Source organism: Aminobacter aganoensis (assembly GCF_014206975.1).
GTDB classification, from domain to species: domain Bacteria; phylum Pseudomonadota; class Alphaproteobacteria; order Rhizobiales; family Rhizobiaceae; genus Aminobacter; species Aminobacter aganoensis.
The window spans coordinates 1-57,015 of the sequence record NZ_JACHOU010000014.1 but is presented as its reverse complement, the minus strand read 5'-3'; the positions used below and the strand labels follow the sequence as shown (position 1 = coordinate 57,015).

Here is a 57,015-nt window from a genome sequence, read left to right as displayed (position 1 = left end):
TCCACCCCCGGAGGACACCGAAGTTGGCGACTGGCCGATGGTCGTCCACCTCTCGGGCGAGCTCTACTTCAAGCCCGACGCCGGCATGATCCTGGTCTCGCCGATGGACGAAACCGAAGACCTGCCCAGCGACGTCCAGCCCGACGAGTATGACGTCGCTGTCGCCGTCGACCGCCTGATCAACAACACTTCCGTCGAGGTGCGCAACGTTCCGCACAAATGGGCTGGCTTCCGCTGCTTCGCACCCGATCGCAATCCGGTCGTCGGCTATGATCCGCGCAGCAGCGGTTTCTTCTGGCTGGCAGGGCAGGGCGGCTTCGGCGTCGGTACCGCTCCCGCCTTGGCCCACCTGACATGTGGCCTCGTGACCGGCGAAAAGATCCCGCCGGTCTATGACCGCGTGCTCCATCTGGCCGGTGCGCTGGCGCCGGCACGATTGCTGAGTTAGGCACCAAGCGATGGTGCAAGCTCGAAGCCAGCGCCGTCCCCTAGGCTCCGCGAGCCACCGGTTCGCGAGCGCGGCCCCACCTCGGCGAGGGGGCTGCCATTGCGATATTCCAGTCTGCAGACGCGCGTCCCTTGTGGCGCGCGTCTTTTCGCATGCAAACGCTGCCGGACGCCCTCAAGTGACGGTCGGAGCGGCGTTGAATGCGATATTTTGTGCGGCTGTGGGAACGTTTCCTGCGCAGCCGGCATTGACATGTGCGCGCATAAATAGTTACTGTGAAATATCACAAGATTTGAAATATTGCATATCCAAGGAAAGGGCTCGGCCCGTCACCCTGAGATCAAGAACAAGAGACATGCCGCAGGCGCTTGGCTGAGCGGGCAGTCCTCGACACGAACAATTCTGGAGGAGAGAGATCGTGAAGAAAGCAGCAGTTTTTTCGACCGGCACCGCGATGATGCTGGTCAGTGCGTTGATGGCAGCCCAGGGCGCAATGGCCCAGGAAAAGGAGCCTGTCGTTGTCGGGGTCATCTCGAATCTGAGCGGACCCGAAAGCAAGCTCGGTACGGAAGCCGTCGGCCTTGCCGAACTCTATGTCGAGCACATCAACGCGAAGGGCGGCGTCGACGGCCGGAAGTTCGAGCTGGTGGTCGGCGACAATGAAAACAATCCCGACAAGTTCATCTCGCTCGGCAAGCGCTTCATGCAGCAGCGCAACGTCATGGGCTTCACCGGCACGGCCGGCTCGGGCGAAATGCTGGCCTTCGAGAAGGCGGTGAAGAACACCTCGGTGCCGATCTGCCTGAGCTACACGATGGGCAACAAGAATGTCGGGCCCGACCTGCCTTCGGTGTTCCGCATCGGGCCGTATAATGGCCAGGTCGCCAAGCTGATGGCGAACTACCTGCAGAAGAAGGAGTGGAAGAACGTCGTGGTGCTGGCCGAGCGGTCGGCCTTCGGTACCGACTTCGCCGATGCCCTGCAGGCTCTCGGCAATGATGACTTCAAGGTCGACGTCGTGTCCTACGATCCGCAGGCGGTCGACCTGAGCCCGATGCTGGTTCCGGTGGCGCGGCAGGAAGTCCAGCCCGACGCCGTCGTCGTCGTCGGCTACGGTCCGGCAATCTACACCTCGGCCGCGCGCATTCGCGAAGCCGGCATCAAGAGCCAGATCATCGGTACCTGGGAGTTCCCCGAGATGCCGGAATTCTGGTCGGCTGCTGGCGATGCCGGTGTCGGCATCATGTACTCGACCTTCGGCATCTCCGAGGCGACGCTGACGGCTGGTGGCAAGGAGTTCCGCAAGCTGTTCACCGACAAGTTCGGCCGCGAGCCGGTGTTCTACGACTACAACGAATGGGATTGCCTGACCGCCTTCACCAAGGCCGTCGAGAAGACCGGCAGCATCGATCGCGAGACGGTGTCTAAGGCCTTCGGTGACCTGACATTCGAAGGCACCAGCGGCGAGATCTCCTTCAAGCAGGACCCGGCGCCCGGTGCCTGGAACAGCTCGAAGGCCGGCACGATGTTCATGCTCCAGATGGGCAAGTCGGGTCTGCCAAAGGGCGAAATCGTCGAGGAAATTCGATAACCTAAACATTACTGCATTTGCTTTTTCAGAACTTGCAATTTGATATCGGCGCCCGCCTGCAAAGGCGGGCGCCAGTCATGCGACCGGTGTTGCGCCGGCTGCCTGGGACGATGGGAGGAATTCGTTGGAAACTTTACTTCAGGCGCTCTCGCTAGGGATCGCCATCGGCGGCACATATGCCTTGATGGGCGTTGGTCTTAACCTGATCTTCGGCGTCATGCGCATCGCCAACTTCGCCCATGGCGCGCTATACATGATCGGCGGCTACGCGGCGTTCTACGCCTTCACCGGAACCGGCCTGCCAATCGCAGTCGCAATGCTTCTGGCGATAGCTGTCGGTGGTGCCTCGGGCTACCTGGTCAACGCCGTCTTCCTCCGCCAGCTCTACAAGACCCGCGTCGAACGTCCCATCGACTTCGCCTTCATCGTCACCTTCGCGCTGTCGATGTTCCTGGGATCGGCCGCCATAGCTACCGTCGGTTCCGGCTACAAGCGCGTTCCCGGCCTGTGGAACGAGAACGTCCACCTGTTCTCGTCGGTGCAGATGTCGGGCAATCGCATCGTTGCCTTCGTCGGCGCGCTGGCGCTGATCGGGCTCCTGCTGTGGGTCGTCAAGCGTACTGACATCGGCCGCGGTTGGCGGGCGCTGACCCAGAGCCTGACCGGGGCCGAGGTCGTGGGCCTCGATGTCTTCCGGCTCGCCAATCTGGCCTTTGCCACCTCCGGCATGCTGGCGGCCGCCGCCGGCTCGCTGCTCGTGCCGATCTATCTTGCCTATCCCGGCATGGGTAGCTGGGTGCTGTCCAAGAGCCTGATCATCGTCGTCATCGGCGGCCTCGGCTCGATCGGCGGCGGGCTCGTTGGCGGGTTCGCGCTTGCTTTGGCCGAAGTCTTCGGAGCGGTTTACATCGACCCGAACTTTACCGAGGTCTACGGCTTTGCCGCGATGCTGCTGATCCTGCTGCGGCGGCCCCAGGGCCTGTTCGGATCCCGCATGGACAGGGCGGTGTGACGGCATGCTTGCGAGAACCGATGTGACCCAGATTCAAGAAACCCCCACTGTTATCCTGCCGCCAGTGCTATCGGTAACGGGTGTCGGCAAGAGCTTCGGCGGCCTGCATGCGGTCAACGATGTCGGCTTCGAGGTCGGACCCGGCGAAGTGGTTGGGCTGATCGGCCCGAACGGCGCCGGCAAGACGACGATGTTCAACCTCGTCTGCGGCCAGTTGAAGCCCGACCGCGGCAGCGTGTTGTTCGACAGTGTCGATGTCACCGCTCTCGCGCCGTCGGCGGCCAAGCGGCGCGGCATCATGCGATCCTACCAGGACGGCGGCATCTTCGGCAAACTGACCGCAGCCGAAAACGTCATGGTGCCGATGCTGGCCCGCGGGTTGAAGCCGCGCCAGGCCGACGAATTGGCGCGCAAGGCGCTTGGGCGGCTTGGCCTCGCACCCGTCGTGAACGATCTGGCCGAGCGTCTGTCCGGGGGGCAGCGCAAGCTGATCGATTTCGCTCGCTGCGCGGTTTCGGAAGCGAGCCTGGTGCTGCTGGACGAGCCGACCAATGGCGTTCACCCGAGCATCGCAACGACGATGGCCGAGGTCATCAGGGAACGGCAGCGCAACGGCGTGGCCTGCGTGATCATCAGCCACGACCTGCCCTGGATCTTCTCCTTGTGCTCACGCGTGGTGGTGATGGTGGCAGGCGAAAAGATGACCGAGGGCTTGCCCGAGGTCGTCGGCGCCGACCCGCGTGTCCACGCGGCCTACCTCTAAGTGGAGAGTTCAGTTGTCATTTGTTGAGGAGCGCCCAAGCGCCACGAAAGCTGCCGGTGATCCGCCGGGGCTTTTTGTCAGCGAACTTCGTGTCGCCTACCAGCGCGATATCGAAATCCTGCGCGGCGTCGAGCTGAATGCGGCCGGCGGCCAGATCACTGTCGTCATCGGCCCCAACGGCGCCGGCAAGTCGACCTGCTTGAAGGCGATCGGTGGATTGGCGCCGATCACCGGCGGCACGATCCGGCTGGCAAACCAGCCGGTCACCGGTTGGGCGCCCCGGCGCCTGCTCGGGCTGGGCATGGCCTTCGTGCCGCAGGAGGGCACGCTGTTTCGCGACATGACGGTGCGCGAGAACCTGGTCATGGGCGGCTGGCTGCGGCGCAGGGAAAAGGACTGGCTTGCCGCGCGCGTCGGTGAGATCGCCTCGACCTTCCAGATGTCGTCGGAATTCCTGGCGCGCCGCGCCGGCGACCTGTCGGGCGGCCAGCAGAAGCTGCTCGAGATCGCCCGCGGTATCATGCTGTCGCCGTCGGTGCTGCTGCTCGACGAGCCGACCGCTGGACTGTCGCCCAAGATGATGGACCAGGTCTATGAACGCATCCGCAAGCTGTCCACGGAGGACCGGTTGACGGTGGTGCTGGTCGACCAGAACGTGCGGCAGGCGCTTGCCATTGCCGACATGGTCTATGTGCTGGCCATGGGACGCAACAATGCCAGCGGCCCGGCCAAGGAAATCGAAAGCCGCCTCGAAGAAATCATCGCAGGCTGGATGAAGGATGGAGCTTCAGGTGTCGCTCGGGTCTAAACGTACAAACGCCTATGTGCTGCTCGCCTTGCTGGCTCTCGGGCTGGTCTTCGTCCTGACAGTCGAGGACCCGGTCTTCATCGACTACGGGGTGTCGTTCTTCTACTTCCTGCTGCTCAGCGCGTCGTGGAACCTGCTCGCCGGTTATGCCGGGCAATTGTCCTTTGCCCAGATGGCGCTGGCGCTTGCCGGCGGCTATGCGACCGCCGGCATCTCCAACAGCACCGGCATGAGCCCGCTGGTCAGCATGGTGCTGGCCGGTCTGGTGACGGCCGCCTTCGGTCTCGTGATGGGCATCGTCACGTTGCGCTTCCGCGAGATCTATCTCGGCCTTGCGACCTATGCCTTCGGCGGCATGTTTGCGAGCTGGGCGCTGGCGGCAGGCGACATCACCGGTGGCAGCCGCGGCATGGAGGTGATGCCGCTGTTTGCCGACGGCGATAACCTTGCCCGCTACGCACTGTGGCTGGCGCTCGGGCTCAACGTCGCGTTCTTCGCGGCGCAATGGGCGATCCTGTCGAGCCGCTGGGGGTTCATGGCGATGGCGGTGCGCGACCGCGAGGCCGTCGCACAGGGGCTCGGCGTGCGTACCACGCTGGTCAAGGTGACCTTCTTTGCCTTCACCGCCTTCTGGGCCGGGATCGCCGGCGGCTTCTATGCCTCCTATGTCAGCCTGGTGACGCCGGCGATGGGCTCGTTCACCAATATGGGCCTTGTCATGGCGATGACCGTCGTCGGCGGCATGGGCTCGATGCTGGGGCCGATCTTCGGCACCTTCATCTTCCGCGTCATCGACTATTGGACCAGTGGCTATGGTGGCGAATACACCAGCCTGATCTTTGCCGCACTGATGCTGGCCGCGATGCTGTTCGCCCGTGATGGCGTGATTGGACTCGTCGCCCGCTATGGCGGCAAGCTGATGCCGAAACGCGACCGCTGGGCGCTCGATCGCCCGGCCGAGGCCCCGAAGCCGCCGGCCGCATAGGGCGTCGCAGGGCTCCGATTCCAGGAACAGGAGACTACCGATGAAGCTTGTCAGCTTTCGCAAGGATGGCCGTTCGGCCTACGGGATCGTCGAGGGCGAAGGCATCGTCGACGCGCATGCCCGCTTCGGCGGCGACCATCCGACCTTGCGCAGCCTGCTCGACCCGAACGGCCTGAAGGTGCTGGCCGCGCTGGCCGGCGCCTCGCAGGACGTGGCCCTGGCATCGGTCGAATTGCTGCCTGTCGTCCCCGATCCGCAGAATATCTTCTGCATCGGCGTCAACTACATGTCGCACCTGATCGAGACCGGGCGGCCCAAGCCCGATCATCCAATGGTGTTCCTGCGCGTGGCGTCGAGCCAGCTCGGCCATCTCCAGCCGATGGTCAGGCCGGACGAGTCCGAACAGCTCGACTTCGAGGGTGAGCTCGCCGTCGTCATAGGCAAGGGTGGGCGACGCATCGCCAAGGCCGATGCGCTTGACCATGTCGCTGGTTATGCCTGCTACAATGACGGCAGCATCCGCGACTGGCAGAAGCACACCACCCAGTTCGCCCCGGGCAAGAACTTCGACCGCACCGGCGCATTCGGACCCTGGCTGGTGACATCGGATGAGATCGGCGATCCCTCGACGCTCAACATCTGGACCCGGCTCAACGGCGAAGTGATGCAGCAAGCGCCACTTTCGGATCTCGTCTTCGACATCCCGACGCTGATCGCGTATCTGTCGTCCTTCGCCACGCTTTCGCCTGGAGACGTGATCGTCACCGGCACCACCGGCGGCGTCGGCGCCTTCCGCACCCCGCAGCTGTGGATGAAGCCGGGCGACGTCGTCGAGATCGAGGTCGACCGCATCGGCGTCTTGCGCAATCCCATCGTCCAGGGCTGACGAAGAACGTCGCCTCGAAGGGAGGCGTTTTCGCTGCGTGATCGGTTTCCGGCTGCTACCGGCCGGGTGCGTGCCGTTCGATCCATCTGCTGAATTCGTCGAGCATGCTGCGCAGGAATTTTGTGGTGACGTCCTTCGTCAGCCTGCCCGATTCGTCGAACAGCTCCGCCGCACCGCCGACATAGGCCTCGGGCTGCTGGACCGTCGGCATGTTGAGGAAGACCAGCGATTGCCGAAGGTGATGGTTGGCGCCGAAGCCGCCGAGGGCGCCCGGTGAAACGCTGATGACGGCGGCCGGCTTCTTGTCCCAGACGCTCAGGCCGTAGGGCCGCGAGCCGACGTCGATGGCGTTCTTCAGCACCGCCGGAACCGAGCGGTTGAACTCGGGGGTGATGAACAGCACACCCTCCACCTGCCTGATCTTGTCGCGAAACATCGTCCACGTCGCCGGCGCGCCATCGCCGTCGATGTCCTGGTTGTAGAGCGGCAGCCCTCCGATCTCGACGATCGACAGGTGCAGCTTTTCGGCTGCCAGCGGCTCGAGCGCGTGCGCCAGCATGCGGCAGTAGGAGCGCTTGCGCAGGCTGCCAACAAGCACGGCGATGTTGCGGGGCATGTGAGGTGATCCTTTTGCCGGCGGGAGGAAGGCAGCCCGGGCCCTGGCCTGAGGCTGCGAGCTTTGCCTGGCCGGCTTGGCCGGCCGGAAGACCTGTCAGGCTGCGCCGACGTCGCGCAGGATGACGTTGGCGGCGATCGTGCCCATGGCGGAGATGCCGTTGCCGGGGTGGCAATGTGGTCCGGTCATGTAGAGCCGGCGGATCGGCGACTTGTATTGCGAATAGCCGGCAAAAGGCCGGAACGCGCCCCACTGCGCCAGCGTGCGCTCGCCGCCCGTCGGGCAACCATTGACGAAGGAGCGGTTGTAGCGGAACAGGTCCTCCGGCGTGTGCACCACCGAGCCGATGATGTTGCCGGCGTCGAGGTTGACGACATGCTTGCGCACCTCGTCGAGCATGGTCTCGCCGAACGCCTCCTTGACGTCGTCCCAGCGTTCGCCGGAGCGCAGCTTCGAGGGCACCACAGTGTCGAGCGACAGCGTGTGCTTGCCTTCCGGCGCGCGGCTCGGGTCGCGCAGCGTCCAGTTGACGTAGATCAGGCAAGGCTCGCTCGGCAGGTTGCCGAGTTCCACCTCGGCGAACTGGTGACGGATCTTGTCCACCGAGCCGAAGAAGCGATGGAAGGGAATACCGTCGAGCGCCTCGTTGCGGAAGCGCGGCTGCTCGTTGAGAGCCAGGTGGATGCGCGAGATGCCATGGTCGGAGTACTTGAAATTGCTGACCGTGCGCAGGAAATCGCCGCCGAGGTACTTCTCGTCGATCAAGCGCAGGAACGTCTGCTTCGGGTCGAGAGCTGTGACCACTCCGTGACGGGCGAGATATTCGGTGCCGTCAACTGTCCTGACGCCCTTGCACTGGCCATCGGCGATGATGAACTGGGCGATGTCGGCCCCGGTCAGAACCATGCCGCCTCGTGCCTCGATCAGCCGCATCATCGACAGTGGCAGCTGCTGGCTGCCGCCCTGCGGGATCGCCTGGCCGTAATGGTGCACCGACGGCACCATGACGTAGAAGCCTGCGCCCATGCCCTCCTGATCTGGCCGCGTGTGCGGTGCCAGTGACCAGCCGAGGATCATCGCTCGAATTGCTTCGCTCTCGAATTTCTCTTCGACGAAGGCGCGGGCGCTGAGGTTGAACTCGCGCAGCCGGCGCATGCCTTCGGGGCTTTTTTCCATCGCCGCGGCCTGCAGGCTGGGCTGGTTGGGCGGCGAGAATACGCCGCGGATGACGCCGTCGCGGATCTCGCCGAATTCGTCGACGATGCGCCGGTAGGTTGCGGCGTCGGCCTTGCTGTGCCGGGCGATGCTGTCGCAGGTCTTGTCGACATCCTTGTAGAGCACCACGCCGGAACCGTCGTCGAACGGGTGGCCGGTGATCTTGTCCTCGGCCCACAAATATTTCAGCCCATTTGCCTCCAGCTCACCGCGCAGGTGCTGGTTGAAGTCAGGGTTCATGTGAATGAAGATATGCGACGAGCTGAACAGGTCGTGTTTGAAACCGGGGGCCACGATCTCCTGGGTAACGGCGCCGCCACCGACCCAAGGGTTGCGCTCGAGCACCAGGACCTTCAGGCCCTTGACGGCGAGCAGGCTGGCGCAGGCGAGGCCGTTGTGGCTTCCGCCCGCGACGATGACATCAAAATCCGACATTCTTCACTCCGACGCAGGGTCCGGCCCCGCGAAAACATGCATGGGATGGCAGAATCGCATCTCCCCGCCGCGCCGATAGTCTCAATTTCGACAAGTCGACGAATCCGCTCCGACCTATAAATCGCCCTACCGACGCCACGCGGTAGCCAACAGGATCGCCGGGCGTTGACAGGTTTGAAAATTGAATGGTACTCTGAAATATCAGATGCATTAATTATGACGGCAATTGGCGGTCAGCATCCAAGGGAGGTATGTTCATGGCGCGCATCAGGCTGAAACAGCTCGCTTACGTCACTTACGCGGTTCCGGATCTCGACCTCATCGAGCGTTTCCTTGGCGATTTCGGCCTGGCGCGGAACCTGCGTACCGACGAAGTGCTCTACATGCGCGGCACAGGTTCGGAGCAGTATCTCTACGTCGCCGAAAAGTCCGCCAAGGCCGAGTACATCTCGCTCGCCTTCGAAGTGCAGTCGCGGCAGGATCTCGAGGTCGCGTCCATGGTTCCCGGCGCCTCTCCGCTGGAGAAGCTGAAGGGGCCGGGCGGTGGAACGCGCGTGCGTCTGACCAGCCCGGGTGGCCAGCGCATCGACCTCGTCCACGGCATTGCCGAGTTGGCGCCGCTGCCCGTGCGCGAGACCTTTCCCCTCAACATCTCTGACCGCCAGCCGCGCAAGAACCGCCCGGTCAGGCAGCGCGCGGAGGCGACGCCGATCCTGCGCCTGGGTCATTGCGCGCTCTGGGTCAAGGACGGCGAGGCCGAGCTTGCCTGGTTCCTCAAGCATCTCGAACTCGTTGCTTCCGACTACATTTGCATTCCGGGCGAGCCCGAGCCCAAGGTGATCGGCGCTTTCCTGCGCCTCGACCGTGGCGTAGACTTCGTCGAGCACCACTGCATCCTGATCAACGAGTCGATCCACTCGGGCTGCCACCATGCGTCGTTCGAGGTACTCGACCTCGATGCGGTGTTTGCCGCCCACGAGCACCTCAAGGCCCAGGACTGGTCGCTCGACGCCGGCATCGGCCGCCACTATCTCGGCAGCCTGATCTACGACTACTGGACCGATCCGTTCGGCAACCGGATCGAGCACTACACCGACTCCGATATCGTCAATCATGAGTACGTGCCGACCCGCTTTGTCGGTGGCGCCGAAGAAACGACCCAGTGGGGCATGGCCCCGCCGCCGGAGTTCTTTGCCTGATCAGAGCGCAGACATCGAAGCGGGGAGGCGAGCCCTTCCCGCACGAGACCAGAACCGCCTTGCAGGAGCATGCCGGCAGTGACGCTAGAAGTCCTCATCCATACCGCGAAACTCGATCCCGATAACTGGATCGACTTCCCCGAATACGGCTTCCGCCAGTACTTCCTTCACAAGAACACCGCCACGGGCGCATCGATCGCCCTGCTCGAGTTCAACGAGGGCGGTGGCGTGCCGGTGGCGCATTCTCATGCCTCGAACCAGTTCATGTACTGCCTCGAGGGCGAATACGAATATGGCGGCGGCAGCCTCACGTTGCGTCCGGGCGACTTCTACATGAACCCCAAGGACCATCCGCATGGCCCGACCGTGGCGCGCAAGAAGTCGACGCTGATCGAGATCTATGACGGTCCGCACTATTACGAGAAGCCGGTGTTCCACACTGACGAGACCATCGGCGGCATGCTGGCCAAGCAGCCGGAAAGCCGGAGCTGACGGCGCCCGCCCGCCGAGGAAAAGTTGCATCTTGCATTGGGAGGATACCAATGAGCTTTCGCCGTGTGACGTCGCCACTCGCCCCCGAGCCGGCCCCCGGCATGTGGTCGAATTGCCTGGTGGCGGGCAATGTCGCCTACATCTCGGGCATGACCGCGCGGTCGGCCGCCAATGCCGAGCAGGTTTCGGGCGACAATGAATATGAGCAGGCCAGGCTGGTGTTCGGCAAGATCCGCGGGCTCGTCGAAGCCGCCGGCGGCACCATGTCGGACATCGTCAAGCTGACGATATTCGTTACCCGCATCGCCAACCGTGACCAGATCTGGAAGGCGCGGCAAGAGTTCTTCAGCGGCGACTTCCCGGCTTGTTCGCTGGTCGAGGTGCGCTCGCTGGCCAAGCCCGACATCTATCTCGAGATCGAGGGCGTGGCCCATCTCGGCGGAAAGTCAGCCTGATGGATGCCCTGACCGCGCTCAATCGCGAGCGGCTGCGGTCGATCAGCGTGTCGACCCTTGCCAGCTGCCTGTTGCAGAAGGGCTTCCGCAACCGGGTGATGGGGGGCGTGCTGCCGCTCAATGCGCGCGCCGAACGCGTAGTCGGCGAGGCTTTCACGCTGCGCTTCATCCCGTCACGCGAAGACCTCGACACCATGGCCAACTATGCCAGGCCCGACTTCCTGCATCGGCGAGCAATCGAGGAATGTCCGGAGGGGCACGTTCTGGTGATCGACAGCGGCGGCAAGGCCGAGGCCGGCTCGGCCGGCGACATCATGATCGCCAGGCTCAAGGCGCGCGGCGTTGCCGGCGCGGTCAGCGATGGCGGCTTCCGCGACACGCCTGACATCCGCAAGCTCGACTTCCCGGTCTTTCACCAGGCGCCGGCGCCACGTTCGACGCCGGTGGCGCTGAGCCCGGTCGACCTGCAGCAGCCGATCGGCTGCGGCGGCGTGGCGGTCTATCCTGGCGACATCATCGTCGGGGATGGCGACGGTATCGTTGTCATTCCGGCGCAGTTGGCGAACGAGATTGCCGAAAAGGCGCAGGCGATGACGGAATACGAAGGCTTTGCCGCTGAAAAGGTCGGCGAGGGCCGCAGCATCATCGGGCTCTATCCGGCAAGCGAAGGGTCGCTCAAGGAGTTCGAGCAGTGGCGTGTCGGAAGGGATAGCTAGCCAGCGACGCCGATTTGTTTGCATTTGTATGAGATGACACTTCCAAGCTTTCGCGAACTGCGCATTATGCTGCTGTGAAGGCGTAGGAAGAACTTGGCCTTGCTTTCCGTCTTGTACCTCGGTTGGGAATTTGGACAGCATGTACGACAATCTGATCGGTGCGATCCAGTCTATCGGCACCTCGGAATTCTATCGCCCGCTCATCGACATCGCTAAACGCGAGGTCGAGGCCGACGTCGAGTGGGTCGTGCGCTATTCGCCGCATGTGCCGCCGGCATTGATCCACTGCGGCAAGCGCCCGCAGACTCCCGTCTCCGTCGATTTCGACATGGTCAACAAGCTCTACGACGAGGGCTTTTACCGTCTTGACCCCTGGCTGCGTTACTGGACCAGCTACAAGACTGCCGGGCTGGTCACGCCCGACACGCTGCCCGGCCATTTCGCCAAGGACGATTTCTATTCGGCGCTGAAGCCGTTTCTCGGCGACATGGACGTCATGGTAATGTTCCTGCCGGCTTTCGGTGGCAATTGCGTCGCCCTGTTCCTCGAGCGCGAAACGCCCTTCGACATGGACGAACGCACGAAGTTCCTGTCGCTGTTTCCTGCCATGCTGGCGTTGCACAAGGTCCACATCCAGAACCTGATGACGCAGACCTGGCTCGGCGCACCGGCCGAGCGCAGTGCGGCACTCCAGCTCCCTTCGGCGGTGCAAATCCGCGACGGTGCCGGCCGCGTCGTCTACGAGTCCGAATCCTGGCTGGCCGCGCGCAAGCAGAACCAGGGTTTTGCCCGTGCCGTCGAATCCGTTCGCGGCAAGGGCGACGGCAAGTCGATCAAGACGGATGTCGGCATGTTCCATGTCGACCGGATGGATTTTCCGGAGCTGTGGGGGCGCGAGCTCAGCGTCGTAACGTACGAGGTCAATGGCAAGGTGCGGTCGTCGCTCGACATCGACAAGGCGATCGACGATTTCGAGCCAACCGATTTCACGCCGCGCGAGCGGGAGATGGTGCGGCTGATGCTGCTCGGCAATTCCAACGAGCGCATGGCCGAGAAGCTGTCGATCGGCATCGGCACCATCCGCAACCATCGCAAGCGCATCTACGACAAGCTCTACATTTCGGCTGAACGCGACCTGTTTTCGATGTTTCTGAGCTCGCTGAACGAGAACGCCTGAACCGCACGCCAGCATGCGCGCCGACGGGCCTCGCCCGAGGGGCGCCTTCGGTCGTTTCCGTGCGTCTATCCCGCTGAATTTGCCGCTTCTTTTGCCACGGTTGCGATGGTCTCATTCGGGACTTCGCCGACACGATCTCAATGCCTAACAACGAGCTGTAGACGGTCGCCTTGGACCGTCAGCAGTATTCGGGAGCAGGCTATGAGTGGTAACATGGACGAGATCGTCCTATCGGAATTGTCGGACGACGAGCTGGTCGGCCAGATGCACGCCGACATGTATGACGGCCTGCTGGAAGAGGTCGCCGAGGGCACGCAGATCCTGCTCGACCGCGGCTGGCCTGCAACCGAGGTGCTGCAAAAGGCGCTGGTTGACGGCATGACCATCGTCGGTGTCGACTTCCGCGACGGTATCCTGTTCGTGCCTGAGGTGCTGCTTTCGGCGAATGCCATGAAGGCAGGCATGAACCTGCTCAAGCCGTTGCTCGCCAATACCGGCGCGAAGCCGGTCGGCAAGGCGGTTATCGGCACGGTCAAGGGTGACATCCACGACATCGGCAAGAACCTTGTCATCATGATGTGGGAAGGTGCCGGCCTCGAGGTGGTCGATCTCGGCATCAACGTCGATGCCGACGTCTACATGCGGGCGCTCGAAGAGCACCAGCCCGACATCCTCGGCCTGTCGGCGCTTTTGACCACCACCATGCCCTACATGAAGGTCGTCATCGACACCATGAAAGAGAAGGGCGTGCGCGAGGACTACATCGTGCTCGTCGGCGGTGCGCCGCTCAACGAGGAATTCAGTGCTGCGGTCGGTGCCGACGCCTATTGCCGTGACGCGGCTGCCGCCGTCGACATGGCCAAGCACTACCTCGCCCAGAAGTACCGCATCAATTCGGTCGCCATGTAGGCCGCGACATGCGCCCTCCACTGATTTCAGGACAGTAAGACATGACCAAGGCACTCATCGTCGGCGGCGGCATCGCTGGCCTGACCGCAGCTCTCAGGCTTCACGCGCTCGGCATCGATGTCGAGGTGTTCGAGGCAGCGGCCGAGATTCGCGAACTTGGCGTCGGCATCAACCTGCAACCGAATGCCGTCAAGGAACTGACCAATCTCGGCCTTGGCGAACGGCTCGCCGGGATCGGCGTGCCGATGCATGAACTTGCCTACTACAACAAGCACGGCCAGCAGATCTGGACCGAGCCGCGCGGCCTGAAGGCTGGTTATCTCTGGCCGCAGTTCGGTATCAATCGCGGGCGTTTCCAGGGGCTTCTGCTGCAAGCGGTGCGCGAGCGGCTTGGTGATGACAGGGTCCATTCCTCGCACTATTTTGACCGGCTGACCCAGGATGCCACCGGCGTGACCGCCGAGTTCCTCGATGCCAAGGGCGGCAAGCCGATCGGCAGCTATCGCGGCGACATCCTGATCGGCGCCGATGGCATCCATTCGGCGGTGCGACGGTTCTTCTATCCCGAGGAGGCCCAGCCGCGCTTTGCCGGCCAGATCATGTGGCGTGGCGTCACCGACGCCAGCAGCTTCCTTGATGGCCAGACGATGTTCATGGCCGGCCACAAGCAGCAGAAGGTCGTCTTCTACCCGATGAGCGGAGAGGCGATGCGCAACGGTTCCGCCGAGATCAACTTTGTCGCCGAGGATTCGGTCGACCCCGACAAGCCGATGCCGCGCGAGGAATGGAACCGCGTCTGTTCGATCGACGAGGTTGCACCGCGCTTCGAGAACTGGGCCTACGACTGGTGCGACGTGCCGGGCATCATCCGCGGCGCCAAGGAAATCTATGTCTTCCCGAAGGTCGACCGGGACCGCATTCCGCAGTGGACCTTCGGCCGCGTGACAATGATCGGCGACGCCGCACACGCCATGCATCCGGCAGGCTCCAGCGGCGCGTCGCAGGCGATCGTCGACGTCCGTGCCCTTGCCGTCTCCTTCGTCACGGAGGCCGACCCGGTCAGGGCAATCGCACTCTACGAGAAACTGCGTCTCGAGGAGGTCTACTCACTGGTCTCGCTCAACCGCGACAAGATGGGCCCTGAATGGGTGATGGTGATGGCCGAAGAGCGTGCGCCGAACGGCTTCAAGCACATCCGCGACGTCATTCCGGCCGACGAGCTTCAGCGTATCGCCGACGACTACAAGCGCGCCGCCGGCTTCTACCCCACCGATGTCAACGCCCTCGACCCTAGGGTCGACGTCGACCCGCGCTGACCCGACAGCCAAAACAGGACTTCGTTGCGTTCATGAATATGACCTTTGCCGAGCATCCGACCGCCGCGACCCGGGCCACGCCTATGCGACCCGACACCAGGCCGTCTTTCATCCTTGCCCTGTCGAGCCCCAACCGGCGCGGCATCGTTGCCGCCATCACTGCCATCCTGTGCGAGGACGAGGGCGACATCACCGAGGCGCACCAGTATGGCGACGAGCAGACCGACCGCTTCTTCATGCGCATCGTCTTCAGCTTCGACGACCATGCAGCCAAGCTGGAGCGGCTGAAGCAACGACTTGCCGACGTGGCCGGACGCTTCGGCATGGAGTGGACGGTCGACGACCGCAGGCATAAACACCGGGTGATGCTGCTGGTGTCGAAGTTCGACCATTGCCTTGTCGACCTGCTCTATCGCTGGCGCACGGGTGAGTTGCCGGTCGAGATCACGGCGATCGTCTCCAACCATCCGCTGCAGACCTTCGCCCATCTCGAACTCGCCGGCATCCCCTTTCACCACCTGCCGGTGACGGCGGCGACGAAGGCGGCGCAGGAAGAAGGCTTGCGCGAGCTCATCGACCAGACGTCAACGCAACTCGTTGTCCTGGCTCGCTACATGCAGGTGTTTTCCGACGAGATGTCTGCAGCGCTTTCTGGCCGCTGCATCAACATCCATCATTCGTTCCTGCCCGGCTTCAAAGGCGCCAAGCCCTATCACCAGGCGCATGAGCGCGGCGTCAAGCTGATCGGCGCGACCGCCCATTACGTCACCGGCGATCTCGACGAAGGGCCGATCATCGAACAGGGCGTAGAGCGCATCAGCCACATCGACACCGCCGACGAACTGGTGCGCAAGGGCCGCGACATCGAGCGCTGGGTGCTTGCCCGCGCCATCCGCAACCATGTCGAGCACCGCGTCTTCCTGAATGGCAAGACGACCGTGGTGCTGCAGGACTGATCCCGGTTTGCCAGAGGAGGCGAGAGATGTCCGAGGCCAATATAGTCATAGCGACGCCGCATGCGGCGAAGTACGCGGCCCAGCTTTTGAAGCACTGGAGCCACCGAAACCCTGATATCGCGGCCGGGCCGCAATGGACATCGATGACCTTCGGCGCGACGACCTACATCGTCGAGTCGAGGGCCGATGCGCTGGTTGCGCGGATCACTGCTGCCGACGATGCGGCGCTGGGCGCGGCCAAGGGGGCATTCCAGGAGCACATCGACCGGTTCGCCTTCCGCGAAACGCCGGCACTGGTCTGGAACTGGCGTTAGGCCGGATTCCCCAGGGCTGATTTCAAGATTACGATGCGCCCGGCGGTTCACTGCCGGGCGCGAACTGCTTTCCTGGCACGCGCGCATCGACGACGCGTGCCAGTCGAGGCGCTATCTGCTGCGGTAGCCTGCAAGCCAGTCCGACGTCTTTTGCCAGCCACCAAATGGAAAGAAGTGGATGTCCAATGGTCCTGCCGGCTTGGGATAGGCAGCCTCGATCGTCTCGATCAGGTCGGCCGGATCGCGGTCCGACAGCACGTTGAACAAGCCAGTTCCCGACCGCTTCAAGGCTGCGAGCGAAGGCCCCACGCCGCACATCGCCGCGAACTTGATCAGTTGCGGCAGCGACGTGACGCCGGCAAGTCCGATGCGGACGGCAAGACCTGGATGTTCGCTCTGCAGGCGCCGGGCCCATGCGGCCATGACCTCGCCGTCGAAGGCGAATTGCGAGACGATGTGGGGCTTGATGCCGAGTTCCGCGCAACGTGCCAGCTTGCGTTTGAGCGCATCGCCGAGCACGTCGGGCGCAATCGCCGAATGGCCTTCCGGATAACCGCCGATGAAGGCGGTGCGGATCGAGCTTTGCGCCATCGCAGGATGCGACAGCAGCATTGCCGCCTCGGTGAGTGGGCCGGTCGAGATCAACGGGTTGCCGCCGAGGAACAGGGCTTGCGAGATGCCGTTGCGGCCATGGGCCGCGAGGTGTTCGACAAACTCGGCAACCGAGACGAAATTGCGCGCCGCAAGATGCGGCACCGGGCTGTAGCCCATCGCCTGGAGGCGAGCAGCGGCCTCGACCTGGACCGGCAGGGCGGCACTCGACAGATGGGTCAGGAATATGCGCGTGCCGAGAGGCAGTACTTTGACATCGGGAGTGAATTTCAGCGCCTGCTGCGGCGACAGTTCGACCGAGACATCGCCGAAGGCGAGGCTGGGGGGGCGAAGGTTGGACGGGGCAAGAGCGGCGTTCTGGTGAGGCATGGTCTCGCATTCGTTGTGTTGGGGTTGGACGGCACTCCGTCCGGGCTAACACCCGCCATGCACTGCCAGTAGTACCGTCTTGGATCATCGCGGCCCGGCGCGGTGGCGCGGCGAGCTTGCACATTGGGACCGACGACTCGACTTGAATTCAGCCGTTCGATATCTCAGGCTTGGAAATGACTGCTGAAAACACGCTCCCTGACTCGCCTGCGTCACAGGCTGAAAATCCTGCCAGCAGGAGTGATGTGCGCGCTGCCTACAAGGTCGACATCGTGGTCATCGGCGGCGGCCAGGCGGGGCTCTCCTCAGCCTATCATCTGCACAAGCTCGGCCTGACGCCCGGCAGGAACTATCTCGTCCTCGACAAGAACCCGGGAGCAGGAGGTGCATGGCAACATCGCTGGCCGTCCCTGACATTGAGTACGGTCAATCGTATCCATGACCTGCCCGGCATGCAGTTTGCCGAGGCGGTCGATACCAGTACCCCGGAAGTGAAGGCGTCTTCGGCCGTGCCGCAATATTATGCGGCCTACGAGCAAAAGTTCGGGTTGCCGGTCTACCGTCCGGTAACGGTCAAGGTGGTCTGCGAGCGCAATGAGCGATTTCGCATAGAAACCGACAGGGAAACCTTCTCAGCGCGCGGCATCATCAACGCGACGGGAACTTGGGAAACGCCTTTTGTTCCAGAATATCCCGGCGCCGAACGCTTTGAAGGCCGGCAGTTGCATACCCGCGACTATCGCACGGCCGACGAATTTGCCGGCAAGCATGTCATCGTCGTCGGTGGCGGCGTCTCCGCCTTGCAACTGCTCGACGAAGTCTCGAAAGTCACCAGCACGACCTGGGTGACCCGCCGAGAACCGCAGTTTCGCGAAGGCCCGTTCACCCCCGAGGACGGGCGGGCCGCCGTTGCCCTCGTCGAGGACAGGGTCAGGCGCGGGCTCATTCCGGGATCCGTCGTCTCGGTAACCGGCATTCCGATCACGCCCGCGCTCGAGGCAGCACGTGCACGCGGTGTGCTCAATCGCCTGCCGATGTTCAGCGAAATCACCGCGCATGGCGTCCGTTGGGCCGATGGCACCGAACAGACGGCCGATGTGATCCTGTGGAACACCGGCTTTCGCAGTTCGCTCGACCATCTCGCGCCGCTGCAGATCCGCGAGGACAATGGCGGCATCGTCATGTCCGGCAGGCTGGCGACACAGGTTGCCAGGGACCCGCGCATCCATCTGGTCGGCTATGGCCCATCCGCTTCCACGGTTGGAGCCAACCGGGCCGGCGGGGCTGCGGCAAGGGAACTGGCAGGCTATCTCGGCCTGGCCTGACCGAAGCTCGTGGCAAATGAACGCGACTTACTTCAGGCGGTTCAGGTCGGCGGCGCGGTTGTCGATGATCGCCTCCATCGAGAAGAAGCCGGTCACCGTGGCCAGGTCGAAACTGGTGATGAGCTTCTGGTAGAAGGCGTCGTAGCCGGACATGCCCCTGGTCACGACCTTGATCAGGTAGTCCCAGTCGCCGCCGATGCGGTAGAAATCGATCACCTCGGGCAGGCGGTCGACATGCTTGCGGAAATCGTCGGCCCATTCCTTGGAGTGGTGGCGGGTGCGGATCATCACGAAGACGGTCAGGTCGTAGCCAAGCGCGGCCACGTCGATGTCGGCGTGGGTGCCGCGGATCAGCCCGGTGGCGTTCAGCCGCTGCAGCCTGCGCCAGCATGCATTCTGCGACAGCCCGACGCGTTCGGCCAAATCACGCTGCGAGATCGAGCCGTCCTTCTGCAAGCATGCCAAGATCTTGCGATCAATTTCATCGATTTTTTCCATGATCGAGATCATATGACCCATTTTTGCGCTGCTGTCGTGAGAAAACGATAAAGTTTCTTCGCTCAAGCGCGATTAGAATCCTCGCTTATTCCGATCTGGAAGAGTTTCGCTGTCAGAGGAGCGCGAAGATGTCCGCCAATGCCGGTTTGCTGCAGGGTTTCAGGCAGGACCTCGCCGTCGACACGGTCGCCGCACTCCAGGCTGGGCTGGTTGGCCAGAACGCCAGGATCGAGGGTCCGTTCGGCACCAAGACGCTGGTCTACGCCGATTACGTCGCTTCCGGCCGCGCGCTGATGCAGATAGAACGGTTCATCCTCGAAGAGGTGCTTCCCTACTACGCAAACAGCCACACCGAGGCCTCCTACTGCGGCGGCTTCATGACCCGGCTGCGTCGCGAGGCGCGCGCGGCGATCGCCGAATGCTGTGGCGCGACCCGTGACCATGCGGTGATCTTCGCCGGCTCGGGCGCCACTGCCGGCCTCAACCGGCTGGTCAAGCTGCTCGGCGTCACCGACGCCGTCGCCGCCGGCAAGCGCGTCCGCGTCATCATCGGCCCTTATGAGCATCATTCCAATATCCTGCCCTGGCGCGAGAGCGGCGCAGAGATGGTCGAGATCGCCGAAAGTGCTGCAGGCGGTCCCGACCTCGCGGCACTTGATGCCGCGTTGGCCGTCCCGGCCGATCTCATAGTCTGTGCCTTCTCAGCAGCCTCCAACGTCACCGGCATCATCACCGATGTTGCTTCGATCACCCGCCGTATCAAGGCAGCGGGCGCAAGGGCCGTCTGGGACTACGCCGGCGCCGGCCCATACCTGCCCATCGCCATGACGCCGGGCAGGGGAGCCGAGATCGACGCGCTGGTGGTTTCGCCGCACAAGTTCATCGGCGGTCCGGGCGCCTCCGGCGTGCTGATCGTTCGCCGCGACGCAGTGGTGACATCGAAGCCATCATGGCCGGGCGGTGGCACGGTCAAGTTCGTCTCGCCCACCGGTCACGACTACAGCGACAACATCGAGGCGCGGGAAGAGGCGGGAACGCCCAACGTCGTCGGCGACATCCGTGCCGCACTTGCCTTCCTGGCCAAGGATGCGCTGGGTGCCGAGGCCATGCAGGCGCGCAATGCCGAACTCACCCGACGGGCGATGGCTGCCTGGCGCGGCGTCGACCGGATGGAGCTCCTGGGTTCGCTCGAGGCGCAGCGGCTGCCGATCTTCTCGTTCCGTATCAAGGACGGCAAGGGAGGGCATGTTCACCAGCAACTCGTTACACGCATGCTGAGCGACCGCTTTGGCATTCAAGCCCGCGGCGGCTGTGCTTGTGCCGGGCCCTATGTCCACCGGCTGCTCGGCATCGGCGAGCAGGAGTCCGAGCAGATGCGGGCGGCGATCAAGGCCGGCGAGGAAATGAAGAAGCCCGGCTTCATCAGGCTCAATTTCAGCGTCCTGCTGACCGAGGAGAAGGTGAAGTTCATCCTGGATTCGGTGGCACGCATCGCAGCCGACGCGGCCCAGTACGTGCCGCAGTATGACTTCGACGCCAGTCGGGCGATCTTTTTCCCCCGCGTTGCCGAACTGGCGGAGGCATAAGTCATGGCAAGACCCGACGTTGCCGCCTTCTTCGACCCGCGTACCTGGTCGGTGCAATATGTGGTCAGCGATCCGCAGACGAAGCTGTGCGCCATCATCGATCCGGTTCTCGATTTCGACGAAAAGTCCGGCTCCACGGCGACCGCCAATGCCGACCGATTGCTCGATTTCGTGCGCGACCAAAACCTTGAGGTGCAGTGGATCCTCGACACCCACCCGCATGCCGACCATTTTTCGGCGGCCTCCTATCTGAAGGCCAGGACTGGCGCACCGACTGCCATCGGCGCGCGCATCGTCGACGTGCAGAAACTCTGGGCTGGCATTTACAACTGGCCAAGCCTGCGTACCGACGGCTCGCAATGGGACAGGCTGTTCGAGCAAGGCGACGGCTTCGACATCGGCGGCATCAAGTCCGGCGTGATGTTTTCGCCTGGCCATACCTTGGCTTCCATCACCTATGTCGTGGGCGACGCGGCCTTCGTGCATGACACCGTCTTCATGCCGGATGGCGGTACCGCGCGGGCAGATTTCCCCGGTGGCAGCGCCAGGGCATTGTGGTCGACGATCCAGGACATCGTCGCCCTGCCCGGTGATACACGCATTTTCGTCGGCCACGACTACCAGCCGGGCGGCCGCGAGCCGCGCTGGGAGACCACGGTCGCCCGGCAGAAAGCCGAGAACATTCACCTGACCCGCTATGGCCGGGAAGATGAATTCGTGGCTTTCCGCACCGAGCGCGACAGCACGCTGCCGATGCCGAAGCTGATCCTGCATGCGCTGCAGATCAACATCAATGGCGGCCGGCTTCCGGAGCCCGAAGCCAATGGCACGCGGTACCTGAAATTCCCCCTCGGCGCCCTCGACGGTGCCGCCTGGGGCTAGGCGCGTCTCTGCCTGAACCGATTGATCTTCAGGTCGACAAGCGGGCAGGCCCGGTCGAAGACCGCTCAACGAGGTGACAGGCGAGTTCGACTCGTCGCGGAGGCATGGGAAGCCCCGATAGATTGTCGCGCAGCAGGTCGAGCGCGACCGAGCCGATCTCGCGCATCGGGATGTGCATTGTCGTCAATGGCGGGTTCAGGAAGGCTGCCTGGGGCAGGTCGTCCATGCCGACCACCGAGACATCGCCCGGAACTGAAAACCCCATCTGTTGCACGCCCATCATGGCACCGACTGCAAGGCTGTCGCCGGCGGCAAGGACTGCCGTGAAATCAAGGCGGCGTGCGCCGATGCGCGAAGCGATGGCCTGGGCCGCGAGTTCCGGCAGCCAATCATCGACGGGAACCACGAGATCTGCGTCCATAGGGAGGCCGCGATGTTGCAAGGCATCCTGCCAGCCTTCGAAGCGTCGTTCGATCGTGCGCCGGCCCGGCCGCATCAGGAACAGGATGCGCCTGTGCCCTAGGCCGATCAGATGATCGGCCGCGAGCCTGGCGCTTGAGCGATTGCACGGCGTGACGCTCGACAGCCGCATGAACGGGTCGTCGCCATTGAGCAGGACCACCGGCTTGTCGAACCCGCGCGTGGCGGCAAGCATGCCCTCGTCGTCGACGGTGAGGAAAAGCAGCCCGGCAACGCTGGGATCGTCCCGCGCCTCCTGCAGCACCGCCAGTTCCTCGCTCTTGTCGGCGATCGGGCGCGTGACGATCTCGAGCCCCAGCACCTGGGCCCGCTCCTTCAGCCCTTCGAGCACATAGAGCGTGAACTGGTTGCGCACATAGTCGATCATTGCGGCGCTCGACGCCGCGACGATGACCTTCTGTCCGGCGACAGCCGTCGCAATGACGTAGTTTGCCGCTTTCGCAGCTTCCAGGATTTGCTGACGGATCTCCGGCCGCACGCCTTTTTCGCCGGCGAGGGCGCGCGATGCCGTGCTCAGCGAGACCCCGCAGAGCTCGGCAATATCCTCCAGGCGCACGCGCCGGCTCTTCTTTCCGCGCTTGCCGGGCAGTGGCTTGGCTTTCATGTCGTCGCCTCCATGCTGACATGATGAGAAAAATTTTCATATTGCGCAAGAGATTTGGCGATGGCTTTATCCGGACGCGGTGCCGCCCGCCAAAGCGGTCTTGGAGAGGAGCGCGCCATGGCCCCGAACGGCCGCGATATTCGTGTCGGTCTCGATCGTCTTGTCGCCGGAATGACCGGCCTCAAGCACGAAGGTCGATTCCATGAGCCGAATCTCGACGGGTCCGCCGGGGACTACATCAGCTTCGACAGCTGGGAATGGCCGCAAGGCGTAGGCCTCTACGGGCTGATCCGGTTGTGGCTGTTCACCGGGCGCGACGATCTGCGCCTGCTCGTCGAAAACTGGTATGCCGCGCGGCTCGATTCCGGGCTGCCACAGCTCAACGTCAACACCACCGCACCGATGCTCGGCCTTTCCGTGCTGTGGGCGAAGACGAGGGATCCGCGCTGGCAGCCGCTGCTCGACCAATGGGCGGACCGTGTCATCTCCGAGATGGGGCGGACACCGGAAGGCGGCTTCGAGCATCATGTCTCCGACAAGGTCAACGACAACGAACTGTGGGACGACACGCTCTACATGGTCGCGCTGTTTTTGGCCTCCTATGGCCAGGCGAGCGGGCGGCGCGAGCTGATCGACGAGGCGTCCCGGCAGTTTCTTGTTCACGCGCGCTATCTCGCCGACACCCATACCGGCTTGTGGTTCCATGGCTGGACCTTCGATGGACGGCACAACTTTGCCGAAGCGCGCTGGGCGCGCGGCAATGCCTGGGTCACGGCCGGTATCCTCGATCTCTTCGATCTCGCCGAGATGGCGAAGCCGGTGAAGGACTATCTCCTGGGCGTGCTGGTTGCGCAGGTCGATGCGCTGCTGCCATTGCAGGCGTCGTCTGGCGCGTGGCGCACGCTGCTCGACGACAACACCTCTTACGAGGAAATCTCCGCTACTGCCGGCATCGGCTACGGGCTGCTCAAGGGCTATCGCCTCGGCCTCGGAACGCCGGCCTGGCAGGCTGCCGGACTGAGGGCGCTCCAGGCGGTGATGGAGAATATCGACGAGACCGGCACCGTGCTCAACGTCTCCTACGGCACGCGCATGGGCCACGATCTCCAGTTCTACAAGGACATTCCAATTCAACCGACCGGCTACGGCCAGGCACTGGCGATCCTGTGCCTGTCCGAAGCCTTGCATCATGTCGGCGCAGAAGGACAGGCAGCATGAAAGTTTTGTACGGGGCAGCGCCCGAGGACATCAAGAGCTACGACACGCAGCGCCTGCGCGATGCGTTTCTGATCAGCGACCTGTTTGCCGCCGACGCGGTCAGCTTAACCTATACCCATGTCGATCGGCTCATTCTCGGCGGCGCCATGCCGGTGGCGAACAGCGTCTCCTTCGGATCCGGCAAGGAGATCGGCACGGAGTATCTGCTGTCGGCGCGCGAAATGGGCATCGCCAACCTCGGCGGCGCCGGCACGATCAGCGTCGACGGCCAGCTTTTTACCCTCCAGAACCGCGACGTGCTTTATGTCGGCCGCGGCGCAAGGGAGATCACCATGGCGAGCGCTTCGGCGGGATCGCCGGCGCGGTTCTACATGAACTCCGTCCCCGCCGGGACTGACCATCCGCATCGGCTGATCACCAAGGAGCAGTCCAAGGCGCTCGACCTAGGCGACATCAGCCGGTCCAACAAGCGCCGGCTTGCCATGTACATCCATCCGGAAGTGGCACCGTCCTGCCTGCTTCTGATGGGTATCACCGATCTTGCCGAAGGTAGCGTCTGGAACACCATGCCGCCGCATGTGCACGAACGGCGGATGGAGGCCTACTGCTATTTCGACCTCGCCGAACAGGACCGGGTCGTGCACCTGATGGGGCAGCCGCAGGAAACCCGTCATCTGGTTGTCGCCAACGGCGATGCAGTGCTGTCCCCGGCATGGTCGATCCACATGGGCGCCGGCACCGGTCCCTACGCCTTCGTCTGGGGCATGACCGGCGAAAACCAGGAATACAACGACGTAGCGCCAGTGGCCCTGACGGAACTGAAATGACCGAAGCGTTGTCGCACATGAAGAAGGCCCTGGGCTCCGGCGAAGCCATTCGCTACTGGCAGTTCGGCACCGTCGCCGAGGAGCGTTTCGATGTGCCCGACGCGCCGATGAAGGGAGAGATGGATCCCTTCTTCTTCCTGACCAAGCACAAGAATTTCATTCCGCACGAATATCCGTGCCGGACGATCTTTGCCGGACGTTACCGCGGCAAGCGGCCGGACGTGCGCGGCGCGTTCGAGGCCGTCCGCTGGTGGTTGCCATTCGGATCGCCGCGTCTCGACCTCTCCGGTTTCTGGTTCCGCCCGACGCGGCTGGCGACCTGGGCTCGTACATACATCGCCGCGGACGTTGCCGGCCTCGCCAAGGTTAGGCTCGGCACTTGTGGCGGTGCCGTCCTGTGGCTAAACGGAGCCGAAGCCGGCTGGACGGCACCCTACAGCCGCAATCTCGAGGCGAAGTCGGAGTTCGAGCTGCCGCTCGAGGCTGGCTTGAACGAGATCGTCGTCTTTTTCGACGACCTGGCCGAGCGCGACGCGCGCTACTTTTTCCAACTGGACTATCTCTCCGGGCCCAAGGCGAGCGTTGCCGTGCCGGTACCGGTAAGCGATGACACCGCGGCAAGCGTCGAAGCAGCGCTCGACGGCATGCACCTTGACCGCACAGCCTATTTTGAAGGCGACATCAACCTGCTGTTCGCCAGGCCGCTTCCGATCGACGTCAAGGTCAACGTCGCCGTCGAGGGCGACTTCATGTCGACCGAACGCTTCGACCACGACTTTGTCCTCAAGGCAGGCGAAACGTGCCTAAACACAGGCCCGTCGGAGAAGGCACCGGCCGATTTCCGCCATTTTCGCATCACGCTGGATGCAGGCGGCTTCGTCGCCTCGCGCTCCCTCGGCGTCGAGATCTGTCATGCCGGCCGCCAGGGTGAGGCGCCCCTGGCGCTTGCCGACAGGATCACAGCGACGCTGGACGAGGTCTCCGAATACTCAGAGCGCGACACGGTGCGCGCTTTCGCGCGGCTGGCAAGCGGACGCGCGGGCGCCGACACGGACGCCATGATCGAGGAGATCCTGCCGTCGATTATGGACTGCCACGACTGCGCCGATTTCTCGCTTGTCCCGCTGATCTGGTCGCGCACCGTCTGGGGTGCGGATATCGGTGCAGGCACACGCGCGCGCATCGACAGGGCCATCCTCAACTACCGCTACTGGATGGACGAGCCAGGCAACGACGTGCAGTGGTACTTTTCCGAAAACCACGCATTGCTCTTCCACACCTCGGCCTATCTTGCCGGCCACCTGCTGCCGGACAGCATTTTCGTTCGCTCCGGTCGCAAAGGCGCCGAGCAGAGTGCGATCGGTGCCGCCCGGGTGCGGGCCTGGCTCGATCATTTCGAGGCGTGGGAAATGGCCGAGTTCAACTCGGCGCCATATTTCCCGATCGACCTCAAGGGCCTGACCGCGCTGGCCGCCCTGTCGCCTGATCACGACATCGCCGAGCGTGCCAAGCGCGGCATCGTGCGGCTTTGCGAAATCATTGCCCGCTCGGCGCACAATGGCGCCGTTACGGCAGCGCAGGGCCGGTCATACGAACACACGCTCTGCGCCGGCCGTTCGCTCGAACTCTCCGGCGTGGCACGCCTGCTCTGGGGCAAGGGCTGGTACGGGCGCCGCGTCCATGCGCTGCCGCAACTTGCGGTCTGTCTGCGCGACCACGGCCTGAGCGTACCTGAAGCCCTGCACGCGGTTGCCGGCCATCAGGACGACGCACATCAGGAATGGCGCTTTGCCCAGGGTGAGAACAGTTTCGCCAAGCTCTACCATTACAAGAGCCGCGATTTCGCGATGGGCTCGGCGGCCCACTATCGCTGGAACGAGTGGGGCTATCAGGAGACTGTGCTGCACCTGCGGATCGGTGAACGTCCGGAGGCTGCGGTCTGGATCAATCATCCCGGCGAGACAATCCAGTTCGGCTACGGCCGGCCGTCTTTCTGGGGCGGCTGCGGTACGCTGCCCCGGGCGCAGCAGTATCGTGGCCTGGCGGTGCTCGACTTCTCGACCTTCGACGAGCAGCCCGACTTTACCCATGCCTGGTTCCCGACCGCCGAATTCGACGAGAGTAAGGTTGGCGGCAGTCTCGCCATGGCCCGCAGCGGGCGGGGCGCGGTTCTGCTGCGCGGCAGCACGGAATTCGTGGCCGTCGAGGATGGCCCCTCGGCCCATGCGGAACTGCGCCAATATGGCCGCAAGACGCGCTGGATCGTGCGTGTATGCACCGCCGGCGAATTGAGTGCGGTCGAATCCAGGTATTCGGCGCTTGCGGTCAGCGAAGATGCCGACGGCACCTTCGTCGTCGAGGACCCGGACTACGGAACAGTGAGGTTCCATTCCGACGGCTCGGTACAGGCCGAAGGCCGGACCATTTCGCCAGGCAGCTACACGGTGGCCGGCGAGGTCGCCACGCTGGCGACGACATGATTGGCGCAGCACCGGCTTTCGTGCCGGTGCCGCGTCTTGGGGCGGGCGGTGAGGGCTCGTCAAAGGTGGAGGAGGAGAAGAAGATGAACAAGATCAATACGATGCTCGCGGCATTCGCCGTCGGCCTGTTGTCGTCGACGGCTGCGTTTGCTGGCGAAGTCCGCATCATGTGGTATTCCGACGGTGTCGAGGGAGAGGTCCTGCAGGATCTGCTCGGCCGGTTCATGAAGGACAATCCCGGCATCAACGTCATTCTCGACAATGTTTCCTACAGCGTCGTGCGCGAGCAGCTGCCGGTGCAGCTCGAAGCTGGCGCCGGGCCGGACATCGCCCGTGTCACCAACCTGAAGGCGCTGAGCCCGCACTGGCTCGACCTGCGTCCGCTGGTGGCCGACGCCGCGTACTGGGACGAGAACTTTGGCGGCCAGGCCGATTGGATGCGCCCCGACGGCTCGAACCAGATTTCGGGCTTCATGACACAGATCACCTTGGCCGGCGGCTTCGCCAACAAGACGCTGTTCGAGCAGGCCGGTGTAGCCATTCCCTCGAAAGAGGCGACCTGGGACGATTGGGCGAAAGCTGCGAAGCAGGTGGCGGAAAGCCAGCAGGTGCCGTTTGCCATGGCGCTTGACCGCTCCGGACACCGGCTCACCGGCCCGAACGTCTCCTATGGCGCGAACTACATCGGCGCCGACGGCAAGCCGGCACCCCTCGACGATGGCGCCAAGGCTTTCATCGGCAAGTTCGTCGGCTGGGTGGCGGATGGAACCATGAGCAAGGACGTCTGGGTTTCGGCGGCAGGCTCGACCTATCGCGCCGGCGCGGACGACTTCATCAACGGCCAGCTCGCTTATTATTATTCGGGTTCGTGGCAGGTGCCGAACTTCTCCACCAAGATCGGCTCCAATTTCGACTGGGTCGCAACCGCAAGCCCATGCGGCACGGTCAACTGCACCGGCATGCCGGGCGGTGCCGGCCTCGTCGCAATCAAATACACGAAGAACCCGCAGGAAGTGGCCAAGGTGATGGACTATCTGGCGCGCGAGGACGTCGTGAAGGAGTTCTCCGAACGCACGCTGTTCCTGCCGGCGCACAAGGGCCTGGTTGCCAAGGGCCTGGAATTCAAGACGGATGACGCCCAGGCGAAGGCCGCCCTGAATACGTTCGTCGCAGCGACGGCTGGCCTGTCGGACGTTGCGCAGAAATTGCCTGGCTGGTTTTGGTCGGATGCCTATTACGGTGCGCTCGTCACGCGCGTAAGCCAAGCGGCAGCCGGCGAGCTGACGCTCGAGGAAGCGTTCTCGCGCATCGATGCCGACGTTGCAGCCAAGGTCAAGGATTCTGGCCTTTAGCCGCATAGCACAAACCACGGCAGCCGCCAGGTTCGAGCGGGCGGCTGCCGTGGCGCTCGCATATGAAGCGAGCACCGCCACCCGGCCGAGCCTGCTTTCAGATGGCCGCTGTCGGCAGGCGGCGATCGTAACGAACTGCGGGATATGGGCAGAGCCAGCGTGGCGGAGGGAGGCGTGCGATGACGATTGATGGTTCAGGCAAGACCGGCCCCCGGGTCGGCGAGATCGCAATGGCGCCGGTCCGCTTTGCCATGGGGCTCGTCGACGCCCCGCTGCGCAAGCTGCAGAAGGTCGCCGGCCTCGGCGGCATGGCCACCTTCTTCCTGCTGCCGAACATGCTGATCTTCGGCATTTTCGTATTGTTGCCGTTCTTCATCAATTTCGCATACTCGATGACCGGCGGGTCGGCCCTGTTCCTGTCGGATCGCAGCTTCGTGGGCGTCGATCAATACGCGCGGCTCTTCGATTGCTCCAACTATCTCGACCCCAACAGCTGCGCCGAAGACACGTTCTGGACGGCTGTCGGCAACACGGGATGGTTCGTCGTCCTGCAGGTCACGCTGATGATAGCCTTCTCGCTGGTGACGGCGTTGATCCTCAACCGCGACCTCAAGGCCCGCAGCTTCTGGCGCGCGATGTTCTTCTTTCCGGTGCTGTTGTCTCCGGTGGTCGTCGGATTGATCTGGAAATGGATCCTGCAGCGCCAGGGCCTGCTCAATTTCGGGCTCTACGGCTTCGGCTTCGATCCCTATGCCTGGCTGAACGATCGGACATGGTCGTTCGCAGCGGCGGTTGCCGTATCGATCTGGGCGCATATGGGCTTCTACACGCTGATCCTGCTTGCCGGTTTGCAGGCGATCCCGAAGGACCTTTACGAAGCGGCGGAGATGGACGGGACGCGGTCGATGCGCGTGTTCATGCGCATCACCTTGCCGCTGCTGATGCCCAATCTTCTCGTCGTCATCGTGCTGGTGCTGATACGCGCCGTGCAGATTTTCGACGAAGTCTACGTGCTGACCGGCGGTGGGCCGGGTACCAGCACCTTGTTCCTGACCCAGTACATCTACGAGACCGGTTTTGCGACGCAACTGCGCAACCCGGGCCTTGCCGCAGCCGCCTCGATCCTGATGGGCGTCGTGCTGGTCGTACTGACCTTGGTGCAACTCGGCCTCGGCCGTTCCAGCGACAAGAACGGAGGCCGCAAATGAGCCGCGTTGCTGCGTTCGTCTTCCGCCGCAAGGGCGGCAAGGGCTGGCATTGGACGGATATAGTCACCTGGGTGTGGCTCGTCGGCGGCCTGTTCATCATGTTCGGCCCGGCCGTGTGGCTTGTCGGCTCGTCGCTGAAGACGCCGGCGGCACTTGCCGAATTTCCACCGACCATCCTGCCATACGTGACCCAGAAGGTCAGCGTCGAAGGCTTCGACAAGCCGTTCGACCTCTACGAGGTGACGCTCGACGACGGCAGCAAGGCGACACTGGCCGAGGTGCGGCGTATCGGCATCGTCAGCCAGATGGTCGACCCCAAGGCGCCGGGAGAGATCATCAAGGTGAACATCGCGCAACGCACGCCGGTGCGCGAGATGTCGTTCGCCACCGAAAACTACACGGAACCGTTCACCCATTTCGATTTCTTCCGCTACCTCTGGAACTCGGTCTTCGTGACGGTGGTGGCCACGCTGATCACGCTGGTGGTCAACTCGATGGCCGCGTTCGCACTGAGCAAGTATGAGTTCCGGGGCCGGACGGCAGCGATGCTGGTGATCCTGGCGACGCTGATGGTGCCATTGTCGGTAATCATGGTGCCGCTCTACTCGATCGTCTCGGCGCTTGGCCTGTTCAACAGCCTGTGGGGGGTGATCCTGCCGACGGTCGCCACGCCGACCGGCGTCTTCATCCTCAGGCAATACATGCTGACCATTCCCGACGAGCTGGTCGATGCCGCGCGTATGGACAAGGCGTCGGAATGGCAGATCTACTGGCGCATCATCCTGCCGCTGACGGCGCCGGCGCTTGCCGTGCTTGCCATCTTTTCGGTGGTCTGGCGCTGGAACGACTTCCTGTGGCCGTTGATCGTGCTGTCGCGCAAAGAGCTCTACACGCTGCAGGTCGGATTGAGCATCTACTCGGGCGAGTTGAACGTGCAGTGGCACTTCATCCTGGCGATGACCGTCGTGACCATGATCCCGGTCGTGCTCGTGTTCATCTTCCTGCAGCGCTTCATCACCACCGGCATCGCCGGCACCGGACTGAAATAGAGGGATATTCATGGGCCACATCAAGCTCACCAATGTCGCGAAGTCGTTCGGCAACGTCGATGTGCTGCACGGCATCGATCTCGAGATCGGGGACGGCGAGTTCGTCGTCTTCGTCGGGCCTTCCGGTTGCGGCAAATCCACGTTGCTGCGCATCATCGCCGGGCTGGAAAAGCCGACCGGCGGGGAACTCGCCATCGATGGCGCGGTGGTCAACAACGTTCCGGCCGCCGATCGCGGGTTGGCCATGGTGTTCCAGTCCTATGCGCTCTATCCGCATATGAGCGTTCGCCAGAACCTCGCCTTCGGCCTGGAGAACACCAGGATGCCGAAGCCGGAGATCAGGGAACGCATCGCCGAAGCGGCGCGCATGCTTGAGATCGAGCCGTATCTCGACCGCCGCCCGGGCCAACTGTCCGGCGGTCAGCGCCAACGCGTGGCGATCGGCCGTGCGATCGTGCGCCGGCCCGTCGCCTTCCTTCTCGACGAGCCGCTGTCCAACCTCGATGCCGAACTGCGCGGCTCGACGCGCGCCGAGCTTGCCGCGTTGCATGCGCGGCTGTCGGCGACGATGATTTATGTGACGCACGACCAGATCGAGGCGATGACGCTTGCCGACCGCATCGTGGTGCTGCGTGCCGGCCGCATCGAACAGGTCGGCACCCCGCTGGAGCTCTACAATGCGCCGGCGAACCGTTTCGTCGCCGGCTTTATCGGCTCGCCGCACATGAACTTTCTCGAAGGCACTGTCGAAACGAACGGACCTGGCAAGACGGTGGCGACTTTGGCCGGCGGGCACCGCCTGGAAGTCCCGCTCGACAATGCCGGCATCGCCAACGGCGCGAAGGTCACGGTGGGCGTGCGTCCCCATCACATCTCGATCGGCGGCGAACAGGGGCTGCCGGCCACCATCAGGCTGGTTGAGGCGCTCGGCTCGGAAACCGTTCTGCATGCCGACGTCTCCGGCCAGAAGGTGCTGGTCGTAGCGCCGGGGCAGCATGACCTCGCGCCGGGCGCGGACGTTCGCCTGTCGCTGTCCGCTGCACCGCTCCACATGTTCAACGAGAAGGGGCTTCGCCTTGGGCACGCTGTTTGATCTATCGGGAAAGGTCGCGCTGGTGACCGGAGCCCGGACCGGGCTCGGCAGGGCCATGGCCCTGGCATTGGCCAGGGCCGGCGCCGACATCGCGGCCCTTGGGTCCTCGCCGATGCCGGACACCGCCGAACTGGTGAAGCAGGCCGGCCGGCGCTTCCACGCGCTCGAGGTCGACCTGTCCAGGCCGTTCGACGCCACCGCCGTCACCGATGAAGTAGTGGCGGAGATGGGCCGGGTCGACATCCTCGTCAACAACGCCGGCATCATTCGGCGCGCCGACCTGCTCGACTATACCGAAGCGGATTGGGACAGCGTCATCGACGTCAACCTGAAGGCGGCATTCCTGCTCTCGCAGGCCGTCGCCAGAAGCATGGTCGAGGCGAACCGCGGCGGACGCATCATCAACGTGGCGTCGATGCTGACCTTCCAAGGTGGCGTGCGCGTGCCCGCATATGCCGCCTCCAAGCACGGCATCGCCGGCCTGACCAAAGCGATGGCCAATGAGCTTGCGCCGCATGGCATCACCGTCAACGCGATCGCTCCGGGCTACATGGCCACCGACAACACCGAGGCGTTGCGCAACGATGCCGACCGCAAGGCGCAGATTTCTGCCCGCATTCCGATCGGGCGCTGGGGCACGCCGGAGGATCTCGACACGGTGGTTCTGTTCCTGGCGGCGCCGGGGTCCGGCTATGTGACCGGCACTGTGGTCCCGGTCGATGGCGGCTGGCTGGTCAGGTAGAGCCCGGACAAGCCATGGCCATTTCCGTGGAAAGGCTGAGGTCGCTCCTTGGCATCAGGGAGGCTCGGCTGGAGTGGTGGATGTGGCGGCCGAGGATTTCGGCAGCCATGTGGTCGAACGCCTTCGCTTTCGGCTTGACGACGGCACGGCGGTTCGCGGCCTGCTGACGCGACCTGCCACAAACGTCGAACCGCAGCCGGCGATCCTCCATGTCCACGCCCATGGCGGCCGATACGACATCGGCGCCAGCGAACTCGTCGACGGCCGGCCGGCGCTGCTCGACGCGCCCGGTCCTGCATTGGCGCGGGAAGGCTATGTTTCGCTCTGCATCGACATGCCGGTCTTCGGCGAGCGTTCAGGCACGACCGAAAGCTCGGCTGCGAAAGTGGCGCTGTGGCATGGCCGGACGCTGTTCGGCCAGATGCTTGCCGAGCAGGCGGCCGCGCTGACTTGGCTCGCTTCGCGCGGCGATGTCGATTCGCGACGGATAGGCATGACAGGCATTTCGATGGGCGCGACGCTTGCCTATTTCCTCGCCGCGATCGACCCGCGGGTCTCGGCGGTCGCCCATCTCTGCTGCTACGCCGATCTGGCGACGCTCATCGAGACCGGTGCCCATGACCTGCATGGCCATTACATGACCGTGCCCGGCCTGCTGGCCGAAACCTCATCCGGGGCGATTGCCGGGCTCGTCGCCCCGCGCCCTCAATTGATTTGTGTCGGCCTGGACGATCCGCTCACACCGCCGCTTGCGGTGGAGCGGGCTTTCGCGCAAACCAGCGCCGCATACGGGCCCAAGGGTGGCTTGATGCTGCTGACGGAAGAAGGCATCGGCCACCGCGAGACACCGACCATGCGCAGCGCCGTGCTCGATTTTTTCCGGCAGCATCTCTAGGGTAGCCGGTCCTGATTTGCGTGCTTGTGGATGCTCAGTTGCGCAAGGGCACGCGGGCGCTCCAGGCCACCCTTGGAAATCCATGCATCGGTGCTTTTGGCCGCGCGTTCGATCAATGTGCTCGTCTGGGAAAAGTCATAGGGGGAGCCGACGAGTGGGCAGAGCGGGGGGACGACAAGAAACGCGATGTCGTCGCCCAGGCTCTCCAGATCACTGACCAGTTGCCGTGCGATGAGCAGCGTCAGTGCGTGCAGCGCGTTGGCGACCGCACCCACGGGCGGCTCGTGCAGGGCGGAGGCGTAGCCGGTGGGAAGCACAATCAGTCGCCGGGCACCACGGGCAACGGCAATCTTGACAGGCGTGTTGCTGGAGACGGCGCCGTCGGCCAGATAGAAATCGTTGCAACGCACGGGAGCGAAGGCTGCCGGTATCGCTGCGCTTGCGATGATGGCTCGCGCAGCCGAGCCTTTTGAAAGCACGACGGTCCCGCCCGACAGGATATCCGTCGTGACGATGTGGATCGGTACAGTTGCCTCTTCGAGGTTGCGGTAGGCAAGGTGGCGCTCGACGAGTTGGTAGAGAGCATCCGACTTGATCAGGAAATCCCGCCTGTAGAGAAATCCCAACATTGTTCTCAGGCTCAATGGAAATACGTCGCTGCGGCGTAGCCCGCGCCAGATCGTCGCCAGCCGATCGACGCCGTCGACCGTTGGATCGCCTGCGTAGTAGGCTCCATTCAATGCTCCTACGCTCGAACCGACGACCATGTCGGCGGTGATCCCGCGTCTCGCCAGAGACCGCAACATGCCGACTTGAATGGCGCCGAAGCTGCCACCGCCTGCAAAGACGAAGGCTGTTTTCGGGGGGATGGCCTCGTTGGGCATATCGAGCGCTCCAAGCGTCGGGGACCGCGCAGCACATGCTCCGCGGTCCCGGATGCCGGTTGGCTGTCAGGGCGAGACGGTCAGGCGGCCTTTCATGTTGGGGTGGAAGCGGCAGTAATATTCAACCGGCCCTGCCGTCTCCATGACCGTGCTTGCCGACTTCTTGGAGGGGATCATGACTTCCCAGCCGCCCTTCACGGTTGCGGTGTGGACGAAGACATCCTTGTTGATCCACTCGATCGTGTCGCCCACTTTCGCATTGACCTCCGCGGGGGAGAATACCAGCTTCTCGATAGTGACCTGGATGGTCTCCGCTTGTGCGGGAAATGCCGCCGCAACAAGCGCGGCAGCAATCCACAGATGCCGTTTCGACAACATCGGGAACCCTTACTTGACGGTGGCCGCGACATGTTCGGCATGTTGCTGGTGGCCCTGGAAGATCTTCAGGCCCGTTTCGAGTAAGGCCTTGAGGTCGGCGTTGCTGGCCGACGGGATCAGCAGGCTCTCAAGTGCCCCGTTGACCTGCTTGTGGTAGGCGACCTCATTGTCGACATAGGCCTTGTCGAAAGCCGCGCCGTCCAGCTTCTCGAGCTTGGCGCGTTCGTCGGCTGCGGCCTGGGTCAGGGCCCGGCTGGTGTCATTGTCCTCGGGCGTGACATTGAGCTTCTTGACCAGGTCCAGCGCCTGGGTGTTCACCGCCTCGTGGTCGCGCACCATGTCCTCGGCAAATGCCACGACGTCCTTGTTTTTGGATTTCGAGATGGCGAGTTTCGCTGCCTCGACGTCGATGACGCCGGCCGTGTAGGCGATGTGGGCGATCTGGGGATCGGTCGGCTTGTCGGCGGCGCTGGCGGCTAGGGGAGCGGCAAACAGCAGGGAAAGCGCGGCCAGGGCTGCAGTCGGGCGAATACGCATGGGAGCCTCCTGCCCGGAGCGCGCAATTTGCGCCGGGACTTGATTTGAGTTGACGCCCATTGGATGCCGCGCAGCGACGAATGTTCCCGGAAAAATGCGCGGGCGCTGTCAGTCGTCGCCCTGGTAGACATGGCGCTCGAAACGTTCGAGCAGCGTGTGCATGGTCTTGCGGGCGTCGGCGAAAGCTTGCGAACCGCCCCTGGCCGCCATATCGGCGTCATATGCCTCACGCGAGGCAAAGCTGCATTCCCAGCGCACGTCAGGTCCGTCGCCCTCGATCCTGATGAGGATGCGGCCGGGATCGAGTCCCATCTGCGTCCTGATCTCGGTCGCCTTGCGGCGCTGCTCCAGCACGGCCGCCGCCTGTCCTTCCCTGGCGAAGTAGTTGGTTGCTTCGACGATCATGCGTTCTCCTCTCGATGGCGATTTCCGGAGTTGACGATGCCCCGGAAAATTCGCTGCAGCTGGGTGCTTGACGCTCCAAAATTATGATCATAAAGTGTGATCACACTAGATGATCGCAAATGTAGCGCGACGCATCGCCGGTGACAATGAAGAAGGTGAAAAACGTTGCCTACGATCAAGTCCATTGAAACGCTGATTGTCCAACTGCCGACACGGCGCGAGCACAAGTGGGCGGGCCTGACCGAAGTCATCGGCCGCTATGTCATGGTCAAGATGACCGACAGCGACGGCCGGGTCGGCTGGGGCGAGGCGCCGGCGCTCAAGGACTGGGGCGGTGAGTTCGGCCGCTACTTCGGCGAATCCGCCATGATCACCCGCAGCGTCATCGAAACCTACCTGGCGCCCGCGATCATCGGCCTGGAGCTCGGCAATTTCGCCGAACTGCATGCCCGCATGGATGCCATCATCCGCGGTTATCCCTATTCCAAGGCGGCAGTCGAATTCGCCGCCTACGATCTTACTGGCCGCTGGCTGAACGTTCCGGTCCATACCCTGCTCGGCGGCAAGGCGCGAGACAAGGTCGGTATCACCCATTCGATCGGCCTGATCTCGATCGACGAGGCCAAGGTCGAGGCGGCCAAGCTGGTGGCGGAAGGCATCAAGACGATCAAGGTCAAGATCGGCGTCGACCCCGCACGCGACGTCAAGATGGTCGCTGCCGTTCGCGAGGCTGCCGGCGAGGCGATGGAAATCTGCGTCGACGCCAACGAGGGCTACAAGACTCCGGGCGAGGCGGTGCAGACGGTTCGCCAGATGGAAAAGTACCGGCTCAAATATGTCGAGCAGCCGGTGATGGGCATCGAGCGCATCTCGGAGGTAGCACGCCGTATCGATGCGCCTGTCATGGCCGACGAGTCGGCGTGGAACGCCCATGATGCGATCCAGATCATCGCTGCCGGCCAGGTGCAGATCGTCTCGATCTACACCACCAAGGCGGGCGGCCTCTACAAGGCGATGGAGGTTGGCGCTGTCTGCCGCGCCGCCGGCATCATCTGCAACGTCAACGGTTCGATCGAGACCGGCATCGGCAATCTCGCCAATGTCCAGGTGGCGGCAGCATCGCCGGCGGTGACGTTGTCCTGCGTCATCCCGATCTCGACGCCGGCCGAAGCGCAGCACGGCCAGGTCGGCGGCATCTACTACAAGGATGACCTTCTGGTCGAACCGATGCGCTTCTCCGAAGGCGCCATCGCAGTGCCGACCGGGCCCGGCATGGGCATCGACGTCGACATCAAGAAGATCGAAAAATACCGCGTCCGCGATTGAGCCTGACGCCAGCCATCCAGGGGAGAACCATCAACATGCGGACCGAAATCGTCGCAAAGCAGGTCAAGGCAATGGCCGAGCACGGGCTCGATGCCATGATCTGCTCGTCGCCTGAAAATTTCGCCTACACCACCGGCTTCGTCGTTCCGTCGCAGCCGCTAATCCGTCATCGCCATGCCATGACCATCGTCACCGCTGACGGCCGCACCGCGATCTTCGGCGTCGACATGGAGGCGTCGACCATCAAGCGGAAGCAGCCAAACGTGGCGACCCGCATCTGGGCCGAGTTCTCCGACGATCCGATGCTGGTGCTTGCCGACCAGCTTTCCGAACTCGGTTTAGCTGGGGCCCGTATCGGCCTCGAAATGGACTATTTGCCGGCTGGCGATCTGGCCCGCCTGATCGCGGCGATGCCAGGTGCGCGCTTCGAGCATGCCGAGCCGATCCTGGCGCGGCTGCGCCAGATCAAGACGTCGGAGGAAGTGGCCCTGCTGCGCAAGCTGTCGCGCATCGCCGACCAGGCGATCACCGATACGCTGGCCGTTGTCGACGCCGGCGACTCCGAAATGGACATTGCCGGCCATCTGACCCGCAACGTCTATTCGCTCGGCGCCGAGCACTTCAAGCTGCTGATCGTCGCCACCGGCGAGCGCAGCGTGCTGCCCAATGTCGGCCCCTCGGAACGCACCCTGAAACGCGGCGACGTCTGCCGCGTCGAGATCTTCTCGGTCATCAACGGCTACCAGGCCGGCGTCTGCCGCACCGCCATCGTCGGCGAGGCGCCGCCCATGGCCGACAAGATCTGGGCTCACCTGGTCGAGTGCAAATACGAGATCATGGAAAAGGTGAAGCCGGGCGCCAGCTGCCGCGAAATCTATGATGCCTTCATAGCCAAGCTCGCCAAGCTCAACCTGCCGCCGATCTCGTTCGTCGGCCATGGCATCGGCCTGCACCTGCATGAGGATCCCTATCTCGGCTTGACGCCGGTGCTCGGCAAGCCGGGCAGCGACGCCCCGCTGGAGGAGAACATGGTGCTCGGCTTCGAGCCGCTTTGCTACGACACCGGCTACGGCTACGGCATGCAGAACAAGGACATGCTTCTGGTGACGTCGAAGGGTTCGGAGCTTCTGTCCGACTATGCCGACACCGACAAGCTGATCCTTTGCGGCACCGCCAAGCAGGGCGGAAAGGTCAAGGCGGTCGCCTGAGCGAACGCTGCTTGTGAAATTGGCAGCCGGGGTGCTTTGTGGCCCGGCTGCACAGCGACATGTCGCCCGCCGTCACGGACCGGCGGGACGAGAATGAAGGTCCGTGACTGAAGTATGGGGTGGAGACACATGCGCACGCTGATCGAGAATTTGAATTTCGCCTTCACGGTCGACAAGAACGACACCGTGCTGCGCAACGCCAGCATGGTGGTGGAAAACGACCGCATCGCCGATATCGGCGGGGCCGAGGAGGTGGCGGCGCGTCACGATGCCAAGAGCTTCGACAAGGTGATCGACGGCACCATGCTGGGCATCTGCCCGGGCTTCGTCGACAGCCATGTCCACCTGTCCGAAACCCTGTCGCGTGCAGTCTTCCCCGACAATCTCAACACCCGTGCCTGGGTGTTCCACTGGGCCAAGCCTTTCTACGCCCACATTTCAGAGGAAGACGAATATTGGGGTGCGCTGCTCGGCATCACCGAGATGCTCCGTTGCGGCACCACCTGCTTCCTCGACATGGGCTCGCAATACGATCCCGGCATCGTCATCCGCGCCATGGGCCAGACCGGCATCCGCGGCATCACCGGCCGCCACGCTGCGGACAACCGCCCGGCCGAGCTGCCGCGCGGATGGACCGAGGAGATGGCCGAGCACCACTTCTTCCCCGACGCGCAGTCGGCGCTGAAGGTGCTCGAGGAGAACGTGCTGCGCTACAACAACACGCTCGACGGACGCGCCCGTTGCTGGGTCAACATCGAGGGCAAGGAGCCCTGCAGCCTTGAGCTGCATGTCGGCGCGGTGAAGCTCGCCGAGAAGCTTGGCGTCGGTACGACCTATCACCTCGCCACCTCTATCGAGGAAGCCAAGGTCTGCGAGAGCAAGTACGGCTGCTGGCCGATCACCCGCATCGACCGCGCCGGCGGCATCGGCAAGAACCTGGTCATCGCCCATGGTGCGGCCGTGTCGGACGAGGAGGTCAAGCTTTTGGCCGAACGCGGCGCCAGCGTCGCCTTCTGCCCGTGCTCGTCGTTCAAGCTCGGCAAGGGCGCGACAGCCATCGGCAAGTATCCCGAGATGGTCAAGGCAGGCGTCAAGGTTGGCCTCGGCACCGACGGCGTGTCGGCCGCGGGCAACATGAACCTGATGCGGCAGATGCTTGTCGTCGCCGGCATGTTCAAGGATGCCCGCATGCAGCCCGACGTCTTCACCGCGCGCCAGGCGTTGCGCGCCGCCACCATCGAGGGCGCACGCGCCCTGATGTGGGACGACGAGATCGGCTCTCTGGAGATCGGCAAGAAAGCCGACTTCATCCTGTTCGATCTCGACCATGTCGAATGGACCCCGTTCTACGATCCGTTGCAGGCGCTGGTGTTTTCGGCTTCGACCGCTTCGATCACCCAGACCTGGGTCGACGGCAAGGTGCTTTATGCCGACGGCAAGGTGCAGGGCGTCGACGAGCCCGGCATCCGCCGCAAGGCGCGCGAACTGGCTGCCGCGGCGGTGGTCCGCGCCGGCCTGCATGAACACGGGGTCGAGACGACCACGACGCTTTACGACGAGGGCAATTGACGCGCGCCCGTTCGCATCTGACGTTGCGGAAGCGCTGACCAGCCTGTAGAAGCAATGCGTTCAGAGGCTGCATGGGAGAGATCGGCCGAACCCAAGGGTCCGGCCGGCGCCGACGGAGCAACCCCCCAGGAAACTCTCAGGCAAAAGTGACCATGCAGCTGAACGATCTGGAGAGAGGCACCCCGAGTGCCCACCGAAGGGGAAAGCCGCGCCGGCAAGAACGCCGCGGTTAAGCTCTCAGGTACAGCGACAGATTGGGGAAAACAGCGGGCTGCGGCCCGCCCCCAACTTTGATCGCGGAGAGTGAAGTGCCCCATATTGCCGTTATCGGCGCCGGTATCACCGGCGTCACCACCGCCTACGCGCTCCTGGAGCGCGGTTACTCCGTCACCGTCATCGACCGGCAGCGCTATGCCGGCATGGAGACGTCGTTCGCCAATGGCGGCCAGCTTTCGGCCAGCAATGCCGAGGTCTGGAACCACTGGTCGACCGTGCTCAAGGGTATGAAGTGGATGCTGCGGAGCGACGCGCCGCTGCTGATGAACCCGGCCCCGACCTGGCACAAATATGCCTGGCTGGCCGAGTTCGTCTCCAACATTATGAATTATCGCGACAACACGGTGGAGACGACGCGTCTGGCAATTGCCGCGCGCAGGCACCTGTTTGCCATTGCCGAGCGGGAAAACATCGACTTCGACCATGTCCGTCGCGGCATTTTGCATGTCTACTGGGACAAGCCGAGCTTCCAGCACGCGCTGAAGGTCAATTCGATGCTGGTCGAGGGCGGCCTCGACCGGCGCCCGGTGACGGCTTCGGAAGTGAAGTCGATCGAACCGGCCTTGCATGGCGATTTTCACGGCGGCTTCTACACGCCGTCGGATTCGACCGGCGACATCCACAAGTTCACCTACGGCCTTGCCCAGGCCTGCGAGCGGCGCGGCGCGCGCCTCGTTTTCGACGCTACGGTCAATCGTATCGCGCGCGACGGCGTGTTCTGCATCGGCTACACGACGGGCGGCGCCGACGGTCAGCGGGATGACAGGATCGTCGAGGCCGATGGCATCGTCGTCTGCGCTGGTGCAGCAAGCCGGCATTTCGCGGCGATGCTGGGCGACCGCGTCAATGTCTATCCAGTCAAGGGTTATTCGATCACCGTGCATCTCGACGACGAGCGCAGCCAGAACGCGGCGCCCTGGGTCAGCCTGCTCGACGACCGCGCCAAGATCGTCACCAGCCGTCTCGGTGCCGGGCGTTTCCGCGTTGCCGGTACCGCCGAGTTCAATGGCATGAACCGCGACATCCGCGATGACCGCGTCAGGCCGCTGGTCGACTGGACGCGCATGCTGTTCCCCGGCGTCGACACCAACAGGGTCGTGCCTTGGGCCGGCCTCAGGCCGATGATGCCGAACATGATGCCGAGGGTCGGCAAGGGCCGGCAGCCGGGCGTTTTCTACAACACCGGCCATGGCCATCTCGGCTGGACGCTGTCGGCCGCCACCGCCCAGATGGTCGCCGAAACCATTTCAGGCGAATTCCGCACCGATGCCGCGATTGCGGCCTGAGCCCCGGGGAGTTGGGACGATGAACATGATGAACCGGGTTACCGACAGGATTTCGCTCTTTGGCCTATCGATATCGCGTGAGTTGCACGACTTCGTGGTGTCGGAGGCGCTGGTCGGCACGGGTGTTTCGGCGGATGCGTTCTGGGAGGGGTTTGCCGGCATCGTGCACGATCTCGGGCCGAAGAACCGGGCGCTCCTGGAAAAGCGCGACGACTTCCAGTTGAAGCTCGACGCCTGGTACCGCAAGCACGGCGCGCCGCACGACATGGCGGCCTACAAGGCGTTTCTGAGCGAGATCGGTTATCTCGTGCCTGAAGGCCCGGCGTTTTCGGTGACGACCGACAATGTCGATCCCGAGATCGCCACCGTCGCCGGGCCGCAGCTGGTGGTGCCTGTCATGAACGCGCGGTATGCGCTGAACGCGGCGAACGCCCGCTGGGGCTCGCTCTACGACGCGCTCTACGGCACCGACGCGATTTCCGATGCCGACGGCGCCGAGAAGACCAAGGGCTACAACCCCAAGCGCGGCCAAAAGGTGATCGCCTGGGCCAAGGCGTTCCTGGACGAGTCCGCACCGCTGGCCCAGGGCAGCTGGAGCGATGTGACCGGGCTTTCGGTCGAAGGCGGCGCGCTGAAGCTTGCGACCGCGTCGGGCACGGTTGCGCTGCGCGAGCCAAAACAGTTCGCCGGTTTCCGCGGCGTGGCGGCCAGCCCCGATGCCGTGGTGCTGGTCAGGAACGGCCTGCATGTCGAGGTTGTGGTCGACCGCGACAGTGCGATCGGCAAGACCGATCCCGCCGGCATCTCCGACATGATCCTCGAGTCCGCGCTCACCACCATCCAGGATTGCGAGGATTCGGTCGCCGCGGTCGATGCCGAAGACAAGGTCGTGGTCTACCGCAACTGGCTCGGCCTGATGAAGGGCGACCTGTCGGAAACCTTCGACAAGGGCGGCAAGCCTGTGACGCGCAGGCTGAATGGCGACCGTGAATACACCGGCCCGGATGGCGGCGCTGTCTCGCTGCCCGGCCGCTCCTTGATGCTGGTGCGCAATGTCGGCCACCTGATGACCAACCCGGCGATCCATGACCGCGACGGCCACGAGGTGCCGGAGGGCATCATGGATGCGGCGATCACCGCGCTGATCGCCCTGCACGACGTCGGCGCCAACGGCCGCAAAGCCAACTCGCGAAAAGGCTCGATGTATGTCGTCAAGCCGAAGATGCACGGCCCCGAGGAGGTCGCCTTCGCCGTCGAGATCTTCGACCGCGTCGAGCGCCTCGTCGGCATGCCGCGCAAGACCATCAAGATGGGCATCATGGACGAGGAGCGGCGTACCACCGTCAACCTCAAGGAGTGCATCCGTGCTGCCAAGGAACGCGTGGTGTTCATCAACACCGGCTTCCTCGACCGCACCGGCGACGAGATCCATTCGTCGATGGAAGCAGGCCCGATGGTGCGCAAGGGCGACATGAAGCAGGCGCCGTGGATCAATGCCTACGAGGCCTGGAACGTCGACACCGGCCTCGAATGCGGCCTGTCGGGCCATGCCCAGATCGGCAAGGGCATGTGGGCGATGCCGGATCTGATGGCGGCGATGCTGGAGCAGAAGATCGCCCACCCACGCGCCGGCGCCAACACCGCCTGGGTGCCGTCGCCGACGGCAGCGACGCTGCATGCCACCCACTACCACAAGGTCGACGTGCACGCCGTTCAGGCAGAGCTCAAGTCCCGCCCCAAGGCGCGGCTCGACGACATCCTGTCGGTGCCGGTGGTCGTGCGCCCCAACTGGACACCCGACGAGATCCAGCGCGAGCTCGACAACAACGCGCAGGGCATCCTGGGCTATGTCGTGCGCTGGATCGACCAGGGCGTCGGCTGCTCCAAGGTGCCCGACATCAACGACGTCGGCCTGATGGAAGACCGCGCCACGCTGCGCATCTCCTCCCAGCACATCGCCAACTGGCTGCGCCACGACGTCTGCTCGCACATCCAGGTGATGGATTCGCTGCAGCGCATGGCGGCCATCGTCGACCGCCAGAATGTCGGCGACCCGCTCTACAGGCCGATGGCGCCCGAATTCGACCAGTCGACCGCCTTCCGCGCCGCCTGCGACCTCGTCTTCGAAGGCCGCGCCCAACCCAACGGCTACACCGAACCGGTCCTCCACAAGAGAAGGCTGGAGCTCAAGGCTAAGCGCTGTCACGGCTGATCAGTCGATTGCCCCTCACCCTTACCCTCTCCCCGTGAAGGACGGGGAGAGGGGGCATCAACGTCGAGCCGGACCTTCCGCTGAACAGTGGCATCGACGCTGCCGCTTATCCCTTCTCCCCGTTATGACGGGGAGAAGGTGCCGGCAGGCGGATGAGGGGCGGCGCGAACTCACGAAGGATACCCCCACCCCTAATCCCTCCCCGCAAGGGGGAGGCGAATGGCCGCCCAGTGCGATTACCTGCCAGGACGGTCCCGAGGCGGCCACGACCAATCAGGACCGGCGCAGCAAGCGAAACGGGAAGTCTCCCTCTCGCTTGTGGGGAGGGGCTAGGGGTGGGGGTAAGCCCGCTCCAGCCTTGGCGTCCTTGCGTCAACGAGTAGGCACAGACTTCCACGCACCAACCCCAAAGGAGAAAAAATCTTGACCGACCTTACCCTCGCCGCCGCCAACACAATCATCGCCGCCGCCCTAGCCAAGGGCGCGGATGCCCGGATGAAGCCGTTGACGGTCGCCGTCCTTGACGCCGGCGGTCACCTCAAGGCGTTCCAGAAGCAGGACGGCGCATCGATGCTGCGATTTGAGATCGCCGCCGGAAAGGCCTATGGCGCGTTGGCTGTCGGAATGGGCTCGCGCTGGCTCGACGAGACGGCCAGGGAGCGCCCGCATTTCATGGAAGGGCTCAACGCCGTCTCCGGCGGCAAGATCGTTCCGGTGCCGGGTGGCGTCCTGATCCGCGACGCTTCGGGCAATCTGCAGGGCGCCGTCGGCATCACCGGCGACACCTCGGACAATGACGAACTCGCGGCCGTCGCCGGCATCGAGGCTGCCGGGCTGAGGCATCAGGTCGGATAGCGCATTCTTCCGCTTGACAATTTCTAGTGTGATCATAAAGTGTGATCAAACTGATTGACGACAATCATTCGGCGCATGGGCTCGGGGGGAACCAGTCCGCAGCACCATGGCGCTTGAGGGCGCGCGGCTAGAATCGCTGCGCTTCGATCCTCGGAGGAGAGTATGAAGGTTGCAGTATTAGGCGCAGGCGCGGGCGGCGCAGCATCGGTCGCGGAGTTGGTCCAGGCCGGCCATGACGTGCATTTCTGGGCGCGGTCGGGAGAGACGCTCGATCCGCATGTCAAGCTGGGCGGCGTGGCCTATGAGGGCAAGCTCGGCGAGGGCGTGGCCCGACCGGCGTTGATCACCACCGACCTCAATGCGGCTATATCAGGCGTCGACGTCGTCGTCGTCGTCCTGCCGACGTTCTCGCATTCGGCGATCGCGTCGGCGCTGGCTGCGGCCGGCTGGCCGTCGAGCAAGCCGGTCGTGCTCAATCCCGGCCATACCGGTGGTGCACTGGAGTTTGCAGAGACGTTTTCACGTACCGGTCGTGCGGCGCCTCCTGTTGTCGAATTCTCGACGCTGACCTATGTCGCGCGTAAATATCGCCCGGATGGCGTCACCGTCTCCGGCCGGGCCAAGCAGCTTAAGGCGGCAGCGCTTAAGGGCGGTTCGGACGTTCTGGAGATCGCCGGCAAGCTTTATCCGGGCCTCACTCCGGTCGCCGATGTGATCGCGTCCGACCTCTCCAACGTCAACATGGTCCTGCATCCGCCGGCTGCTGTCTTAGCTGCGGCCTGGGTCGAGGCAACGGGCGGAAATTTCACTTTCTACGTCGATGCCATGACGCCTGGCGTTGCCCGCGTCATGAAGCAGCTCGACGACGAGCGGCTGGCGGTTGCCAAGGCCTTCGGGCATGATCTGCCCAACCTCGTCGAGGAGATGAAACTGCTCGGCACAGTCGAGGCCGACGTGGTCGACACCAGCGATTTCCGCGCCGCGATTGCCGGCGGCGAGGCCAACAAGCGCATCAAGGGGCCGGATTCGCTGGAATATCGCTACTACAAGGAAGACTTCGGCCACGGCCTGTTGCCCTTCCTCGAATTCGCGAAGATCGCAGGCGTCGAGACACCGGTTGCGCATTCGCTCTACAGCCTGGCGCAGATCGCCGTCGGTACCGACTACCGCAAGGGCGGCCGTACCGCCGAGGCGATGGGCATCGCCGGCATGTCCAGGGATCAGGTCATTCAGAAGGTCAGGGCGAAATGAGCTGGAACAACACAGTTATCGCCGTCGTCGCCGGAGACGCCCGTGAACAGGAAATCGCCCGTTGCGCGGTGCGCGCCGGCGCCGCCGTTCGTGCCTACGGTTTCCCTTGGCCGGATGAGGGTATCGAGGGCGTCTATCACGCCAAGGATGCGGCCGACGCGTTGAAGGGCGCCGACATCGCGCTGTTCCCGATCCCTGGCATCACCGCCGAAGGCGCGCTGTTCGCACCGAAGTGTCCGGAAAAGATCATCCCGACGCATGAGATGCTGGCCGGCATGAACAAGCCCGGCCACATTATCCTCGGCTGGGGTGATGCCAACCTGAAGGGCCATTGCGAAGCACTCGGCATCACGCTGCACGAATATGAGTGGGACGTCGACCTGATGCTGTTGCGCGGCCCGGCGATCGTCGAGGGCGTGCTCAAGGTGATCATTGAGAACACCCAGATCACCATCCACAAATCAAACATCTGCCTGGTCGGGCAGGGCACCATTGGCTCACTGCTGACCAACACGCTTGTCGCGCTCGGCGCCCATGTCCATGTCGCGGCGCGCAACCCGGTGCAGCGCGCGGCAGCCTACGCTGCCGGTGCAGAATCGCTGACGCTCGAACAATTGCCTGAATACCTGCCGAAGATGGACATCGTCATCGGCAGCGTGCCCAAGCGGCTGCTCGAGCGGGAGCAGCTCCAGCTCTTGCCCAAGCATGCGCTGCTGGTCGATGTCGCAGCCCCTCCCGGCACGATCGACAGGGATGCGGCAGCCGAACTCGGTTTGAAGACGGTCTGGGCGCGCGGTATGGGCGCGCGGGCACCGATCACCGTCGGGCGTAGCCAATGGAGCGGCATTGTCAGGCGCATTGCAGGAATTTTGGAGCAGCAGTCATGAAAGCGGACCTGGTCATCAAGAACGCGCGGGTGGTTCGCCACGACGGCGAATTCCACGGCGGCGTGGCCGTCAAGGACGGCAAGATCGTCCTGACCGGATCGGATGAATCTCTGCCCGACGCGACCCGCACCATCGACGCCGAGGGTCGGGTGCTGATGCCGGGCCTGATCGATCCCCACTGCCACCTCGGCGTCAAGTTCCCCTTCGCAGAGGACATGCGCACCGAAACGGCGGCCGCGGCATCGGGCGGCGTGACCACCGCACTGCTCTACATCCGTAACCTCAAGGAATCCTACCTGCCGTTCTATGAGGAGCGGAAGGCGCTGGGCGAGGAGAACTCGGTCATCGACTTCGGCTTTCACTTCGGTATCCAGCGCGAGGAGCATATTGCCGAGATCCCCGAGATCATTGCCAAGACCGGTGTGAAGTCGTTCAAGTGCTATTTCGGCTACGAGCCCGACAATCCGATCGGCATCGTTCCGGCGACCGACGGCTGGGTCTATGCGGCGATGCGCATTCTCGCCAAGGTTCCGGGCGGCGTCATCAACGTCCATTGCGAGAACACCCAGATCGCCTCCTGGATCAAGAAGGAGATCGCCGCGACCGGACGCCAGGACCTTGGCGCCTATACGGAGTCGCGCCCGGCCTTCTGCGAGGTCGAGACCATCCGGCGCATGATCTTCCTCGCCGAGAAGACCGGCTGTTCGCTGCATCTGGTTCACACCTCGGTTGGCATGGGCCCGGTGCTGGCCGCCGAAGCGCAGGCGCGGGGCGTGCACGTCACCGTCGAGACCTGCCCGCATTACCTGACGCGCACCTGCTACGACGAAGACCTCGACATGCGCGCCAAGATCTCGCCGCCGCTGCGCGACCGCAATGAGCTCGAAGGCCTGTGGGCCGGCATGCTCAACGGCTCGGTCTACAGTCTGGGCACCGACCATGTGCCGTTCCTGCCCAAGAAGCTCGAGGATCTGTGGACCGAGTTTCCCGGCGTCGTCAGCTTCCCGTGGGAGCTGTCGCTGATGCTGCATTTCGGCGTCCATCAGCGCGGCATGCCGCTCAGCCGCCTGGTCGAACTCAACTCGTTCAACCCGGCGCGGCGCTTCGGCCTGTGGCCGCGCAAGGGCCATATCGATGTCGGCTTCGATGCCGACCTGGTGCTGGTCGACCTCGACGAGGAGCGCACGGTTACCCACACTGGCAAGGGCACCTGCATCTATGAGGGCTGGAAGCTCAAGGGCTGGCCGGTGATGACGGTGGCGCGCGGCGACGTGGTCTACGAAAATGGCGTCGTCGCCGACAGCTACGGCCGCGGCCGCTGCGTGACGCTGCCGTCATGACCCAAAAGGTCTCCGACCATCTCGACCTGGCCGGCCGCATCTCGCTGACACCGGCACGGCTGCCGGTGCGCGAGGCGGTTGCCAGGATCGTCGCCCGAAAGGATGCGATCCGCCAGGAGAGGCTGTCGGGGATCCACAATCCGTGGGGACACTGCATCGGACTGACCGACCCCTGGAGCTTTCTCGACCTGTGCGAAAGCGATCTCGTCATCGACGCCGCGCGGAAAATCATCGGGCCCGACGTCATCCTGTGGGACAGCGAGCTGTTCGCCGAGGCTGGCCGTTACGGCGAATTTGTCGATCAGGGTCGCGAGGGCCGCTACTGGCCGGTGGCCCCCTTGGTTGGCGCGGTGGTGCTTGTGGCAGTAGGCAGGGAGAAGCTGCAGGCCAAGGCAGTCGGCCTTGAGGCAATGGACCCCGAGGCGCTTGCCGGTTTCGATGCGTCGGAACCGCTCTATGTCGTCCGGCTGATGCCGGCGACGAGCTGGTTCGACCGCGACCCGAACCATCCGGCCAACCGTGCCTGCATGGAAGAGCAGGTGCTGGTCAATTATTCGAACCGCCCGCTGTGGCTGCTCACGGGCACCGACCGGGCAAACAACGATCTGGTTTCGGGCTTTGCGCCCGCCGTGCCCGTCTGGGCCTCCGGCGCGATGCCCAGCGAAAGAGAGGAGAAATAGCATGCCGTTCGTCGTCGTCGAGATGTGGGAGGGGCGCACTGTCGAGCAGAAGCGCAACCTCGTGAAAGCGATCACCAAGGCCATGGTCGAAGAGGCCGCCTGCAAGCCCGATCACCTGCACGTGGTGATCCACGAGACGCCCAAGGACAGCTGGGGCCGCGGCGGCGTGCTTGGTATCGACATGGTGGAGCACAAGTGATGGCGCTCGACGTTCTCGACTACCGCAAGTCGGCGTTGCTGGTCATCGACCTGCAGAACGCCTTCATCCACGAGAAGGGCACGCTCGGCGTTTCGGGCGTCGACACCAAGCGCCTGTCGGCGATCGTGCCGCCGCTGGCCAAGCTGATCAAGCGCTGCCAGGACACTGGCATCCCGGTCATCTGGACGATGCAGGAGCACTTCGCCGTAGACCAGAACCGCGCCAAGAAGAAGCTGCTCGGGCATACCGCCCGGCGCAAGCAGGTGTCGGCACTGGCGGGCAGCTGGGACGAGCAGATCATCGACGAGCTGAAGCCGCTGGCCGATTTCGATCCGGCCTTCGTTATCCGCAAGCATCGCTTCGGCGCGTTCTACGAGACCCGTCTTGAAATGATGCTCAAGATGCTCGGTACCCAGCATCTGTTCGTCACCGGTGCCACCACCAACGCCTGCGTCGAGACCTCGATCCGTGAGGCCTATCTGCGCGATCTCGACGTGATCGCCGTCGACGACTGCGTATCTGGCGTCAACGCCGAGTGGGAAGCCACCGCCAAACAGGTGTGGAAGCAGTATTTCTGCGAGATCGCGCCCTCGTCGGAGGTGCTTGACTGGATCGGCGAACAGGTCAAGCCGCGCGTCACCAACTACGGCCACCAGCTGATCATGGTCAACGACATCGACACGTCGGTGGCGTTCTACACCAACCAGCTCGGTTTCACGATCCGGCAGGCCAAGCCGCTTGCCGACGGTCGTCCATTCACCGCTTTTCACCAGGGGATCGCCTTGATCCACGGCAAGGCGAGCGACCATCGGCAGCTCGATCACATCGCCTTCGAGGTCAACGACGTCCGCGCCCTGGACGCCAAGCTGAAGAAGGCCGGCGTGCGATACTTCAACGATCTGCATGACGGGCCCTATGGCCTGACGATCTACATCGCCGATCCCGACGGCACCAAGGTCGAGCTCTATCAGATCGGTGCGACCGTTTGAGCGCCAGACGCAAACGAGGCAGACAAAAAGAGGTCGCCGGAATTCCGGCGGCCTCTTTTTTGCAGGTCAATCGTGTGCAGGGCCTTCCAGCCCGTCAAGCTCGGAGTAGGAGGGCAGAGCCGTCGAAATCGGTGCGCCGTCGCGAATGACGATGCGGCTGCTTTCTCCCCGCGACAGCACTTCCGACCAGGACCGACCCTCGAACAAGATGAAATCGGCCTCCTGTCCTTCCGCGATCGTGCCCTTGTCGGGAAGGCCCATCATCGCGGCCGGCGTGGCTGAGACGGCTCTCGGCCAGTCACCGACCGGGTGGTCGAGATGCAGGACTCTGGTGCCGAGACGATAGGTGTCGAGCATGTCGAGATCGCCATAGGAATGGAACGGGTCTCGCGTGTTGTCGGAGGCCAGTGCCACCGGGATGCCGTGCCGCTTCATCTCGTGCAGCAGCGTGACGCCACGCCATTTTGGCGTCGTGCCGTCATGCCGCCGGTCCTGAAGATAGAGATTGCAGGTCGGCAGCGACACCACGGAGATGCCAGCCGCCGCAACCTGGTCAAGCGTTGCGTCGATCGTCGCGCTGTCATGCATCGCCAGGGAACAGCAATGGCCGGCCAACACCTTTCCGGCAAAACGCGTGCGCAGCGCCGCCGCGGCGATGCGGCGTAAGCCGTCGACCGAAGGATCGGCGGTCTCGTCGGTGTGGAAATCAAGATCGAGACCGTGCCTGGTGGCTGCCGCGAACATGCGCTCGAGGAGCTCGTCGAGATCGGGCGCCGGATAGGCGACCGCGCCCAGGATGCCGCCAGCTGCGGCGACACGCTGCGCGATGCTCTTCAGGAACGTCTCGTCGCGGGCAAAATCGATCGGGAACAGGCAGGCTGCCTGCAATTCGATGCGGCCACGCCAGTGTTGCCGGATCTCCTCGAAAACTGGCCAGGAGATGGTGTCTTGCGGCGGTTGGGAGTCGAGATGCGTGCGGATGGCCGACGTGCCGTAGTGGAAGGCGGAGCGCAGCGCGAAATCCATGCGCCGGGCGACATCGTCAGCCGACCAGTGGGCCGTGCGATCGCCTCTTGTCGCTGCCAGCGCCCCGGCAAACGTGCCGTCGGCTGCAGGGGTGCGCGGAAGGATGTGACCCTTGTCGAGGTGGGTATGGCAGTCGACGAAGCAAGGCAGGACGATCCTACCGGCGCAATCCATGTGCGCAGCCTCGGCCTCTCGCAAAGCTGTTGGCGTGCCGGCTGGGGTTATTGCCAATATCTTGCCGTGCTCTACAGTCACGTCAGCGAGAAAGAACTCGGCACCGGCGGTATCGATGGCACCTGTTCTTGTGACTGCATTGTTGGGACGCACATTGTGCAGCACGTACCTCCCGCGCGCCGCGGCGGCAGCGATCTTCTCGCGCAGGATTGCTTGTTCTTGCACAGGCATGGCCATCGATTTTCCTTTGCGACTCTAGCTGGCGTTGCTTTTGGGCTGTGCGGCGGTCTGGCAGAAAATGCCGCCTAGCCGAAACGGCAGTAAAAAGGTTGCCGTTCAGGCGAAACTCATTTATGATCACAATATGAGATCACAGATTGCGGGCTGTCAACTTCTGCCCCCGGCCGGCGTTTGTTGCGGCAAGCCGTAGCGACGTCGTTCCTCGTACAGCGCACATCTTGAGGACATTGGCGAGAGGCGGAGAAACGGAATGCGGATAGACAAGGCCGAAACGGCCAAGAATGGCAGCGCGGATGCTGCCAAGCCTGCGCGCGGTCACGTCCATGAGCACGTCCTGAGCTACATGCGCCGCGGGCTCATGGTGGGTGCGTTCCTGCCCGGCCAGGTGATGAGCCTGCGCAAGCTGGCGGCTGGTTTCGGCACCAGTCCGATGCCGGTTCGCGAAGTGCTGAGCCGGCTGGTTGCCGCCAACGCCCTGGAGGAGACCAAGGGTGGTTCGGTGCGCGTGCCGCGACTGGGGCCGGAAAAGCTCAGCGATCTTTTCGCCGTGCGCGAGATGCTCGAAGGCATGGCAACGGAGTTGGCCGCCAAAAAGGCGACGCCGGCCCTCATCAGCCAGCTAACCGCCATCAACAAGCAACTGCTGGTGGCCATCGACAAGCGAGATATCCTGAACTGCCTATCCTACAACCAGAAATTCCACTTCACGGTCTACGAGGCCGCGGATTCCGAAGTGCTGATGCCGCTGATCGAATCCCTGTGGCTGCAATTCGGGCCGACCATGTACATGTCGCTGCTGATCCCATCCATGCCGTGGAATGCTTCCGATCACGAAGACATTCTTGCCGCGCTGAAGGATGGAAACGCCGCCGCTGCCAAGAAGGGCATCGTCCACGACATCCGCACCACCTGCAAGGCGCTGCTCAGCGTCGCCGGCTCGCAGGGCATCGAGCTGCCCTTCGCGCAGGGGCCGGAACTGCAATTCGACTACTGAAATCTCGATCTGGGAGTGTCTCGCCATGGCGGGGAAATTTGAACAAAACCTCGCCCGACTGGGCATTAGCCTGCCGGCAACAGTGGCGCCTGCCGCCAACTACGTGCCGGCCCGCCGCCTTGGCAACCAGGTCTATGTTTCCGGCCAGGTGCCGAGTGAAGCCGGCAAGGACAAATACACCGGCAAGCTCGGTTCCGACTATACGGTCGAGGAAGGCCAGGCGGCCGCCCGGCTCTGCGCCGTCAACATCCTGGCCCAGCTCAAGCAGGCGCTCGATGGCGACCTCGACCGCGTCGTCGGGGTCATTCGCCTTGGCGGCTTCGTCAACGCCGAGCCCGATTTCAAGGATCACCCCAAGGTCATCAACGGCGCATCCGACCTGATGGTCGACGTGTTCGGCGAGGCGGGTCGCCACGCCCGCGCTGCCGTCGGATGTTATTCGCTGCCACGCAACGTGCCGGTCGAAATCGATGCCATCTTCGAGGTCAACTGACCGTGCAGCCTGCCGCTTCCATGATTGATGACAGAATTCCGGTCCACGTGCTGACCGGCTTTCTCGGAAGCGGCAAGACGACTTTTCTGAGGCATCTGCTTGGCGAGCCGGATCTTGCCGACACGGCGGTGATCATCAATGAGTTCGGGGAAGTCGGGCTCGACCACCTGTTGGTCCGGGAAGTGTCCGAGGACGCCGTACTGCTGTCTTCGGGCTGCCTCTGTTGCGCTGTGCGCGACGATCTCGTTTCCACATTGGCGGACCTTCTGGCGATGGTTCGCCGCGGCGAGGTGGCGCCTTTCCGCCGGGTCGTGGTTGAGACCACGGGCCTCGCCGATCCCGCACCGATCATGCAGGCGGTGATGAGCGACCTTCAACTGCGCCGCGGCTATCGGGCGGGCAGCATCGTTGCCACCGTCGACGGCGTCAGCGGCGCCAACAGCATCGGCAGCTTCGCCGAAGCGATGCAGCAGGTCGCGCTTGCCGACTGTGTCGTCATCACCAAATCGGATCTCGTTGAGCCCTGGCGGCTCGACGCGCTTGGCCAGGAAGTCGGCAAGGTCAATCCACAGGTCCGGCAGCTTGTCTCCAGCCGTGCGAGCATGCCTGGTGCCGCCGACATCTTCGACCACGAAGAGACCTGGCAGCCGCGCCACTTCGAGATGGCCGACACGCCGATGCCGGGCAAGCACAGCGACGGCATCGAGACCTTTACGGTTGAAGTGACACGCGAGGTGGACTGGCCGGCCTTCGTCGACTGGCTCGAGCTGCTGCTGGCCGGTCGCGGGCAATCGATCCTGCGGGTAAAGGGGTTACTCCCGGTCAGGGGCGATGCGCGGCCGGTGGTCATCCACGGCGTTCAGCACGTCGTCTATCCGCCCGAATATCTGGAACGCTGGCCGGAGGGCATGCCGCGTGGATGGCTGGTCTTCATCGCCCGCAACCTGGCCCGGGCCGCGATCGAACGCTCGCTGCCGAGTACCTTTGCCGGCGTGCACTGACGCGCTGCACGTCGTCGCCTCCCGATCCACAATCCGCCATTCTTCGTGCGTGCCTTGAGGCAAGCGCGTCCATTGCCTTGCCGCGGCAAGATCGAGGCACTGCGACGCGTGGCGAATCCCGAAGCGATTTCCGATGCTTGCGCGCGATGCCGAATGCGATCGGTTCATCAAAGCGGGCACTCGACATTTGTTAGAAGCGAACCCGGATTCGTCGCTTGACAAAGATCAAATGTGATCACACTATGAGATCAAGAATGAGGATCGAGAGCGTGAGCTGTCGCGCCTTGTTCGGGGGAGAGAGGCAGGCCTTCGGGTCATAGGGGCGCCAGGCGGTGCTCGATAGGGAGGAGAGAAATGTTGTACGCTACAGGTCTCATTCGCAGCGCGGCGCTGATCGCCGCGACTACCGTCACCACCGTTCTGGCATCTCAGGGCGCCATGGCCGAGGACGTCAATCTGCGTTTCAGCTGGAAGCTGAAGGGCGAATACGGCTTCTTCTATCTCGGGCAGGAAAAGGGCCTCTACAAGGACGCTGGCCTCAGCGTCACGCTGGGCGAAGGTGCTGGCGCCCAGGCGGCCCTCGCGGCCCTTCTTCAGGGCCAGGAAGACCTTGCAGTGGTCCCTGGAATTTTCGCGATCACGGCCATCCAGAAGGGCATGCCGGTCAAGATTATTTCTCTTTACCAGCCGGCCGCACCCGTTGTCTTGATTTCTCATCCTGACAATCCGGTGGTCAAGCCCAGCGACCTCGAAGGGAAGTCGATCGCAAGTTCGATCGGCGAAACATCGACGGCATATATGGATGTGTTCTGCGGCCTGAACAAAATTGACTGTAAGAAGGTCAACAAGATCCAGATGGACAGCCAGACCCGCATTCCGCAGTTCGTGCAGAAGAAGGTCGACGTCGTCGGCGTGTACCGCACCAGCGATCTTCCTGTTCTTATCGACAAGACCTCGACCAATTTCGCCGTCCTCGACATGGAGAAGTTCGGCCTCGCGGTTCCTGGCCTGGCTGTTGTTGCCAGCGCCGACGGTGTGGAGAAGAAGGGCGAGGTGCTTCGCAGTTTCCTTTCCGTCACCAGCAAGGCAATTGAAATGTCGCGCAGCGATCCTGCCGCTGCGACTGCCGCTTTGAAGGCGGTATGGCAGGCCGGGCCATCCGACAAGGTCGTCCGCGAGCAGGTCGAGGCAACGTCCGAGTCCATTCCGGCGTCCACGGGCAAGCCTCTGGGATGGGTTGAAGAAAAGACGATTGCCGATGCGCTCAAGCTGATCGGCAGCGTCGATGAGATCGGCGAACCGAAGCCCATCTCGACCTTTTATACCAATGACCTTCTGACGCAGTGAGGCTACGGTGGCGAGCACGGATGTAATCGGCGCCGGTCAGGCGCAGAAAAAGCAAGGCAACAACATGAGCAGCAAGAAAAAATCGCGGGGACCCTGGCTGGAGCGTTATTCGGCTCTTATCCTCGCGATCGTTCTGCTCGGCGCCTGGCAGATTCTGGTTCCCCTGTCGGGGCTGTCGGAGTTCGTCCTGCCGACCCCGCTGGCTATCGCCTCGCGGATCGTCAACGAACTGCCACTGCTCGCCACGCATGGCTATGTGACGCTTTTTGAGGTGGTCGTCGGCTTTGCCATGGGGGTGCTGGTCGGCATCCCCCTGGCGCTGTCGATCTTCTATTCAAGGGCTTTCGAACGTGCCATCTATCCGATCCTCGTGGCGCTGCAGACGGTGCCCAAGGTGGCGCTGGCACCGCTGCTGGTGCTCTATCTCGGCTATGGCTGGGCGCCCAAGATCACGCTGGCCTTCCTGATCTCGTTCTTCCCGATCGTCATCTCGACCGTGGTCGGGCTGCAGTCGCTGGACAAGAACCTGGTCAACCTCGTCCGCTCGATGGGTGCCGGAGAATGGCAGACCTTCTTCAAGGTGCGCCTGCCGGCAGCGCTGCCCAATATCTTCGGCGGCTTCAAGGTTGCCGTGTCGCTCGCCGTCATCGGTGCGGTCATCGGCGAATATGTCGCCGCCGAACGCGGCCTTGGCTACCTGCAGCTCCAGGCCAACTCGCAATTCGACACGACGCTCAATTTCGCCACGGTGGTGGCGATCTCCGGACTTGGCGTGATGCTGTACTTCATCATCGACACCATCGAGGCACGCGTCACCTACAAGCGCGACTCCGCCAAATAACCCGGCCCCTTCAAACGGTCCGGCAACATCTAAAACAGGTTCAGTGAGGCAATCCCATGAGTGCCACTACCCAGACTGGAGCGGCGGTCGACATTTCCCGGCTTTCCAAGATCTACAAGACACGCGAGGACGATGACGTCCTCGCGCTCGACAAGATCGACCTCAAGATCGAGCCAGGCAGCTTTGTCGCCGTCGTCGGGCCGAGCGGTTGCGGCAAGAGCACGCTGCTGTCGCTTCTCGCCGGCCTGACGCCCGCCTCTACCGGCAGCATTGCCATCGACGGCGACGGCGTCAGCAGGCCGCATCCGAAAACCGGTGTCGTGTTCCAGTCCGACCTCTTGCTCTACTGGCGCACGGTGCTCGACAACATCCTGCTGCCGATCGAGATCAAGAAGCTGGACGTTGCCAAATACAAGACACGCGCCGAGGAACTGCTGGCCCAGGTCGGGCTCGAAGGCTTCGGCAACAAGTATCCCTCCGAGCTTTCCGGCGGCATGCGCCAGCGCGTGGCGATCTGCCGGGCGCTGATCCAGGAGCCGGGCCTGCTGTTGATGGACGAGCCGTTCGGCGCGCTCGACGCGCTGACCCGCGAGCAAATGATCATGGACCTGCAGTCGATGTGGCTCAGGCTTGGCAATACGGTGCTGTTCATCACCCACGGTATCGACGAGGCGGTGTTCCTGGCCGACCGCGTGCTGGTGATGTCGCCGCGTCCCGGCCGCGTCGATCTCGATCTGAAGATCGACCTGCCGCGTCCGCGGCAGTGGAGCAAGACCCACGAAGACAAGGATTATCACGGCTACGTCCGCCAGATCCGCGCGATCTTCGAGGCCAAGGGCATCCTCGTCGCCCACTAGCGGGCGACGCTTCCAGGTCGCACCCATCGGTTCGGCCGATCTGCAAACATGCCAATAGCAGCAAGCAAGACTTGAGCGCCGCCGGGATTGCGTCCCGGCGGACGAACTTCTGCGTGGAGAGCCCGGATGCCCGGAACCATTTTCATATCGAAAGAGATTGACGCGATTGAGAGCCGGGTTGGGGCTTCGCCGGAGACGGTGAAACGCCTTGTCGGGCTTGGCTTCGAGGTCGTGGTGGAGAGCGGGG

Annotated in this window: 56 protein-coding genes, 1 pseudogene and 1 riboswitch (1 of these 58 only partly in view); of the genes and pseudogenes, 47 read left to right on the top strand and 10 right to left on the bottom strand. The window is 63.6% G+C overall.

The genetic code is table 11. The annotated features are described in order from the left end of the window. The 7 genes from GGR00_RS21130 to GGR00_RS21100 form a co-directional block, all read left to right on the top strand. Positions 1-448 carry the 3' portion of an NAD(P)/FAD-dependent oxidoreductase gene (locus GGR00_RS21130; protein WP_184700911.1) on the top strand. Its footprint begins 674 nt before the window's first position, so only the last 448 of its 1,122 coding nucleotides appear in the window; its start codon lies off the left edge, out of view; it ends in the stop codon at positions 446-448. A 418-nt stretch (positions 449-866) separates the two neighbouring features. Beyond that, on the top strand, positions 867-2,039 hold the full coding sequence (locus GGR00_RS21125) for an ABC transporter substrate-binding protein (RefSeq protein WP_184700910.1): 1,173 nt from the start codon (positions 867-869) through the stop codon (positions 2,037-2,039). Positions 2,040-2,163: 124 nt separating this feature from the next. Then, positions 2,164-3,051 carry a branched-chain amino acid ABC transporter permease gene (locus tag GGR00_RS21120; RefSeq protein WP_184700908.1) on the top strand — a complete coding sequence of 296 codons (888 nt, stop codon included), beginning with the start codon at positions 2,164-2,166 and terminating at the stop codon, positions 3,049-3,051. Between the two features lie 22 nt (positions 3,052-3,073). After that, a complete protein-coding gene (locus tag GGR00_RS21115; RefSeq protein WP_184700906.1) occupies positions 3,074-3,814 on the top strand; it encodes an ATP-binding cassette domain-containing protein in 741 nt (246 codons plus the stop codon). A 13-nt stretch (positions 3,815-3,827) separates the two neighbouring features. Beyond that, the gene (locus GGR00_RS21110; RefSeq protein WP_184700904.1) at positions 3,828-4,622 is read left to right on the top strand and encodes an ABC transporter ATP-binding protein; all 795 of its coding nucleotides are present in this window, start codon (positions 3,828-3,830) and stop codon (positions 4,620-4,622) included. Next, positions 4,606-5,607 (top strand): ABC transporter permease subunit, encoded by a 1,002-nt coding sequence (locus tag GGR00_RS21105; RefSeq protein ID WP_184700902.1) that lies wholly within the window; start codon positions 4,606-4,608, stop codon positions 5,605-5,607. Before GGR00_RS21110 ends, GGR00_RS21105 begins: the two co-directional genes overlap by 17 nt. 40 nt (positions 5,608-5,647) lie before the next feature. Continuing rightward, a complete protein-coding gene (locus tag GGR00_RS21100) occupies positions 5,648-6,493 on the top strand; it encodes a fumarylacetoacetate hydrolase family protein (protein ID WP_184700900.1) in 846 nt (281 codons plus the stop codon). A gap of 55 nt (positions 6,494-6,548) precedes the next feature. On the opposite strand, the gene GGR00_RS21095 is transcribed toward GGR00_RS21100, so the two are convergent. Continuing rightward, positions 6,549-7,109, bottom strand: a complete 561-nt coding sequence (locus GGR00_RS21095; RefSeq protein WP_184700898.1) for an NADPH-dependent FMN reductase — start codon at positions 7,107-7,109, stop codon at positions 6,549-6,551. 96 nt (positions 7,110-7,205) lie between these two features. Next, positions 7,206-8,759 (bottom strand): phytoene desaturase family protein, encoded by a 1,554-nt coding sequence (locus GGR00_RS21090; protein ID WP_184700896.1) that lies wholly within the window; start codon positions 8,757-8,759, stop codon positions 7,206-7,208. Between the two features lie 257 nt (positions 8,760-9,016). Here GGR00_RS21090 and GGR00_RS21085 point away from each other — a divergent pair, with 257 nt between their 5' ends. From GGR00_RS21085 to GGR00_RS21045, 9 genes are all read left to right on the top strand, one after another. Continuing rightward, positions 9,017-9,958: a VOC family protein gene (locus tag GGR00_RS21085; RefSeq protein ID WP_184700894.1), complete on the top strand. Its 942-nt coding sequence runs from the start codon at positions 9,017-9,019 to the stop codon at positions 9,956-9,958. 78 nt (positions 9,959-10,036) lie between these two features. Continuing rightward, entirely contained in the window at positions 10,037-10,450 is a 414-nt protein-coding gene (locus GGR00_RS28525; RefSeq protein ID WP_343065607.1) for a cupin domain-containing protein, read from the top strand. A gap of 50 nt (positions 10,451-10,500) precedes the next feature. Next, positions 10,501-10,905, top strand: coding sequence for a RidA family protein (locus GGR00_RS21075; protein ID WP_184700891.1), 405 nt, complete (start codon positions 10,501-10,503; stop codon positions 10,903-10,905). Beyond that, complete coding sequence (locus GGR00_RS21070; protein ID WP_184700889.1) at positions 10,905-11,621, top strand: ribonuclease activity regulator RraA; 717 nt, start codon at positions 10,905-10,907, stop codon at positions 11,619-11,621. The genes GGR00_RS21075 and GGR00_RS21070 overlap by 1 nt, the downstream gene beginning before the upstream one ends. A 139-nt stretch (positions 11,622-11,760) precedes the next feature. Next, positions 11,761-12,798, top strand: coding sequence for a helix-turn-helix transcriptional regulator (locus GGR00_RS21065; RefSeq protein ID WP_184700887.1), 1,038 nt, complete (start codon positions 11,761-11,763; stop codon positions 12,796-12,798). Positions 12,799-12,999: 201 nt separating this feature from the next. Next, a complete protein-coding gene (locus GGR00_RS21060) occupies positions 13,000-13,707 on the top strand; it encodes a corrinoid protein (RefSeq protein WP_246441525.1) in 708 nt (235 codons plus the stop codon). A 41-nt stretch (positions 13,708-13,748) separates the two neighbouring features. Then, positions 13,749-15,023, top strand: coding sequence for a flavin-dependent oxidoreductase (locus GGR00_RS21055; RefSeq protein ID WP_184700885.1), 1,275 nt, complete (start codon positions 13,749-13,751; stop codon positions 15,021-15,023). A gap of 83 nt (positions 15,024-15,106) precedes the next feature. Beyond that, positions 15,107-15,979, top strand: coding sequence for a formyltetrahydrofolate deformylase (gene purU / locus GGR00_RS21050; protein ID WP_184701038.1), 873 nt, complete (start codon positions 15,107-15,109; stop codon positions 15,977-15,979). A 26-nt stretch (positions 15,980-16,005) separates the two neighbouring features. After that, positions 16,006-16,293, top strand: a complete 288-nt coding sequence (locus tag GGR00_RS21045; RefSeq protein ID WP_184700883.1) for a DUF2218 domain-containing protein — start codon at positions 16,006-16,008, stop codon at positions 16,291-16,293. 111 nt (positions 16,294-16,404) lie between these two features. Here GGR00_RS21045 and GGR00_RS21040 read toward each other — a convergent pair whose 3' ends face one another. After that, on the bottom strand, positions 16,405-17,274 hold the full coding sequence (locus tag GGR00_RS21040) for a methylenetetrahydrofolate reductase (RefSeq protein WP_184700881.1): 870 nt from the start codon (positions 17,272-17,274) through the stop codon (positions 16,405-16,407). Positions 17,275-17,519: 245 nt separating this feature from the next. Here GGR00_RS21040 and GGR00_RS21035 point away from each other — a divergent pair, with 245 nt between their 5' ends. After that, positions 17,520-18,599 (top strand): FAD-dependent oxidoreductase, encoded by a 1,080-nt coding sequence (locus tag GGR00_RS21035; protein WP_343065606.1) that lies wholly within the window; start codon positions 17,520-17,522, stop codon positions 18,597-18,599. 27 nt (positions 18,600-18,626) lie between these two features. On the opposite strand, the gene GGR00_RS21030 is transcribed toward GGR00_RS21035, so the two are convergent. Then, the gene (locus tag GGR00_RS21030; protein WP_210315100.1) at positions 18,627-19,097 is read right to left on the bottom strand and encodes an Lrp/AsnC family transcriptional regulator; all 471 of its coding nucleotides are present in this window, start codon (positions 19,095-19,097) and stop codon (positions 18,627-18,629) included. 128 nt (positions 19,098-19,225) lie between these two features. On the opposite strand from GGR00_RS21030, the gene GGR00_RS21025 reads away from it, so the two are divergent. Both GGR00_RS21025 and GGR00_RS21020 read left to right on the top strand, forming a co-directional pair. Then, positions 19,226-20,683 carry an aminotransferase class V-fold PLP-dependent enzyme gene (locus GGR00_RS21025; RefSeq protein ID WP_184700877.1) on the top strand — a complete coding sequence of 486 codons (1,458 nt, stop codon included), beginning with the start codon at positions 19,226-19,228 and terminating at the stop codon, positions 20,681-20,683. A gap of 3 nt (positions 20,684-20,686) precedes the next feature. Then, positions 20,687-21,565: an MBL fold metallo-hydrolase gene (locus GGR00_RS21020; protein ID WP_184700875.1), complete on the top strand. Its 879-nt coding sequence runs from the start codon at positions 20,687-20,689 to the stop codon at positions 21,563-21,565. Positions 21,566-21,593: 28 nt separating this feature from the next. Here the strand turns inward: GGR00_RS21020 and GGR00_RS21015 are convergent, their stop codons facing one another. After that, positions 21,594-22,649: a LacI family DNA-binding transcriptional regulator gene (locus GGR00_RS21015; RefSeq protein ID WP_184700873.1), complete on the bottom strand. Its 1,056-nt coding sequence runs from the start codon at positions 22,647-22,649 to the stop codon at positions 21,594-21,596. Between the two features lie 117 nt (positions 22,650-22,766). On the opposite strand from GGR00_RS21015, the gene bglB reads away from it, so the two are divergent. The 9 genes from bglB to GGR00_RS20970 all read left to right on the top strand — a co-directional run bounded on the left by bglB (position 22,767) and on the right by GGR00_RS20970 (position 33,513). Then, the gene (bglB, locus tag GGR00_RS21010) at positions 22,767-23,867 is read left to right on the top strand and encodes a beta-galactosidase BglB (RefSeq protein ID WP_184700871.1); all 1,101 of its coding nucleotides are present in this window, start codon (positions 22,767-22,769) and stop codon (positions 23,865-23,867) included. Further along, the gene (kduI, locus tag GGR00_RS21005; RefSeq protein ID WP_184700869.1) at positions 23,864-24,694 is read left to right on the top strand and encodes a 5-dehydro-4-deoxy-D-glucuronate isomerase; all 831 of its coding nucleotides are present in this window, start codon (positions 23,864-23,866) and stop codon (positions 24,692-24,694) included. The genes bglB and kduI overlap by 4 nt, the downstream gene beginning before the upstream one ends. Next, complete coding sequence (locus GGR00_RS21000) at positions 24,691-27,174, top strand: hypothetical protein (RefSeq protein WP_184700867.1); 2,484 nt, start codon at positions 24,691-24,693, stop codon at positions 27,172-27,174. The genes kduI and GGR00_RS21000 overlap by 4 nt, the downstream gene beginning before the upstream one ends. Before the next feature lie 83 nt (positions 27,175-27,257). Then, on the top strand, positions 27,258-28,526 hold the full coding sequence (locus GGR00_RS20995) for an ABC transporter substrate-binding protein (protein WP_184700865.1): 1,269 nt from the start codon (positions 27,258-27,260) through the stop codon (positions 28,524-28,526). A gap of 179 nt (positions 28,527-28,705) precedes the next feature. Continuing rightward, positions 28,706-29,734: a carbohydrate ABC transporter permease gene (locus tag GGR00_RS20990; protein WP_184700863.1), complete on the top strand. Its 1,029-nt coding sequence runs from the start codon at positions 28,706-28,708 to the stop codon at positions 29,732-29,734. Then, positions 29,731-30,783 carry a carbohydrate ABC transporter permease gene (locus GGR00_RS20985; protein WP_184700861.1) on the top strand — a complete coding sequence of 351 codons (1,053 nt, stop codon included), beginning with the start codon at positions 29,731-29,733 and terminating at the stop codon, positions 30,781-30,783. Before GGR00_RS20990 ends, GGR00_RS20985 begins: the two co-directional genes overlap by 4 nt. Before the next feature lie 10 nt (positions 30,784-30,793). Beyond that, positions 30,794-31,876 (top strand): ABC transporter ATP-binding protein, encoded by a 1,083-nt coding sequence (locus GGR00_RS20980; protein ID WP_184700859.1) that lies wholly within the window; start codon positions 30,794-30,796, stop codon positions 31,874-31,876. After that, a complete protein-coding gene (kduD, locus tag GGR00_RS20975) occupies positions 31,860-32,618 on the top strand; it encodes a 2-dehydro-3-deoxy-D-gluconate 5-dehydrogenase KduD (protein ID WP_246441523.1) in 759 nt (252 codons plus the stop codon). Before GGR00_RS20980 ends, kduD begins: the two co-directional genes overlap by 17 nt. A gap of 73 nt (positions 32,619-32,691) precedes the next feature. After that, a complete protein-coding gene (locus GGR00_RS20970) occupies positions 32,692-33,513 on the top strand; it encodes an alpha/beta hydrolase family protein (protein ID WP_343065604.1) in 822 nt (273 codons plus the stop codon). On the opposite strand, the gene GGR00_RS20965 is transcribed toward GGR00_RS20970, so the two are convergent. The 4 genes from GGR00_RS20965 to GGR00_RS20950 all read right to left on the bottom strand — a co-directional run bounded on the left by GGR00_RS20965 (position 33,510) and on the right by GGR00_RS20950 (position 35,717). Further along, positions 33,510-34,397 (bottom strand): patatin-like phospholipase family protein, encoded by an 888-nt coding sequence (locus GGR00_RS20965; protein ID WP_184700854.1) that lies wholly within the window; start codon positions 34,395-34,397, stop codon positions 33,510-33,512. The two genes, GGR00_RS20970 and GGR00_RS20965, sit on opposite strands and share 4 nt — an antisense overlap. A 66-nt stretch (positions 34,398-34,463) precedes the next feature. Continuing rightward, positions 34,464-34,775, bottom strand: a complete 312-nt coding sequence (locus GGR00_RS20960) for a cupredoxin domain-containing protein (RefSeq protein WP_184700852.1) — start codon at positions 34,773-34,775, stop codon at positions 34,464-34,466. Between the two features lie 9 nt (positions 34,776-34,784). Then, entirely contained in the window at positions 34,785-35,312 is a 528-nt protein-coding gene (locus tag GGR00_RS20955; RefSeq protein ID WP_184700850.1) for a DUF4142 domain-containing protein, read from the bottom strand. Between the two features lie 108 nt (positions 35,313-35,420). Continuing rightward, positions 35,421-35,717, bottom strand: a complete 297-nt coding sequence (locus GGR00_RS20950) for a hypothetical protein (protein ID WP_184700848.1) — start codon at positions 35,715-35,717, stop codon at positions 35,421-35,423. A 165-nt stretch (positions 35,718-35,882) separates the two neighbouring features. On the opposite strand from GGR00_RS20950, the gene GGR00_RS20945 reads away from it, so the two are divergent. The 12 genes from GGR00_RS20945 (at position 35,883) to GGR00_RS20890 (ending at position 49,795) form a co-directional block, all read left to right on the top strand. After that, positions 35,883-37,043: a mandelate racemase/muconate lactonizing enzyme family protein gene (locus GGR00_RS20945; protein WP_184700846.1), complete on the top strand. Its 1,161-nt coding sequence runs from the start codon at positions 35,883-35,885 to the stop codon at positions 37,041-37,043. Between the two features lie 35 nt (positions 37,044-37,078). Further along, a complete protein-coding gene (locus tag GGR00_RS20940) occupies positions 37,079-38,251 on the top strand; it encodes a M24 family metallopeptidase (RefSeq protein WP_184700844.1) in 1,173 nt (390 codons plus the stop codon). A 129-nt stretch (positions 38,252-38,380) separates the two neighbouring features. Further along, positions 38,381-39,820, top strand: a complete 1,440-nt coding sequence (locus GGR00_RS20935; protein ID WP_184700842.1) for an amidohydrolase family protein — start codon at positions 38,381-38,383, stop codon at positions 39,818-39,820. Between the two features lie 62 nt (positions 39,821-39,882). Then, positions 39,883-39,983: riboswitch (glycine riboswitch) on the top strand. 145 nt (positions 39,984-40,128) lie between these two features. Further along, positions 40,129-41,382 (top strand): D-amino acid dehydrogenase, encoded by a 1,254-nt coding sequence (locus GGR00_RS20930; RefSeq protein WP_184700840.1) that lies wholly within the window; start codon positions 40,129-40,131, stop codon positions 41,380-41,382. Between the two features lie 19 nt (positions 41,383-41,401). Next, on the top strand, positions 41,402-43,594 hold the full coding sequence (locus GGR00_RS20925) for a malate synthase G (RefSeq protein ID WP_184700838.1): 2,193 nt from the start codon (positions 41,402-41,404) through the stop codon (positions 43,592-43,594). Between the two features lie 423 nt (positions 43,595-44,017). Further along, complete coding sequence (locus GGR00_RS20920) at positions 44,018-44,449, top strand: GlcG/HbpS family heme-binding protein (protein WP_184700836.1); 432 nt, start codon at positions 44,018-44,020, stop codon at positions 44,447-44,449. 162 nt (positions 44,450-44,611) lie between these two features. Then, the gene (locus GGR00_RS20915) at positions 44,612-45,700 is read left to right on the top strand and encodes an NAD/NADP octopine/nopaline dehydrogenase family protein (RefSeq protein ID WP_184700834.1); all 1,089 of its coding nucleotides are present in this window, start codon (positions 44,612-44,614) and stop codon (positions 45,698-45,700) included. Further along, positions 45,697-46,587: a dipicolinate synthase subunit DpsA gene (locus GGR00_RS20910; RefSeq protein WP_184700832.1), complete on the top strand. Its 891-nt coding sequence runs from the start codon at positions 45,697-45,699 to the stop codon at positions 46,585-46,587. The genes GGR00_RS20915 and GGR00_RS20910 overlap by 4 nt, the downstream gene beginning before the upstream one ends. Further along, complete coding sequence (locus tag GGR00_RS20905) at positions 46,584-47,927, top strand: dihydroorotase (RefSeq protein WP_184700830.1); 1,344 nt, start codon at positions 46,584-46,586, stop codon at positions 47,925-47,927. The genes GGR00_RS20910 and GGR00_RS20905 overlap by 4 nt, the downstream gene beginning before the upstream one ends. After that, entirely contained in the window at positions 47,924-48,607 is a 684-nt protein-coding gene (locus GGR00_RS20900) for a resolvase (RefSeq protein ID WP_184700828.1), read from the top strand. Before GGR00_RS20905 ends, GGR00_RS20900 begins: the two co-directional genes overlap by 4 nt. Before the next feature lies 1 nt (position 48,608). Then, complete coding sequence (locus GGR00_RS20895; protein ID WP_018431063.1) at positions 48,609-48,806, top strand: 2-hydroxymuconate tautomerase; 198 nt, start codon at positions 48,609-48,611, stop codon at positions 48,804-48,806. Beyond that, complete coding sequence (locus tag GGR00_RS20890; protein ID WP_184700826.1) at positions 48,806-49,795, top strand: isochorismatase family protein; 990 nt, start codon at positions 48,806-48,808, stop codon at positions 49,793-49,795. The genes GGR00_RS20895 and GGR00_RS20890 overlap by 1 nt, the downstream gene beginning before the upstream one ends. Before the next feature lie 66 nt (positions 49,796-49,861). On the opposite strand, the gene GGR00_RS20885 is transcribed toward GGR00_RS20890, so the two are convergent. Next, positions 49,862-51,226: a cytosine deaminase gene (locus GGR00_RS20885; protein WP_246441532.1), complete on the bottom strand. Its 1,365-nt coding sequence runs from the start codon at positions 51,224-51,226 to the stop codon at positions 49,862-49,864. 259 nt (positions 51,227-51,485) lie between these two features. On the opposite strand from GGR00_RS20885, the gene GGR00_RS20880 reads away from it, so the two are divergent. The 7 genes and pseudogenes from GGR00_RS20880 to GGR00_RS20850 form a co-directional block, all read left to right on the top strand. Continuing rightward, a complete protein-coding gene (locus GGR00_RS20880; protein WP_184700823.1) occupies positions 51,486-52,229 on the top strand; it encodes a GntR family transcriptional regulator in 744 nt (247 codons plus the stop codon). A gap of 25 nt (positions 52,230-52,254) precedes the next feature. Next, entirely contained in the window at positions 52,255-52,722 is a 468-nt protein-coding gene (locus GGR00_RS20875) for a RidA family protein (RefSeq protein WP_184700821.1), read from the top strand. 20 nt (positions 52,723-52,742) lie between these two features. Beyond that, entirely contained in the window at positions 52,743-53,723 is a 981-nt protein-coding gene (locus tag GGR00_RS20870; RefSeq protein ID WP_246441520.1) for a CobW family GTP-binding protein, read from the top strand. 354 nt (positions 53,724-54,077) lie between these two features. Beyond that, complete coding sequence (locus GGR00_RS20865; protein ID WP_184700817.1) at positions 54,078-55,070, top strand: ABC transporter substrate-binding protein; 993 nt, start codon at positions 54,078-54,080, stop codon at positions 55,068-55,070. A gap of 64 nt (positions 55,071-55,134) precedes the next feature. Further along, positions 55,135-55,911, top strand: a complete 777-nt coding sequence (locus GGR00_RS20860) for an ABC transporter permease (protein WP_184700815.1) — start codon at positions 55,135-55,137, stop codon at positions 55,909-55,911. Between the two features lie 56 nt (positions 55,912-55,967). Then, on the top strand, positions 55,968-56,768 hold the full coding sequence (locus GGR00_RS20855; protein ID WP_184700813.1) for an ABC transporter ATP-binding protein: 801 nt from the start codon (positions 55,968-55,970) through the stop codon (positions 56,766-56,768). 126 nt (positions 56,769-56,894) lie between these two features. Next, positions 56,895-57,015 (top strand): annotated as a pseudogene (locus tag GGR00_RS20850) (NAD(P)(+) transhydrogenase (Re/Si-specific) subunit alpha); the annotation flags it as partial.

Coding starts and splice junctions, on each gene's coding strand:
- GGR00_RS21100 (WP_184700900.1), top strand. CDS start 5,648: ATGAAGCTTGTCAGCTTTCGCAAGGATGGCCGTTCGGCCTACGGGATC.
- GGR00_RS21095 (WP_184700898.1), bottom strand. CDS start 7,109: ATGCCCCGCAACATCGCCGTGCTTGTTGGCAGCCTGCGCAAGCGCTCC.
- GGR00_RS21090 (WP_184700896.1), bottom strand. CDS start 8,759: ATGTCGGATTTTGATGTCATCGTCGCGGGCGGAAGCCACAACGGCCTC.
- GGR00_RS21085 (WP_184700894.1), top strand. CDS start 9,017: ATGGCGCGCATCAGGCTGAAACAGCTCGCTTACGTCACTTACGCGGTT.
- GGR00_RS21075 (WP_184700891.1), top strand. CDS start 10,501: ATGAGCTTTCGCCGTGTGACGTCGCCACTCGCCCCCGAGCCGGCCCCC.
- GGR00_RS21070 (WP_184700889.1), top strand. CDS start 10,905: ATGGATGCCCTGACCGCGCTCAATCGCGAGCGGCTGCGGTCGATCAGC.
- GGR00_RS21065 (WP_184700887.1), top strand. CDS start 11,761: ATGTACGACAATCTGATCGGTGCGATCCAGTCTATCGGCACCTCGGAA.
- GGR00_RS21060 (WP_246441525.1), top strand. CDS start 13,000: ATGAGTGGTAACATGGACGAGATCGTCCTATCGGAATTGTCGGACGAC.
- GGR00_RS21055 (WP_184700885.1), top strand. CDS start 13,749: ATGACCAAGGCACTCATCGTCGGCGGCGGCATCGCTGGCCTGACCGCA.
- purU (WP_184701038.1), top strand. CDS start 15,107: ATGCGACCCGACACCAGGCCGTCTTTCATCCTTGCCCTGTCGAGCCCC.
- GGR00_RS21045 (WP_184700883.1), top strand. CDS start 16,006: ATGTCCGAGGCCAATATAGTCATAGCGACGCCGCATGCGGCGAAGTAC.
- GGR00_RS21040 (WP_184700881.1), bottom strand. CDS start 17,274: ATGCCTCACCAGAACGCCGCTCTTGCCCCGTCCAACCTTCGCCCCCCC.
- GGR00_RS21030 (WP_210315100.1), bottom strand. CDS start 19,097: ATGGAAAAAATCGATGAAATTGATCGCAAGATCTTGGCATGCTTGCAG.
- GGR00_RS21025 (WP_184700877.1), top strand. CDS start 19,226: ATGTCCGCCAATGCCGGTTTGCTGCAGGGTTTCAGGCAGGACCTCGCC.
- GGR00_RS21020 (WP_184700875.1), top strand. CDS start 20,687: ATGGCAAGACCCGACGTTGCCGCCTTCTTCGACCCGCGTACCTGGTCG.
- GGR00_RS21015 (WP_184700873.1), bottom strand. CDS start 22,649: ATGAAAGCCAAGCCACTGCCCGGCAAGCGCGGAAAGAAGAGCCGGCGC.
- bglB (WP_184700871.1), top strand. CDS start 22,767: ATGGCCCCGAACGGCCGCGATATTCGTGTCGGTCTCGATCGTCTTGTC.
- kduI (WP_184700869.1), top strand. CDS start 23,864: ATGAAAGTTTTGTACGGGGCAGCGCCCGAGGACATCAAGAGCTACGAC.
- GGR00_RS21000 (WP_184700867.1), top strand. CDS start 24,691: ATGACCGAAGCGTTGTCGCACATGAAGAAGGCCCTGGGCTCCGGCGAA.
- GGR00_RS20995 (WP_184700865.1), top strand. CDS start 27,258: ATGAACAAGATCAATACGATGCTCGCGGCATTCGCCGTCGGCCTGTTG.
- GGR00_RS20990 (WP_184700863.1), top strand. CDS start 28,706: ATGACGATTGATGGTTCAGGCAAGACCGGCCCCCGGGTCGGCGAGATC.
- GGR00_RS20985 (WP_184700861.1), top strand. CDS start 29,731: ATGAGCCGCGTTGCTGCGTTCGTCTTCCGCCGCAAGGGCGGCAAGGGC.
- GGR00_RS20980 (WP_184700859.1), top strand. CDS start 30,794: ATGGGCCACATCAAGCTCACCAATGTCGCGAAGTCGTTCGGCAACGTC.
- GGR00_RS20965 (WP_184700854.1), bottom strand. CDS start 34,397: ATGCCCAACGAGGCCATCCCCCCGAAAACAGCCTTCGTCTTTGCAGGC.
- GGR00_RS20960 (WP_184700852.1), bottom strand. CDS start 34,775: ATGTTGTCGAAACGGCATCTGTGGATTGCTGCCGCGCTTGTTGCGGCG.
- GGR00_RS20955 (WP_184700850.1), bottom strand. CDS start 35,312: ATGCGTATTCGCCCGACTGCAGCCCTGGCCGCGCTTTCCCTGCTGTTT.
- GGR00_RS20950 (WP_184700848.1), bottom strand. CDS start 35,717: ATGATCGTCGAAGCAACCAACTACTTCGCCAGGGAAGGACAGGCGGCG.
- GGR00_RS20940 (WP_184700844.1), top strand. CDS start 37,079: ATGCGGACCGAAATCGTCGCAAAGCAGGTCAAGGCAATGGCCGAGCAC.
- GGR00_RS20935 (WP_184700842.1), top strand. CDS start 38,381: ATGCGCACGCTGATCGAGAATTTGAATTTCGCCTTCACGGTCGACAAG.
- GGR00_RS20925 (WP_184700838.1), top strand. CDS start 41,402: ATGAACATGATGAACCGGGTTACCGACAGGATTTCGCTCTTTGGCCTA.
- GGR00_RS20915 (WP_184700834.1), top strand. CDS start 44,612: ATGAAGGTTGCAGTATTAGGCGCAGGCGCGGGCGGCGCAGCATCGGTC.
- GGR00_RS20910 (WP_184700832.1), top strand. CDS start 45,697: ATGAGCTGGAACAACACAGTTATCGCCGTCGTCGCCGGAGACGCCCGT.
- GGR00_RS20905 (WP_184700830.1), top strand. CDS start 46,584: ATGAAAGCGGACCTGGTCATCAAGAACGCGCGGGTGGTTCGCCACGAC.
- GGR00_RS20900 (WP_184700828.1), top strand. CDS start 47,924: ATGACCCAAAAGGTCTCCGACCATCTCGACCTGGCCGGCCGCATCTCG.
- GGR00_RS20895 (WP_018431063.1), top strand. CDS start 48,609: ATGCCGTTCGTCGTCGTCGAGATGTGGGAGGGGCGCACTGTCGAGCAG.
- GGR00_RS20890 (WP_184700826.1), top strand. CDS start 48,806: ATGGCGCTCGACGTTCTCGACTACCGCAAGTCGGCGTTGCTGGTCATC.
- GGR00_RS20885 (WP_246441532.1), bottom strand. CDS start 51,226: ATGCCTGTGCAAGAACAAGCAATCCTGCGCGAGAAGATCGCTGCCGCC.
- GGR00_RS20880 (WP_184700823.1), top strand. CDS start 51,486: ATGCGGATAGACAAGGCCGAAACGGCCAAGAATGGCAGCGCGGATGCT.
- GGR00_RS20875 (WP_184700821.1), top strand. CDS start 52,255: ATGGCGGGGAAATTTGAACAAAACCTCGCCCGACTGGGCATTAGCCTG.
- GGR00_RS20870 (WP_246441520.1), top strand. CDS start 52,743: ATGATTGATGACAGAATTCCGGTCCACGTGCTGACCGGCTTTCTCGGA.
- GGR00_RS20865 (WP_184700817.1), top strand. CDS start 54,078: ATGTTGTACGCTACAGGTCTCATTCGCAGCGCGGCGCTGATCGCCGCG.
- GGR00_RS20860 (WP_184700815.1), top strand. CDS start 55,135: ATGAGCAGCAAGAAAAAATCGCGGGGACCCTGGCTGGAGCGTTATTCG.
- GGR00_RS20855 (WP_184700813.1), top strand. CDS start 55,968: ATGAGTGCCACTACCCAGACTGGAGCGGCGGTCGACATTTCCCGGCTT.